At 59.0% G+C, this 56,338-nt stretch carries 58 protein-coding genes and 2 pseudogenes (1 of these 60 cut by a window edge); 40 read left to right on the forward strand and 20 right to left on the reverse strand.

Features of this window, described 5'->3' with window-relative positions:
• Positions 1–564, reverse strand: partial view of a tyrosine-type recombinase/integrase gene (locus MUK72_RS19195; protein ID WP_244706784.1) — the start only. The gene continues 582 nt to the left of window position 1, outside the view; the window shows 564 of its 1,146 coding nt (coding positions 1–564); the start codon lies at positions 562–564; its stop codon lies off the left edge, out of view.
• A gap of 347 nt (positions 565–911) precedes the next feature.
• Here MUK72_RS19195 and MUK72_RS19200 point away from each other — a divergent pair, with 347 nt between their 5' ends.
• From MUK72_RS19200 to MUK72_RS19210, 3 genes are all read left to right on the forward strand, one after another.
• Complete coding sequence (locus MUK72_RS19200) at positions 912–1,490, forward strand: TATA-box-binding protein (protein WP_244706786.1); 579 nt, start codon at positions 912–914, stop codon at positions 1,488–1,490.
• A gap of 534 nt (positions 1,491–2,024) precedes the next feature.
• Positions 2,025–2,381 carry a toxin-antitoxin system TumE family protein gene (locus MUK72_RS19205; RefSeq protein ID WP_244706788.1) on the forward strand — a complete coding sequence of 119 codons (357 nt, stop codon included), beginning with the start codon at positions 2,025–2,027 and terminating at the stop codon, positions 2,379–2,381.
• The gene (locus MUK72_RS19210) at positions 2,378–2,812 is read left to right on the forward strand and encodes an HVO_A0114 family putative DNA-binding protein (protein ID WP_244706791.1); all 435 of its coding nucleotides are present in this window, start codon (positions 2,378–2,380) and stop codon (positions 2,810–2,812) included. The genes MUK72_RS19205 and MUK72_RS19210 overlap by 4 nt, the downstream gene beginning before the upstream one ends.
• A 256-nt stretch (positions 2,813–3,068) precedes the next feature.
• Here the strand turns inward: MUK72_RS19210 and MUK72_RS19215 are convergent, their stop codons facing one another.
• Positions 3,069–3,824: a winged helix-turn-helix transcriptional regulator gene (locus MUK72_RS19215; protein WP_244706793.1), complete on the reverse strand. Its 756-nt coding sequence runs from the start codon at positions 3,822–3,824 to the stop codon at positions 3,069–3,071.
• A 367-nt stretch (positions 3,825–4,191) separates the two neighbouring features.
• Here MUK72_RS19215 and MUK72_RS19220 point away from each other — a divergent pair, with 367 nt between their 5' ends.
• The 5 genes from MUK72_RS19220 (at position 4,192) to MUK72_RS19240 (ending at position 10,259) form a co-directional block, all read left to right on the forward strand.
• The gene (locus MUK72_RS19220; RefSeq protein WP_244706795.1) at positions 4,192–5,112 is read left to right on the forward strand and encodes a universal stress protein; all 921 of its coding nucleotides are present in this window, start codon (positions 4,192–4,194) and stop codon (positions 5,110–5,112) included.
• A gap of 89 nt (positions 5,113–5,201) precedes the next feature.
• Positions 5,202–7,613: an amino acid permease gene (locus MUK72_RS19225; RefSeq protein WP_244706797.1), complete on the forward strand. Its 2,412-nt coding sequence runs from the start codon at positions 5,202–5,204 to the stop codon at positions 7,611–7,613.
• Positions 7,614–7,640: 27 nt separating this feature from the next.
• Positions 7,641–7,979 (forward strand): hypothetical protein, encoded by a 339-nt coding sequence (locus tag MUK72_RS19230; protein ID WP_244706799.1) that lies wholly within the window; start codon positions 7,641–7,643, stop codon positions 7,977–7,979.
• Entirely contained in the window at positions 7,967–8,677 is a 711-nt protein-coding gene (locus tag MUK72_RS19235; protein ID WP_244706801.1) for a potassium channel family protein, read from the forward strand. The genes MUK72_RS19230 and MUK72_RS19235 overlap by 13 nt, the downstream gene beginning before the upstream one ends.
• Position 8,678: 1 nt before the next feature.
• Entirely contained in the window at positions 8,679–10,259 is a 1,581-nt protein-coding gene (locus tag MUK72_RS19240; RefSeq protein ID WP_244707207.1) for a TrkH family potassium uptake protein, read from the forward strand.
• A 281-nt stretch (positions 10,260–10,540) separates the two neighbouring features.
• Here MUK72_RS19240 and MUK72_RS19245 read toward each other — a convergent pair whose 3' ends face one another.
• The 4 genes from MUK72_RS19245 to MUK72_RS19260 are packed head-to-tail and all read right to left on the reverse strand — an operon-like array spanning position 10,541 to position 16,256.
• On the reverse strand, positions 10,541–12,199 hold the full coding sequence (locus tag MUK72_RS19245) for a twin-arginine translocation signal domain-containing protein (protein ID WP_244706803.1): 1,659 nt from the start codon (positions 12,197–12,199) through the stop codon (positions 10,541–10,543).
• Positions 12,200–12,242: 43 nt separating this feature from the next.
• On the reverse strand, positions 12,243–13,991 hold the full coding sequence (locus MUK72_RS19250; RefSeq protein WP_244706805.1) for a hypothetical protein: 1,749 nt from the start codon (positions 13,989–13,991) through the stop codon (positions 12,243–12,245).
• 4 nt (positions 13,992–13,995) lie between these two features.
• A complete protein-coding gene (locus MUK72_RS19255; protein ID WP_244706808.1) occupies positions 13,996–15,795 on the reverse strand; it encodes a DUF7282 domain-containing protein in 1,800 nt (599 codons plus the stop codon).
• A 2-nt stretch (positions 15,796–15,797) separates the two neighbouring features.
• Entirely contained in the window at positions 15,798–16,256 is a 459-nt protein-coding gene (locus tag MUK72_RS19260) for a helix-turn-helix domain-containing protein (RefSeq protein WP_244706810.1), read from the reverse strand.
• 193 nt (positions 16,257–16,449) lie between these two features.
• On the opposite strand from MUK72_RS19260, the gene MUK72_RS19265 reads away from it, so the two are divergent.
• From MUK72_RS19265 to MUK72_RS19295, 7 genes are all read left to right on the forward strand, one after another.
• Positions 16,450–16,950, forward strand: a complete 501-nt coding sequence (locus tag MUK72_RS19265; protein WP_244706812.1) for a hypothetical protein — start codon at positions 16,450–16,452, stop codon at positions 16,948–16,950.
• 30 nt (positions 16,951–16,980) lie between these two features.
• Positions 16,981–19,050, forward strand: coding sequence for a TrbL/VirB6 family protein (locus tag MUK72_RS19270; RefSeq protein WP_244706814.1), 2,070 nt, complete (start codon positions 16,981–16,983; stop codon positions 19,048–19,050).
• A complete protein-coding gene (locus MUK72_RS19275; RefSeq protein WP_244706816.1) occupies positions 19,047–20,432 on the forward strand; it encodes a TraC-like domain-containing protein in 1,386 nt (461 codons plus the stop codon). The genes MUK72_RS19270 and MUK72_RS19275 overlap by 4 nt, the downstream gene beginning before the upstream one ends.
• Positions 20,429–23,356, forward strand: a complete 2,928-nt coding sequence (locus MUK72_RS19280) for a helix-hairpin-helix domain-containing protein (protein WP_244706819.1) — start codon at positions 20,429–20,431, stop codon at positions 23,354–23,356. Before MUK72_RS19275 ends, MUK72_RS19280 begins: the two co-directional genes overlap by 4 nt.
• A gap of 294 nt (positions 23,357–23,650) precedes the next feature.
• Positions 23,651–24,184, forward strand: a complete 534-nt coding sequence (locus MUK72_RS19285; RefSeq protein WP_244706821.1) for a hypothetical protein — start codon at positions 23,651–23,653, stop codon at positions 24,182–24,184.
• A complete protein-coding gene (locus MUK72_RS19290; protein WP_244706823.1) occupies positions 24,181–24,384 on the forward strand; it encodes a P-loop NTPase family protein in 204 nt (67 codons plus the stop codon). Before MUK72_RS19285 ends, MUK72_RS19290 begins: the two co-directional genes overlap by 4 nt.
• Positions 24,375–28,358 carry a type IV secretory system conjugative DNA transfer family protein gene (locus MUK72_RS19295; protein ID WP_244706825.1) on the forward strand — a complete coding sequence of 1,328 codons (3,984 nt, stop codon included), beginning with the start codon at positions 24,375–24,377 and terminating at the stop codon, positions 28,356–28,358. Before MUK72_RS19290 ends, MUK72_RS19295 begins: the two co-directional genes overlap by 10 nt.
• Here the strand turns inward: MUK72_RS19295 and MUK72_RS19300 are convergent.
• Together MUK72_RS19300 and MUK72_RS19305 are read right to left on the reverse strand one after the other, a co-directional pair.
• The gene (locus MUK72_RS19300; protein WP_244706828.1) at positions 28,355–28,951 is read right to left on the reverse strand and encodes a hypothetical protein; all 597 of its coding nucleotides are present in this window, start codon (positions 28,949–28,951) and stop codon (positions 28,355–28,357) included. The genes MUK72_RS19295 and MUK72_RS19300 overlap by 4 nt on opposite strands.
• A 1,429-nt stretch (positions 28,952–30,380) precedes the next feature.
• Positions 30,381–30,650: pseudogene (locus tag MUK72_RS19305) on the reverse strand (winged helix-turn-helix transcriptional regulator); the annotation flags it as partial.
• A gap of 148 nt (positions 30,651–30,798) precedes the next feature.
• On the opposite strand from MUK72_RS19305, the gene MUK72_RS19310 reads away from it, so the two are divergent.
• Positions 30,799–31,650, forward strand: coding sequence for a VOC family protein (locus tag MUK72_RS19310; RefSeq protein WP_244706830.1), 852 nt, complete (start codon positions 30,799–30,801; stop codon positions 31,648–31,650).
• A gap of 141 nt (positions 31,651–31,791) precedes the next feature.
• Here MUK72_RS19310 and MUK72_RS19315 read toward each other — a convergent pair whose 3' ends face one another.
• The 6 genes from MUK72_RS19315 to MUK72_RS19340 form a co-directional block, all read right to left on the reverse strand.
• Positions 31,792–32,337 (reverse strand): hypothetical protein, encoded by a 546-nt coding sequence (locus MUK72_RS19315; RefSeq protein ID WP_244706832.1) that lies wholly within the window; start codon positions 32,335–32,337, stop codon positions 31,792–31,794.
• A 506-nt stretch (positions 32,338–32,843) separates the two neighbouring features.
• Positions 32,844–33,152 (reverse strand): hypothetical protein, encoded by a 309-nt coding sequence (locus tag MUK72_RS19320; protein ID WP_244706834.1) that lies wholly within the window; start codon positions 33,150–33,152, stop codon positions 32,844–32,846.
• Between the two features lie 58 nt (positions 33,153–33,210).
• On the reverse strand, positions 33,211–33,576 hold the full coding sequence (locus MUK72_RS19325) for a hypothetical protein (RefSeq protein ID WP_244706835.1): 366 nt from the start codon (positions 33,574–33,576) through the stop codon (positions 33,211–33,213).
• Between the two features lie 155 nt (positions 33,577–33,731).
• Complete coding sequence (locus MUK72_RS19330; RefSeq protein WP_244706837.1) at positions 33,732–34,064, reverse strand: hypothetical protein; 333 nt, start codon at positions 34,062–34,064, stop codon at positions 33,732–33,734.
• Positions 34,057–34,632 carry a DUF8160 family protein gene (locus MUK72_RS19335; RefSeq protein WP_244706839.1) on the reverse strand — a complete coding sequence of 192 codons (576 nt, stop codon included), beginning with the start codon at positions 34,630–34,632 and terminating at the stop codon, positions 34,057–34,059. The genes MUK72_RS19330 and MUK72_RS19335 overlap by 8 nt, the downstream gene beginning before the upstream one ends.
• Positions 34,629–35,627, reverse strand: a complete 999-nt coding sequence (locus tag MUK72_RS19340) for a ParA family protein (RefSeq protein WP_244706841.1) — start codon at positions 35,625–35,627, stop codon at positions 34,629–34,631. The genes MUK72_RS19335 and MUK72_RS19340 overlap by 4 nt, the downstream gene beginning before the upstream one ends.
• Positions 35,628–35,774: 147 nt before the next feature.
• On the opposite strand from MUK72_RS19340, the gene MUK72_RS19345 reads away from it, so the two are divergent.
• A complete protein-coding gene (locus MUK72_RS19345) occupies positions 35,775–35,942 on the forward strand; it encodes a DUF1931 domain-containing protein (RefSeq protein WP_244706843.1) in 168 nt (55 codons plus the stop codon).
• A gap of 438 nt (positions 35,943–36,380) precedes the next feature.
• Here MUK72_RS19345 and MUK72_RS19350 read toward each other — a convergent pair whose 3' ends face one another.
• Together MUK72_RS19350 and MUK72_RS19355 are read right to left on the reverse strand one after the other, a co-directional pair.
• Positions 36,381–36,992, reverse strand: a complete 612-nt coding sequence (locus MUK72_RS19350; protein ID WP_244706845.1) for a transcription initiation factor IIB family protein — start codon at positions 36,990–36,992, stop codon at positions 36,381–36,383.
• Positions 36,993–37,017: 25 nt separating this feature from the next.
• Positions 37,018–37,440 carry a FaeA/PapI family transcriptional regulator gene (locus tag MUK72_RS19355; RefSeq protein ID WP_244706847.1) on the reverse strand — a complete coding sequence of 141 codons (423 nt, stop codon included), beginning with the start codon at positions 37,438–37,440 and terminating at the stop codon, positions 37,018–37,020.
• 486 nt (positions 37,441–37,926) lie between these two features.
• On the opposite strand from MUK72_RS19355, the gene MUK72_RS19360 reads away from it, so the two are divergent.
• The 9 genes from MUK72_RS19360 (at position 37,927) to MUK72_RS19400 (ending at position 43,803) form a co-directional block, all read left to right on the forward strand.
• Complete coding sequence (locus MUK72_RS19360) at positions 37,927–38,268, forward strand: metal-binding protein (protein ID WP_244706848.1); 342 nt, start codon at positions 37,927–37,929, stop codon at positions 38,266–38,268.
• The gene (locus MUK72_RS19365; RefSeq protein ID WP_244706850.1) at positions 38,265–38,444 is read left to right on the forward strand and encodes a hypothetical protein; all 180 of its coding nucleotides are present in this window, start codon (positions 38,265–38,267) and stop codon (positions 38,442–38,444) included. Before MUK72_RS19360 ends, MUK72_RS19365 begins: the two co-directional genes overlap by 4 nt.
• 444 nt (positions 38,445–38,888) lie before the next feature.
• Positions 38,889–39,371 (forward strand): SWIM zinc finger family protein, encoded by a 483-nt coding sequence (locus tag MUK72_RS19370; protein ID WP_244706852.1) that lies wholly within the window; start codon positions 38,889–38,891, stop codon positions 39,369–39,371.
• On the forward strand, positions 39,371–39,928 hold the full coding sequence (locus MUK72_RS20360; RefSeq protein ID WP_342346253.1) for a hypothetical protein: 558 nt from the start codon (positions 39,371–39,373) through the stop codon (positions 39,926–39,928). Before MUK72_RS19370 ends, MUK72_RS20360 begins: the two co-directional genes overlap by 1 nt.
• Before the next feature lie 341 nt (positions 39,929–40,269).
• Positions 40,270–40,803, forward strand: a complete 534-nt coding sequence (locus MUK72_RS19380) for a hypothetical protein (RefSeq protein WP_244706854.1) — start codon at positions 40,270–40,272, stop codon at positions 40,801–40,803.
• Positions 40,800–41,159: a hypothetical protein gene (locus MUK72_RS19385; protein ID WP_244706856.1), complete on the forward strand. Its 360-nt coding sequence runs from the start codon at positions 40,800–40,802 to the stop codon at positions 41,157–41,159. Before MUK72_RS19380 ends, MUK72_RS19385 begins: the two co-directional genes overlap by 4 nt.
• Complete coding sequence (locus tag MUK72_RS19390; RefSeq protein ID WP_244706858.1) at positions 41,156–41,539, forward strand: hypothetical protein; 384 nt, start codon at positions 41,156–41,158, stop codon at positions 41,537–41,539. Before MUK72_RS19385 ends, MUK72_RS19390 begins: the two co-directional genes overlap by 4 nt.
• A gap of 201 nt (positions 41,540–41,740) precedes the next feature.
• Positions 41,741–41,986, forward strand: a complete 246-nt coding sequence (locus MUK72_RS19395) for a hypothetical protein (RefSeq protein WP_244706860.1) — start codon at positions 41,741–41,743, stop codon at positions 41,984–41,986.
• The gene (locus MUK72_RS19400) at positions 41,983–43,803 is read left to right on the forward strand and encodes an MBL fold metallo-hydrolase (protein ID WP_244706862.1); all 1,821 of its coding nucleotides are present in this window, start codon (positions 41,983–41,985) and stop codon (positions 43,801–43,803) included. The genes MUK72_RS19395 and MUK72_RS19400 overlap by 4 nt, the downstream gene beginning before the upstream one ends.
• A 30-nt stretch (positions 43,804–43,833) precedes the next feature.
• On the opposite strand, the gene MUK72_RS19405 is transcribed toward MUK72_RS19400, so the two are convergent.
• Both MUK72_RS19405 and MUK72_RS19410 read right to left on the reverse strand, forming a co-directional pair.
• A complete protein-coding gene (locus MUK72_RS19405) occupies positions 43,834–44,112 on the reverse strand; it encodes a hypothetical protein (RefSeq protein ID WP_244706865.1) in 279 nt (92 codons plus the stop codon).
• A complete protein-coding gene (locus MUK72_RS19410; protein ID WP_244706867.1) occupies positions 44,105–44,371 on the reverse strand; it encodes a helix-turn-helix domain-containing protein in 267 nt (88 codons plus the stop codon). Before MUK72_RS19410 ends, MUK72_RS19405 begins: the two co-directional genes overlap by 8 nt.
• Before the next feature lie 180 nt (positions 44,372–44,551).
• Between MUK72_RS19410 and MUK72_RS19415 the strand changes: the two genes are divergently transcribed.
• The 7 genes from MUK72_RS19415 (at position 44,552) to MUK72_RS19445 (ending at position 46,418) form a co-directional block, all read left to right on the forward strand.
• Positions 44,552–45,079, forward strand: a complete 528-nt coding sequence (locus MUK72_RS19415) for a hypothetical protein (protein ID WP_244706869.1) — start codon at positions 44,552–44,554, stop codon at positions 45,077–45,079.
• A gap of 149 nt (positions 45,080–45,228) precedes the next feature.
• Positions 45,229–45,483, forward strand: coding sequence for a hypothetical protein (locus tag MUK72_RS19420; protein ID WP_244706870.1), 255 nt, complete (start codon positions 45,229–45,231; stop codon positions 45,481–45,483).
• Positions 45,480–45,647 (forward strand): hypothetical protein, encoded by a 168-nt coding sequence (locus tag MUK72_RS19425; protein ID WP_244706873.1) that lies wholly within the window; start codon positions 45,480–45,482, stop codon positions 45,645–45,647. The genes MUK72_RS19420 and MUK72_RS19425 overlap by 4 nt, the downstream gene beginning before the upstream one ends.
• Positions 45,644–45,850: a hypothetical protein gene (locus MUK72_RS19430; protein ID WP_244706875.1), complete on the forward strand. Its 207-nt coding sequence runs from the start codon at positions 45,644–45,646 to the stop codon at positions 45,848–45,850. The genes MUK72_RS19425 and MUK72_RS19430 overlap by 4 nt, the downstream gene beginning before the upstream one ends.
• Entirely contained in the window at positions 45,850–45,999 is a 150-nt protein-coding gene (locus MUK72_RS19435) for a hypothetical protein (protein WP_244706877.1), read from the forward strand. The genes MUK72_RS19430 and MUK72_RS19435 overlap by 1 nt, the downstream gene beginning before the upstream one ends.
• Entirely contained in the window at positions 45,996–46,187 is a 192-nt protein-coding gene (locus MUK72_RS19440) for a hypothetical protein (RefSeq protein ID WP_244706879.1), read from the forward strand. Before MUK72_RS19435 ends, MUK72_RS19440 begins: the two co-directional genes overlap by 4 nt.
• Before the next feature lie 21 nt (positions 46,188–46,208).
• Positions 46,209–46,418, forward strand: a complete 210-nt coding sequence (locus MUK72_RS19445) for a hypothetical protein (protein ID WP_244706881.1) — start codon at positions 46,209–46,211, stop codon at positions 46,416–46,418.
• A 37-nt stretch (positions 46,419–46,455) separates the two neighbouring features.
• On the opposite strand, the pseudogene MUK72_RS19450 reads toward MUK72_RS19445, so the two are convergent.
• Positions 46,456–47,588: pseudogene (locus tag MUK72_RS19450) on the reverse strand (IS630 family transposase).
• Positions 47,589–47,741: 153 nt separating this feature from the next.
• Between MUK72_RS19450 and MUK72_RS19455 the strand changes: the two are divergent.
• Together MUK72_RS19455 and MUK72_RS19460 are read left to right on the forward strand one after the other, a co-directional pair.
• Positions 47,742–48,911 (forward strand): transcriptional regulator FilR1 domain-containing protein, encoded by a 1,170-nt coding sequence (locus tag MUK72_RS19455; protein ID WP_244706883.1) that lies wholly within the window; start codon positions 47,742–47,744, stop codon positions 48,909–48,911.
• 61 nt (positions 48,912–48,972) lie between these two features.
• On the forward strand, positions 48,973–49,587 hold the full coding sequence (locus MUK72_RS19460; RefSeq protein ID WP_244706885.1) for a hypothetical protein: 615 nt from the start codon (positions 48,973–48,975) through the stop codon (positions 49,585–49,587).
• A 191-nt stretch (positions 49,588–49,778) separates the two neighbouring features.
• Here MUK72_RS19460 and MUK72_RS19465 read toward each other — a convergent pair whose 3' ends face one another.
• A complete protein-coding gene (locus tag MUK72_RS19465; protein WP_244706887.1) occupies positions 49,779–50,072 on the reverse strand; it encodes a hypothetical protein in 294 nt (97 codons plus the stop codon).
• Between the two features lie 1,338 nt (positions 50,073–51,410).
• Between MUK72_RS19465 and MUK72_RS19470 the strand changes: the two genes are divergently transcribed.
• The 5 genes from MUK72_RS19470 (at position 51,411) to MUK72_RS19490 (ending at position 56,322) form a co-directional block, all read left to right on the forward strand.
• Positions 51,411–51,614 carry a hypothetical protein gene (locus tag MUK72_RS19470; RefSeq protein ID WP_244706889.1) on the forward strand — a complete coding sequence of 68 codons (204 nt, stop codon included), beginning with the start codon at positions 51,411–51,413 and terminating at the stop codon, positions 51,612–51,614.
• Positions 51,614–51,910 carry a hypothetical protein gene (locus MUK72_RS19475; RefSeq protein ID WP_244706891.1) on the forward strand — a complete coding sequence of 99 codons (297 nt, stop codon included), beginning with the start codon at positions 51,614–51,616 and terminating at the stop codon, positions 51,908–51,910. The genes MUK72_RS19470 and MUK72_RS19475 overlap by 1 nt, the downstream gene beginning before the upstream one ends.
• Positions 51,907–52,620 carry a DUF4326 domain-containing protein gene (locus MUK72_RS19480; protein ID WP_244706893.1) on the forward strand — a complete coding sequence of 238 codons (714 nt, stop codon included), beginning with the start codon at positions 51,907–51,909 and terminating at the stop codon, positions 52,618–52,620. Before MUK72_RS19475 ends, MUK72_RS19480 begins: the two co-directional genes overlap by 4 nt.
• Entirely contained in the window at positions 52,617–52,967 is a 351-nt protein-coding gene (locus MUK72_RS19485; protein WP_244706895.1) for a hypothetical protein, read from the forward strand. Before MUK72_RS19480 ends, MUK72_RS19485 begins: the two co-directional genes overlap by 4 nt.
• 343 nt (positions 52,968–53,310) lie before the next feature.
• The gene (locus tag MUK72_RS19490) at positions 53,311–56,322 is read left to right on the forward strand and encodes a plasmid replication protein RepH (RefSeq protein ID WP_244706897.1); all 3,012 of its coding nucleotides are present in this window, start codon (positions 53,311–53,313) and stop codon (positions 56,320–56,322) included.
• The last annotated feature ends 16 nt before the right edge of the window (positions 56,323–56,338 follow it).

Consider the following 56,338-nt stretch of genomic DNA (forward strand, 5'->3'; position numbering starts at 1 on the left):
TCCTTGACGTCGCTCGTCGCTCCGGTCTCGAAGAATCTCCGCACCACGTACGCCGGAATACGAGAGGAGATAGACGAGCGCACGGTCGCGGCAGGCTTTGATTGCGGCCTCCCGGTCCTCACCGACGTCATCGATCGCGGTGCTGGCCTGCTCGTCGACGAAGGAAGTGAGCTGCTGACGATCCTCGGCGGACCAGGCTTGCTGCTCGCCGCTCTTGTGACCGCCGTCGTCGGGAATCGGTTCGGTCGCATTACGGCGCTGAGCGACGTTCTCAGCGAGATGTCCTTCGCGGACAGCCCAGCCACAGAACGCCGAGACGTACGCGTAGTAGGTACGTACTGTGCCCGCAGTCCAGCCCTGCCGAGTGAGGTGACGGGCATATTCGCGGAGGTGGCCCGAGTCCAACTCGTCGAACGATGTCGGGCTCTCCTCGTGGCCGGTGAGGAATTCGACGAATCGATCGAGCTCTCGACCTGCGTCCTGACGGTAGTTCCCGCTCTCGCCGCGCTGGCCTTTGCCCTTGTCCGTCAGGAAGTCCTCGGTGACCGCATCGATCCGTACCACGCTACGTGCCTCCGGAGCGTTCGCTGGCTCGAGCACTGTTTTCGGGGCGGGTAACCGTGGTTCTGGGTCGTTGCATCTGGTGTGCTGTGCCAGAGGGCGGGGCTTCGGATAAATCTACGTGTCCTTATTGGACTAAGCACGAGTAAACACCTATTCCGCTCAAACCCCCGAATACGCCACACATAGGCCGTGATATGGACATATTGCCATCTATAAACTGCATGTCGAGATATGGATATTTTTGTCAAAATGTTTTCATTTGGTTCCGATTTTGCGAACTGGACGCACTTCGCCGTCCTGGAATCGTTTTTATGACCGCTCTCCATTGGACCGGATGTGACCTATCTATGAGCGACCACGAGGAAGTCACTGACCCGAAGGAGACGCTCGAAATCCAGAACGTGGTCGCTTCAACAGCCGTGGGCCAGGAACTCAATCTGGAATCGGTCGCAATGGATCTCGAAGGAGCGGATTTTGACCGTGAGCAGTTCCCTGGAGTGGTCTACCAGGTACAGGAGCCAGATGCAGTAGCACTGATTTTCCGGTCGGGAAAGATCGTCTGTACAGGTGCGGGGTCTGTTCCAGCCGTTCACGAAGCACTTGCAGTCGTCTTTGAGATACTTTGCGACCTGGGAATCGACGTGGGTGACAATCCTGATATCGAGGTCCAGAACATCGTGACGAGTGGTGATCTCGGTGAGACTCTGAACCTGAATGCGATTGCGATCGGTCTTGGTCTCGAAGATGTCGAATACGAACCAGAGCAGTTCCCCGGACTCGTCCACCGCCTTGACGAGCCTGATGTCGTCGTATTGCTCTTTGGATCGGGCAAGTTCGTCATTGTGGGTGGAGAAGTACCTGCAGACGCGGAAGCGGCGACAGAGGTGATCATCTCCAAACTCACAGATCTCGGTCTCTTTCGCTAACCAACTCCTCTAACCCATCTCACCGTTTCCGACGTTGGGCTCTCAGTCACATTCCTGCAACTACAAAAAGACCAGACGCAACTTACAGGCTGTAAATAGAGGCCTGTCTGTTTACAGGGTCCCTATCCGTTTCAGAGGTCGGCTAGCTAGATTTGACACACACAGACCCCTCTGAAATTTAGACTACCAGTATAGATTTCGAGTTCAGTAATGCATGAGCAATCTACCTGCCGGATCTCAGACACATAAATGTGGGTGGGTTTGTTGCAGTCTGCAATGATCCATGTGCTTCATTGCAGGGTGCGCGACCGCGCCAGCCCCATCGAGTAGCAATACACCCCGCTCTCGAAGTGTATGCTCACGGCCAGACCGACTCTCCCCACGTCGTCAAACCCGCGAACAGTGTGTCAGATATTCGATAGGATTGGTATAGCAGGATGTGATTTGCTGTCATCCGACTTCTCTCGTAAGTGCTTTGTGTTGGTATTGAAGCCAACAGTTTTATACTGATGGCATTCAAACCAACAGTAGAGGATGGCCCTGACGCCGACCGATCTCGATGGCTACGCTCGGACCGATGTCTACGAGGATGAGACTCTCATTCGGGTATCGGTTCGGCAGACGACTGATACCGCGTATCCGTCGGGGTGGCGGTACACGCTCCACTATGGTGCGCTCACTCCCTACCCACCGGAAACGCTGGACGATGGAACCATTCGGCGCTACGACAACGCTCATGAAGACACGAGAGGCCACGATCTTCATGTTGCGCCCGATCCTGACCCGGAGATCATCCAATTTCCGGGCATGATCGATCTCTACGAACGGTTCTGGTCGGAGGTTCCAAAGCCGAGGTTCGGGCCATCCGACGATGGAGGAGAATCATCATGACCACCGACACCAACGCTGACAACCGCGACGTGCTCGTGATCACCGTCCGTCAGGACGACGAGAGTCTCTACGAGGAGGGACGCGATGCAATTGAGGCGCTTAACCGTGGCGAGACAGTCGAACAACCCGACAGTGTGACGTTCCCCAATGAGACGATGCTCGCCCAGACATTCACCGAGCGAACGCTGGGGCTGTTGCGAGTCATCACTGACGCGGAACCGGAGAGCATCCGTGAAACCGCTCGCCTCGTCGAGCGCGACGTGAAAAACGTCCACGAGGAACTGGCCCGTCTCGAAACGATGGGCGTCATCCATTTCGCGGAGGAAGGCAGGGCGAAACGCCCAGTCTTCCCCTACGACGAACTGGTTATCACAGTGCCGTTCAGGCAACGCCCGAACGATGAAACCGATCCCGCAGTTGCGTCCGGGTGAACAGGGGACTGAGACTGTGGTCGAGAGATGCGGACGTAGATGGTACTGTACAGAATGCGGTCAGGTTCCCTAATCGTACCGTGGTTCAGTATATAAAGAACGGTGGTTTTCTGATCGGTGTCGAAAACTTCTGTTTTTCATGTTAGATGGACATTCTGAGGTGTGAGTATGAATGGTGAAATGAGTTAGATTGGTTGGTAATGAAGGCTGCTCTCAATCTGTGACAGAGTTCTCTCTAAATCGTTGTCACGACGGCTCAATAATCTGCTTGCTCATCAGTGAACAAAGCGAGAAGCTCGTCAGATACACCATCACGTGAGAAGACTGTCGCGAGATCGTCTGCTTGAATAACCGTATCACCCTTAGGCGTGAGTATCTCATTTTCTCGTTCGATAGCAACTACTAGCACGTCCGCACCGATCAATCCGTCATCGTTTGCTTCACGCAGTGTGCGACCGGCGACCGGTGCGTCGACTGAGACGGTGAGCGAGACTACTTCAGCGTTGCCAGCGAGACTCATGAAATCAGCCATTGATTGTTCTGCGAATCCTTCTTCGGGACCGAATGGCTGATAGGGAGTGAAGTATTCGCGCTGGAGCAGCCCCTCGTCAACGATGTCGACGCCGATTTCCGAGAGCGCCCGCCCGACATGCGTGAGGTCGCTCGTATCCGATCCGACAACAGTCACATGGAGGCTTCCCTGCCCGGTCATCAGCTCCCGAACGTTCACGACGCCTGGAACGCGGAGCATCTGCTTTGCAAGCTTGTCGCGGTCTGAAACATCAGTATCGCATACGAGAACGTTCGTCAGAGAACCGTTAGCGTGTTCGTAGTCAATCGATGCGTGATAGCCCTTAATGATCCCACTATCTTCGAGTTGATTGATGCGGTTGCGGATGGTTCCGGCCGAGACGTTGACTTCTTCTGCGATCATCGGGGCGGAGGTATTGCGAGCGTCCTCAGCGAGGTGATACAGAATCCGCTTATCGATCTCGTCGAGCCGGTTCGCCATGCGTAGCGATGGTCCCCGCATCATTATACATGTTTTTCACCTGCTGTCGACCGGGTTCTCTGAACCGCTGTTTCAGTCCACTACGAATTCGCTGTCCAGAGGGACAGTTGTGATGGGTGTTGTCAGCTACTAGTGAATCCCCGTACATTATTTGCCACTGGCCCGTGTTCGAATAGAGAATGTATTGCAGTATGGTTACTGTATCAGTAATAGAGACGGTGTTTTTATAGCGCTTCAGCAACATGGGCGAGTATGTACATCACTCCCGGCCAGAAACCGTGTTCGACTGCGGGACACTGGAACGTTCGTGAAAATTCTCAGATGTATACTCCCGCTCGTTTAGTCGCTAACCATGGGTGATTGAACAGTGAATTCCACACCACGGCATGGAACCAAGCTCTCTGAAGGCCAGTATCGTCTACTCGTTCCCACTTCTACCGAAGACACACCAGAGGACGCAGAACGGCGCTTGCAGACTGCAGCGGCCATTGCTCGCAAACGCGGTGGAGGACTCGTGATAGCCTGTATTACTAAGTTCGCACGACAGACTCCGCTCGATGCTATTCCACCAGATAACCGCGCTCTTGAACAAGCGCATGAGGTGACAGCAGCGTTCGTCGAGACCGCCGGAGAGGCGGGCGCGCCAGCCACAGGTCACATTCATTTGTCACACAAAGAGTCACCGTCAGTCCTCGATGCAGTCGAGAAGTACGACTGCAATGGAGTGCTGCTGACCGTCGAGGCCGGTCGCTCGCAGCGACGACGGCTGCTCAGTGGGGATACAACCGAGAAAGTCGCGTCTCGTGCCGAGTGTGACGTTTTCGTTGAGAAACAATCCGCAGAGGACACACCGATTCAGCAAATCCTTCTCGCAGTGAGTGGTGGTCCGCACTCTGAACTCGCTACAAAAACTGCGCGTGCGATCGCAAGCGATGTGGACGCACGGATTGATGTCGTCCACTTTCTCGATCAGAACGCTACACCTGCCGAACACGAAGACGGAGAGCAAATCATCGAAGCAGCTAAAAACACTCTCTTTGGCGACGGGCAGGTCGAGACCACACTCGAACAGACAGACCACGTTGCTAAAGCGATCATTGATCGTTCCGACGAGTACGACGTAACCGTACTGGGGTCTCCGACGAGTGGCTTGCTCGAACAGTTCGTCTTCGGAACGGTTCCGGATTCAGTTACCCAACAAAGCAAGAACGCAGTAGTGATGGCCCAACACGACACCGGCAGCACGTCGGTGTACGACCGGTGGATTGCGGGTGATCCAATCGAATGACGCTCACGGACAGCCCCGATGAGACAATTGAACTGAGCGCTGGGACAATCCACCATCTGCTCCCGAGACACAATGCCCACCGTTGAACGATGACTGACCCTACCCAAGAGACGAATTCAACCGGTGATGGGTCGGGAACAGTGGAGACGGAGCTTTCCCGGGACATGAGTCTCACCGACATCACGATGATCGGTGTCGGTGCGATGATCGGTGCTGGTGTGTTCGCACTCACTGGGTTCGCCGCTGGTATCGCCGGTCCCGCGATCACACTTGCGTTTGTCCTCAATGGGATCGTTGCACTCTTTATCGCGATTTCGTACGCCGAACTCGGTGCGGCGTTCCCCGAAGCCGGCGGCGGCTATCTCTGGGTCAAAGAGGCACTCGTAGACCCGAATGGCTTCTATGCGGGATGGATGAGTTGGTTTGCCCACGCCGTCGCGTGTGCACTCTATGCCGTGACCTTCGGTGTGTTCCTCACTGAATTCTTCGTCGTCTTCAGTGATCTCGGGCGTGAATTCGTCTTCTTTGGCTTCATCACCCGCCGTGTCACAGAAAAGGCGGTTGCGGTAGTGGTCATCGCCGCGTTCGCCTACATCAACTACCGCGGCGCGGAGGAGACCGGGAGCGCGGAACTCGTTGTCGTTGCTATCAAGCTCGTGATTCTCGGGTTGTTCATTCTTTTCGGTGCTCTCGCAACGTTCAGCAACCCGAACTGGCCGGCAACATTCCTTTCACAGCCTTCGTTTGCTCCTGCCGGCGTCGCCGGTATCATTGGCGCGATGGGCTTTACGTTCATCGCGTTCGAGGGCTACGAGATCATCGTCCAATCCGGCGAGGAGGTCGTCAACCCGGGCGAGAACGTCCCCAAGGCGGTGTTCTACTCGCTCATCATCGTCGTTCCGGTCTACGTGCTCGTCGCGTTCGCCCTGATTGGCGGGCTCAATATAACGCCGGAAATTCTTGAAATTGCGGGGATCAGTCGGCCACCGGACCAAGTATTCGTCTGGCAAGTCCTCCAGAACCTCGGTGAACTCGGGCTGATTCGTGCGGCCGAACAGTTCCTCCCGTATGGTGCTCTACTCTTGATCGTCGCCGGACTAGCTTCGACCACGAGTGCGCTCAACGCGACGGTCTATTCCTCCAGCCGGGTATCGTTCGCGATGGGACGCGATCGCGTGCTGCCGGGGATGTTCAACAATATCCATCCCGAGAAAAAGACGCCACACGTCGCAATCATCGTCTCGATGGTGCTCATTATGGCTATGGCGGTCACACTACCTATCGAGAGCGTCGCCGCCGCAGCGGACATCATGTTCATTCTCCTGTTCTTGCAGGTGAACTGGACGGTCATCAAGATGCGGAGTACCCACCCGGACCTCCCGCGCACTTTCGAAATTCCGTACATGCCGTGGCCGCCGATCATCGGCATCGTTCTCCTACTCATCCTGTTGCCGTTCATCATCTACGAACTCGGGCTGGAGGCCATCGGCATCGGGACCAGCAATGAGGGACTCATCGCCCTCGGTGTGACGACGATCTGGATGGCTCTCGGACTCGTCATCTACTACGGCTATTCGGCAGAGAAAGAGGACGAAAAGCTCGAAGAGGAGACTCCGACACTCACCACCGAACAGACGCCTGCCGACCGCGACTCTCAGCTTGTCGTCCCGGTTGCCAATCCTGAGAGTGCGGAGCCGTTGATGCTGAGTGCCATCGACATCGCCCGCGATATGGACGCCGAAATCCATGTTGTCAGTGTGGTGACAGTTCCTCAGCAGACACCACTCGATGAAGGACGGGAATTTGTGGGCGACGAACGCGAGACGCTCAAGGAAGCGATGTCGATTGCAGAGGGGGCTGACGTTCCAGTGAGAGGGACGATCCGTATTGGCCATGATGTCGCTCCTGCTATTTTGAACACGGTCGAACAGCACGACAGCGATGCGATTCTCATGGGGTGGCGGGGTCGTGGCCGCCGCACAGACTTCGTTCTCGGCAGCAACGTTGATCAGGTTGTGACGCAAGCCAAATGCGACGTACTCGTCGAGCGAATCAGTTCCGTCGAAGACGTCGACTCGATACTACTGCCGACGGCAGGTGGCCCCCATGCTGAGTACGCCGCGGAAATCGCTCGTGCGATCGCTCGTCCACAGGACGCACGTATCAACGTAGTGTACGTGATCGATCCAGAGGCTGACGAAGACGAGCGCGAGAACGCTCGCGAGCGGCTGGAGTCGACCACCGATGTCATCGACGACTATGATCGTGTCGAAAGCTCGCTTCTCGAAGGGACGGATATTGCCGAGCGTATCATCGAGGAGAGCGACAATCACGATCATACCGTCATCGGGGCCACGAGAGAAGGCCTGCTACAGCAGATTGTCTTCGGTGGCATCCCCGAAGAAGTCGGTCGACGGGCGAAACACACGGTGATCATGGCGAAGCACCATCAGGGGATCACGTCCCGTCTGACGCGCTGGTTCAAAAGTCAACAGCAATAGCGAGAGAATCGACGAGAAATTCATACAATGCAAAACAATACCGACCCGACGCCACCGGATGCAGTGCCATCATCGGTAGCAACCGAACTCAGTCAACTCGATGATGAATCGCTTCGTGCGGTCCTCGACTACGGGCAGACCCTCCTGAACACTCGAATCGAGGCCGGGCCGAACGAGGAAATCGTCTCCATCGAAGATCATGGGACCCATACCACCGTAATCAAGTGCGAAGATTGCGCCGATGGGTGCGATGAGTGCCCGCATGGACCGTATCTCTACCACGTGCGATCGGAGGAACACATCAATGGTGAAGAGAACTTTCACTGGGTTTACATTGGGGAGGTGGTCGATGAATGTACATCGTGATCGTCGGAGCAGGCGACATTGGCACGCCATTGATCGAAATCGCCACCGCTGGCGGTAACGAGGTCGTCGTCATCGAACGCGACAAAGCGAGGGCTGAATCGGCTGCTACTAGATACGACTGTCTCGTAATGAACGACGACGCGACAATCAAGGACACGCTCGAAGAGGCCGGAGCCGACCGCGCGGACGCGCTGATCTCGACGACCGAACAGGACGCGACCAACATCATGGTCTGCCTGCTCGCCCAAGAACTTGACATCCCAGGCGTCGTCTCGGTCGTTCATGATCCCGAACACCTGAACGTCTTCCGGCAGATCGGCGTCAACGGGATGGAGAACCCCCAGCGACTGATCGCCGAATATCTCTATCGCGCCGTGAAACGGCCGTCCATCGTCAACTTCATGCGTATCGGTGAACAGGCGGAAGTGTTCGAGATTACCGTTGGTGAGGAAGCTCCCATCGCCGGTCATACTCTAGCCGAGGCCGACACAGAGGGACTGATTCCCGAGGAAACGCTGATTGTCGCTATCGACCGTAAGGATGAGGAGCCGATCACCCCTCGTGGTGACACGCGTATCGAGGCAGGCGATTTGCTTGTGATATACTCGGCCGAAGGCGCAGTTCCCGGCGTCACAGACGTTTTCGGCCACTATGAAGACCACGCTGGATCCCTCCGAAACAATCACCAGCGACGCTGAAATGCGTCAAGGACATACTATCGCCGGCGTGCCCGCGGATCTCGCGACGATCGCCCGCGACATCGGTTCGCTACTCGTGATGGAATCGGCGCTCATGGGTGGCTCCGCATTGATCGGGATCGCGTTCGGCGAGTACGGCGTCGCGCTCGCGTTCTTCCTCGCGGCAGTAGCGACCCTCACAATCGGCGGGGCGGCAAGACGAATTTTCACTGCTGCACCCGCCCCACAGACGAAACACGGGATGATCATCGCTGCTGCCGGCTGGCTGCTCACCGCTGTCTTCGGCGCGCTGCCCTTTTTCCTCTCGGCACACCTGCTCTCGCCGGCCGCCGCGGCCGCCTACGTCCCCGAGGGGGCGAGCTACACCGCATCGAGCCTCCGGTATTTCGCAAACCCGCTCCATGCGATCTTCGAGTCGATGTCGGGCTGGACCGGTAGCGGACTGACGATGGCGGTTCACGAGCCGTCGCTGCCGCGCGCGCTGCTGTGGTGGCGCTCGCTGATGCAGTGGGTCGGCGGCGTCGGCGTGATCGTGCTCACGGTGTCGATCCTTTCGCGGCCCGGCAGCGGGAGCTACACGCTCTATCGCAGCGAGGCCCGCAAGGAGCGCATCCATCCGAGCATCGTCTCCACAGTGCGGACGGTCTGGAAGATCTTTCTCGGCTACACCGTCCTCGCCGTCGTTGCCCTCTTCGGGGCGCTGCTTGTGAGCGAACCCCTCCCGCCGGCCGAGGCTGCCTGGCAAGCGCTCAACCACGCGATGACCGGACTCGCTACGGGTGGGTTCTCGGTGACGGACAACTCGATCGCGACCTACGACTCGCCGCTGGTTGAGACCGTCCTCCTTCCCATTATGACCCTCGGCGCGATCGCCTTCCCGATCCACTACGCCGTCCTCAAAAACCGCGATCTCCGTGAGCTGTTCGACGACCTCCAGACGCGCTGGCTGTTCATCCTGCTTGGAGCGGGAATCGCGGTCTTGACTCTCCAGAACCTCCAGACGTTCGCCCCGGCGCTCTCACTGCGCGATTCGGCCTTCCAGTTCGTCAGCGCACTCTCTTGCACGGGGTTTCAGTCCTCGCCAATCGGCCAGTGGAGTGCAGGTGGGAAACTTATCACGTCAGGAGCGATGGTACTCGGTGGAGCGGCCGGCTCGACGGTCGGAGGTATCAAGATAATCCGTGGCTATACTATCGTACGCGGCATCCGCTGGCAGTTTTCCCGGGTGTTCCTGCCTGGAAGTGCCGTTGTAAGCACCCACATCGGTGATCGGCAGCTCGACAGAGAAGGGATGGAACGCGAGTTCAGCGAGGCCGCTATTGTGAGTTTGCTCTGGGTACTTGTTCTGATAGGAGGTAGCGTGATCCTCTCGAATCTGGTTGGACCGGGATTCAGCTATGCGGATGCCCTGTTCGAGGTCGCGAGTGCGCAGGGTAACGTCGGTCTCTCGACAGGGATCACTGGCCCATCGATGCACCCGATCGCAGAGGGTATGCTCGTGATAAATATGTGGATCGGACGACTCGAAATCATTCCCGTCCTCGTGTTCACTCGATCGCTGATCTACGGAGTCAATCCGTAGATCATTGTTATCGAAGTATATGAGATTGGCTGGATTGATCTCGATGAACGCAGTTTGGGAAGCTATTCTGACAGGAGATAATTACGCGAGTAGCCGTATATGACGAATCCGCCTAGCTGACCTCAGTTAAATAAAGCTGTTGCAGGAATTCTGTCTGGTTGTCGCTATTGACCGAGGACAATGTTCCTCTATCATGCTGCATACACCCTCTATATCGTGCACGCTGAGTTCAACAAGACAACAGCCTGCGATGTGAGAACTTTGAAGATCAGCGCTAATCCCTAAGATCCGCCCTTCGTCCAGCGTGCGCTCTCACTGGTTCCCCCCGTCGAGTCGTCTGCACTCGTCCATTCAACGGTTAACTCCCCGAGCGGCACCTGTTGAGGCACGCTGAAAGCGAGATACCCCGAGAACGTTTCGTTCTCATCGGGATCATAGACACCGCTGTATAGCGATCCTTCGACCGGAGTAACGAGGCTCCGGTCTACTGCACTGGCCTGCTCGAACGTCTTCGAGCCGTTTCGCAGCGAGAATCCCCGTGCGAATGGTGTCCCTCCCGACCGGCCAACGGCAGTTGCTTCGACGTGTACCAGGATGAAGCGCTCGCCGGTCGGCGGTGACACCTGCTCGTTGCTGTCCGGGTAGTTGTTCTCGATCGCAACCGTATCGGCCGTCCGAAATTCACTCAGCGTCACTTCAACGTTCTCGGTCGTCGTATAGCTCTCCCCGAACGCGAACGTTGGCGGGACGTATTCGATGCTTCCCGTTCGATCGAGTGGCGCGAGCCGGTACGAGACCGATCCGTTCGAAGAACTGTTGATAGTAACGTTCTGCTGGGTGCTTTGTCCGGGTCGTACTCGTGTGGTGATCGGGGCGAAGCTCCGCCAGTCTCCGTTCTCCCCGACACGGGTTTCGAGTAGCCCTTGGAACGTTCGCGTCGAATTGCCCTCGTTCGAGATCGTCACGTTCGCTGTCGCATCTTCGCCCTGCATCGCTGTGTTCGGCAGTTGGAAGTTTTCGACGGTGAACTGTGGAAGGTTGCGCGTGCCCTGTCGCGGGGTACTGGTCCATTTAAATTCCGGCGGCGTGCTGACAGTATCGCGCTGATAGATGATCGAAACGGCTTTGCGGGCCTTCGGACGGGGTATCTCTCCGAGCAGCCACCCCGAACGCTGCTGTCTAGGGGAGAGTTCCAGATCAATCAGAGGTGTGCCGTCGATCTTCGCCGCGTTCAGAGGTGTGTTGCTCCCGAGCGTCTGTCGTAGTTCACCGTTTGTCAGCTCGAATGAGCCTTCGAGAGCGGTTGTTTGCGAGCCGACGTTTTTGAGATCAGCCCGAATCACAGCGAGTAGTTGGTCCGAGGACGGTTTCTGGAGATACGATTGGTCGCTACTCGCGGGTGAGTAGAGAATTGACGGGTGGAACTCGATGCTCTTGACAGTCCCTTTGAGCCTGTTCGAGAGGTCGAACGTCGTTCCGAAGGCGGCCGTTTTCGGCTGGACGGAGACGGTATGGCTTACTTTCGAGATGCCAACGTTGAACGTGTAGCTATCGGCAATATCGAATTGGACCGGATCGGTCTGTATCTTCACACGCTCGCCAGGATCAATCGTCCGCTCGATCGGCTGGTCGATGTCGCTCCGGCCGTCTGAAACCTGAATGTTCGTCGTGAGCGTACCAGTCTCGCCACCGACGTTCGCAACCTCAAGCGTGAGCCGAAACGGTTTGCCGAGCGTGACTGTCGAGGGGCCGAGCAGCGCTGCGCGTGCGAAGCGTGCGGGGCCGCTCGTCGTCGGGATCGGCGTGCTCGTCGGTGTTCCGTTCGTGCTGTTGTTGCTCCCGGTGGTACTCCCACAGCCGGCCAGCAGCGCGAGGCCGGCCGTCGCAGCCGCCGCGAGGAACTGTCGCCGGTTCGTCGAGGATTGGTTTGGGTCAGTCATGATGTCGTTTGATTTCGATCTGGTTGTGGGTGTGGTAAATCCTTCAATCGCCGCCGAGAAGTGCCGCGAGCGTACCGAATCCGGCCAGCACCCCTACGACGATAAACGCGATCGCTCCGAGGAACAGGAAGATGATTAGGAGGAATCCGCCGAAGACACTCCCAATGATTTTCTTCAGCAGTCCTTTCTTTTTCTTGCGACGACGGGCAGCACTCCCACCAGTCCCATTGTAGCTCACGCTCGGCGCGGGCAGTGAACTCAGGTTGCCGGCGCTGCCGACCTTCTGCGGTGCTTTGAGGCCAGCCCCGCTCTCACATTGCTGGCCGAAGCTCACGTTGGACGCGCCTGCGCCCTTGATGTCGTCTTTGCTCGCGTCGGGATAGCTGAGACAGGTGTTTTTGACGATCGAGCGCGGGCGGCTGCTGATGTTCACGGCCGCATTCTGGCCCGCGCCGTTGCCCTGGATAACCGAGTTCTTGACCGTGATCGCTACTTTCTCCGGGGCGCTGCTCGGGTTGCTCGCGATGATGCTTGTCGTGCTGGAGACGTTGTTCGTGATCCGGCAGTTGTCCAGCGTTGCAGCGCCAGCGCTGGCAAAGAAGTTGACCACCCCGCCGAGGTTGCTTTGCTCGGCGTCGGCAACAGAGTTGGCCCGCAGATCGCAGTTTTTCACAACTGTCCCACCACTCACCGCTCCTGTCGAGTCCGTTTCGAGCTTGAGGCCGTTTGTCCCCGGCCAGCCCGGTCCCCGCTCGTTCGCGTTCGACTTGCTCTTGAGACCCGTGTAGTTTTTCTCGTCAATGACGATCGTGACGCCATCGACCCGTGCCTCACCGTTCACGCGCACCTGCGACACGTCGTTGTTCCGATAAAGACCGCCGAGCACGATGACCTCCGCCGTCGTCCGAGCGCCGTACACACCGTTGTCGGGCATGTTCTCGATGATGCAATCTTTCAGCACGATGCGTCCGGTTTCGCCGTTCCGCTGGAAGATGCCGACACCAGCCGATCCGCCGATATTTTTCGTGCCGGGAATCCCACCGCCTCTCGCCACGCACCGCTCGAAAACGATCAGTGAATCGCCACCTCTGGCGAACGGCTCGAAAAAGAACGGCGTGCTATCGCCGTTCCCCACGGCCGTCTGTGCACCAACCGTCCGAACGTCGCGAACACGGACGTTACCCGACGAGCGCGCCGTTACCCCTGCCATCGCTCCTTTCCGCTGGTCGATGACGAAGTTGCCGATGAGAGCTTCTTTCGCACCGACGTTGAACAGTTTGAATGGACTGTTCGCCTTGACGTTGAAAACGACGCTTTCTCCGCCCGGTTTCGGCGGTTTGGTCGCCTGCTGGTAGCCTTTCCCGACAATGCCGAAGCGGTCGGCACCCGGATTGATCGTGCCGGTCGCCGCATAGGTTCCTTCTGGAAAGACGACCAGCATTCCGTCCTTGATCTTGCTGTTTAGCGTATCCTGTACGGGTTTCCCCCCGTTTGGATCGCAGCCGAGGTCTTCGACCGCATCGACGCGCTGATCGAACTGAAAGTCATTGCCCTTCTGCTGCTGCAATCGCTCGGAATTGGCTAGCTCATGGTAGCCGTCGAGACTGATGTGCGCCCCGCCGTGGATGTCCGCCGGAGCATCACCCCGATCGGCAGCGCGGACCGGGTCGGACGCAGCGAGTGGAGCAGCACCTATCGCGGCTGTTGCTCCGGCCCCGACGAGGAACTGTCGGCGGGTGAACGTCCCCGATTGTGTGCCGTCGTTCGCGGCTGTGTCGGGTGCTGTCGCCATTGAATCAGCCCCTCCGCATCAGCCGGCCGATGGCAGTGAGCACGACCACCACAGCGAGAATCCCACCGAGGACGTACAGCAGCGAGTTCCCCGAGAGCAGACCGTTCTGCTCGCCTTCGACACCGCTGGTTGCGTTCCTCGTTGCATTCCCTTCGGTCGTGTCCTCACCCGATCTCTCCGAAACCGTGGTCGAGGCGGCCGGTGTCGCTTGGAGTGATTGTGAGACCCCGATAGCGGCGGTCTCGTTGACGATAACCCTCGAATTGTTCCGCTGCTCGATGTACGCATAGTCGGTTTCGCCACCACTCCGGGTGTAATCGTAGCGCTGGTTGCCGTTTGTGTCGAGATACGGCACCGCAACGAGCGTCTGATTCCCTGCTAGCGAGCCAGACGGGAACCGGACGGTGACACTCGAATAGTTCCCGGCCGTGAGATACTGTGAGTGGCCGAGAGCGCTGTCGAGAGGGTTCTGGAGCGGTGGCAGGAAGCTCGCCGTATGTATTCCGATGAACCCGCCTTCGGCCAGCGAGACGTTCCGTACGACAACGGTATCATTTCCATCCCGCTGTTGGAGCTGTTGATCGGCAAACGAGAGCGCTGCCGTTGGTGGCTGTGATTGCTGTTCGACCCGTTCGACGTTCCCCTCAAAAACGAGCGTGCCCGTATCGGACACCGGCTTCCCCTCGGCCGTTTCGTAGGGTGTATCGTTGCGACCCTTCGAGGCGATGAATCCGAAATGTGAGTCGTTATTCGTGTCTTGATAGGCAACCAGCGAGAGGTTCGTCCTGGTATCGTTCAATCGCGAGACGTTCGAGCCACCCGGAACACCTTGCCCGACCGGGAGAGTGAGGTTCCGATGTGTGCCGGGTTTGAGATAGCCCGACGCGGCGATCTCGGTGCTTCTGAGTGTCCCGCTCTGATTGAACCCCTCGCCGTGCAGGACCACGAATCCACCATCGGGGAGAGTCGCTTCGGTGATGGTTGCGTTCGTCGCAGTCGTGTTGTTCGTACTGTCGAGTTTGACTGTCGCGTTCGCTTGCGGAGTCGCGTTACTGCTCGCGTTGGTAGCGTTGGCGCTCGGGGTGTCGGTCGGCTGCGGAATCGTCCCTTGAGCGTCAGCAACACCGATCGGCGGGAGGGCCGCTGGCCCACCGCCGAGGATCAGTCCGGGGACGGTCAGGACGACCACGAGCGCGATAGCGACCATCCCGGCACCGAACAACGCGGAGTTCGCTGTCGGACTGTCCGCCCGTAGTGGCGAGAGTGAAAGCTTCCAGCGTGAGAACGGCAGGAATGGCCTGATACCCTGAGTGGTAATCACGTCGCCGAGTAAGTGTGCGACCACACCATAGGCACCAATCACGAACCCGAACAGCGCGAACGACCAGCGATTCACACTTCCGCCGGCCTGCTGTTCGAGCGTCGTGACGATCTCGCCCGGCGGCAGGTTCGGGATGAGACCCGTCAGGAACGCCGTCGAAAGCTCCGGCAGGTAGCCGAGTACCCAATCCCAGATGTCCACGAGTGTCGTGAGCAGGCTATACAACAGGTCAAAGCCGAACCCGCCGAGCAGCCAGCCAATCCCGCCGAGCACGACCCCGACGACGAACACGGCCAGCAGCGAGTGACTGACCCCGCGGTGGTTCAGTCCGGGCACCTGAAAATCACGGTCGGGCAATGGTTCGACCGCTTGAATCCCGAGCCAGCATACGCCCGCGAGCAGGAGCTTGCCGTCGCTCGCGAGCAGGTACGCCAGCGGTGCGAACGCCAGCAGAGTCATGCCAGTATGTCCTTGTCTGTTCATGCTCAGTCCTCGTTCTCGGAACCGCAGCACAGTGAGTCGGTATCGGTCTCGATTCGCCGGTCGATCTTGCTGATTTCAGCCTGTGCGTCGATCAGCCATTCCCGCAGTTCGTTCTGGAAGTGCGATTTCACCTGTTCGGGTGCGACCGGCCAATAGACGTGTCCGACACCACCCGAGTCAAATGTCATTCTTTCACGATTTACAAGGCCAGCATCGAACAATGCCCGCAGCGATTTCGCAACGTAGCGACGGTGCCGATCAACCACCTCGGCGATGTCATCAACCCTACTTTCAGGATGTTCGACCACGGCGACATACGCGCGGATGTGTGATTCTTGCAGGTTGAACACTGAAAGAAGAGCCTCTTGAGCGGGAGAGGGTTCACGAAATATCTCGCTGATTTCTTTTTGCTCGGCCAGTGGTGCGATATCTGATTCAGTCACGGTATCGGTATCTCCCATATCCTCTCTCTCTGCTGAATATAGGAGTAAATAAAGCGTCGTGTCTTTGCTACAGAAAATCTAATTGGTATTATTCGATTTGTTATAGTACTAATTCTATTTGTTGTACCAAAGACATGTCTCTTTATTCTTTTGTTTATGTGGAAGGGAGCAATTCTAACGGCATCACTCACGAAGATGCCCGAAATAACCCATGTCAGATACGCTCGCAGACGTTCAGAATCAGGTCGCATCGATCAAGCAGGTCGCTTATCGGAAGGCACCGATCCCCGCAGCGCTCGCCAGTTGGTCGTTCATCGGTCTCGAACGTCTCGGCGAGAAAGCAACCAGTTCCCGCAAGGGGCGGATGTCGCTGCTCTCGATGGGGCTGATGTTGGTATTCGCCGGTCCCGCAGCCGCTCAGGTCAGCTGTAAGAGTGGCCCGCTGTCGTTTCTGAGCGACATTCATTCTATGATCACGCAAGGAGCGGGGACGATCATCGTCTCGATGGTGCTCGTTGCTGGCGTGCTCAAGATGATCCCCATGCGCGGGACGAACAGTTGGGGGAATGCCCTCGTCGGTAGCGTCATCGTCGGGGTGCTGTTCCTCGTGATCGGCCCGGCACTGGTTGACCTCGCTGATCAGGCAACCGATGTCAACCTCGACGCTCAGTGTACCGGCGGTGGCGGCGGAGGCGGCGAGGGTGGCAACTAATCAGCGCTAATCGGCTTTCACACCCGCATCATGGACTCTTCGCCATTTTCAACCGATCAAGACGATACGCTCGGTCGCACAGTCGCTATCGTGCTCGTCGCTGCCCTGTTCGTGAGTACGATCGCCGGAGCCATCGCTGCGCCACCTGCCGCTGCCCAACAGCAGAACGGAGGGAAACAGGCCGGAGGCGGTGATTCTGTCACGAAACAGGAGTTCCGCAACTGGATCAACGAGGTGATGGGGATGGACAAGGGCGCGGCGCAGGAAGCTATGCGGAAGAATACCGATAAAGTCGATATCCTTGCGCGCGCGTTCAAGCAGAACGTCGATACCCAATTGTCGGGGACTCGGCTCACGGATACGATCAAAAAGCGCCCACAATCCGTCATCAACAAAGTCAACCAAGCATCCAGTGGTGGCTCGTTCCCCGCACCGGTCGCCGCCGCGAACAACGGTGGCAGCGGGTCGAACGGAAATGCTGGTAGCGAGAACGGAAATGCTGGTAGCGGGAACGGAAATTCCGCTGGAAATGCTGGCAACGGCAACGGTAATTCTGCTGGAAACGCCGGCAGCGGGAACGGTAACGGAGATTCGGGGCCAACGTCGAACGAGTCGGTCAATCAGATCATCAGCGAGTTCAAGTCGAAAAACCTCGGCTACAAGCAACTCTCGAAACAGCAGAAATCCAACGCGAACAAGCTTCTGCTGTCGATCGTGACGGACGATCTCAACAAGGATGAGACTAACAAGAAATTCGACGAGTTCGAGCAGTTGATCGCAGGTGCGAACGGTGCTGGGAAGGCTGCCAACAGCGAGCGCAAAAAGCAGCGCCGCCAGATCATTATGGAGTACGTCGGCGAACGCGAACAGCATGATCCAGTCCCGAAGATTGACATCGACATTCCAGGCCTGCTCGATCAGAAACTCAAATCGCTTGCTGACTCGATGCGCGAGGGGGCCGGGGCTATTCTCGGTGAGGTCTATGACCTCGCGTTTTCAACCTCAGTGCCACAGAACGACGGTTGGCACAACATTCTCGGCGAGCCGACCAACGAGCCGTTCCAACCACTGTATGAGCAGCTGCTCAAAGACAAGCTCTACCCAGTGTTGAACTACCTGCTGGGAACGGCGGTGATTATCATGGGTATCTCGCTGATGGTCAACCCGCTCATGTCGAGGTTTCAGGCGAAAAATCTCATGCTGAAATTCACTGCGTTTCTGCTGTTGTACGTCTCGTCATGGGCGATTATCACGTTCATGCACGGGACGGTCAACGACATCACCGTCTGGTTACGGCCCTCTGAGCAGGCGATGGAAGCTCTCGGGGGCAATGTGACGAAACTAAGCGCCGGAGCTATCGGCGCGTATTTCGTCGGAGCGGGCGGGATACTAGCGAGCATCTTCAGCATGGGGGTGGAACTCGGCCTGCGCCGGATTGCGCTTCAGTATTTCTTCCCCTACGTATTCCCGGTGCTACTGCTGCTACTGTACGTTTCGCCGTGGCGTCGGCTCAAGAGCTTCGCGAGCGTCATCATCTGGCAGTATGTCAACCTGCTCACGATGGTCATTCCAATGGCGATCGTTCTGAAAGCCGCCGCTACCGTCAGTCTCACGACGGAGAGTGATATTGTCTCGATGCTCGTTTTAGTCGCGCTGTTCCTGTTCGCTGTGAGCATCCCCGGCATCACGACGTACACGTTCCTGCAAGTTCCGGGCAAGGTGGGTCGCGCTGGGAAATCCGCCGCTGCCGGAGCCGCCAGCCGTGCCAGCGCAGCCAAAGACAAGCTCGGATGGGGCGGCGACGATTCGGGCAGTAGCGGCACCGCGACCGGCGATACCAGCCCCGGTGTCCGTACCGAGAAGGCCGTCGAAGTCAGTACCGACGGCGGTACTACTGGATTGCCGAGCGACGGCGAACTCTCCGACGAGCAGATCGCGAGCATGGACCCGGCGGGTGGATCGACCACGACCGCCGGCCAAGTGCGCGATCTAGAACAATCCAACCATCAGGACCCGATGAACCCCTCGTCGATGAAGGAATCGTACTTCGAGGACCATCCTCAGCGCATGACGATGGGCGAGAAACTCGCTAACCAATGAAACAGAATCCACGCCAACTCATCAACGACATCCACGAGACCGTCAGCGAGGACGACACCGAACGAAAAATCCTCGCTGATTACTCCGAAGACCCGACGCTGTGGGGCTACTCGAAAGTCTGGCTGTTCTTCATGCTCATCCCGGCGATGGTCATGTTCCGGGTATCGTCGAGTTTTCTGACCGGCCAGAACCAACTGTACGGGTTCGTCGCGACGGCCGTGCTCGCCGGTCTCGGCATTCTCGCGACAGTTGCATCGCCGGGCGACATGTCCGCCCGCGACTACTTCGAGGCAGTCGTTTCTCGACACGCTCACCAACAAGAGATGATTCACGATAGCGCTCCCGACGAAAGCCGACTCGAACAGCCGAAAAACGACTCACTGCTCGGCCGGTTCGCACGCTTACCGCTCGTTCGCGACTGGCCGATCATCGGCGCGGGCGACTATCAGCCGACGCAGGAACTCGTCGCGCACAAGAAGCCCTTCCGGAGCGAATACGCCATCGAGCGCGACGACGGCGGACTCATCGCCGGTATCCGTGTTCGGGCAATCGCGCTCCGCCTGGAATCCACCGATGTCAAAGAGAAGGCCGAGAAAGCCGTCGCCAACGCGCTTGAAGGGACGGTCGATTACGACGCCGAGTGGTTTTCCCCGACCCGCGTAGCGAACTTCGAGCGCCGACGTTCGGAGTGGAAAGACCGCGCCCGCGAGTACCAGTCGCAGGCAGACCGGCTCGTGAGCGCCGAGGGCGAGGATACGACCGTCGATGCGATCCGCCAACAGATTCTCGCCGACATCGCCAACGAGCGCGCTGCTGGGATCAACCTCTACGAGGATACCAAGCGCATTCGAGAGCACTACATCATCGTCAGCGTCGATCCCGGCGAGGCTGTGATCGACCGTTCCTCGCAGGCCGGCGGTCTCGGTAGCGTGCCCGTTTTCCGCTGGTTCGTCAAGAAATACCGCCTCTACCAGCAGGGCAATTCTGACGAGCACACGGCGACACTCATCAACAAGCTCGAACGCCGGGCCGACGATCTCGAACGGGAGCTACGCCGCATCGACGGGCTGACGCCCAACATCCTCCCGTCCGAGGAGTTCAGCGAGGTTGTCGCGGACTACTACCGAGGAACGAACGTCCGCGCGCACGAGGAGTTCACACAGACGATCCGTGGCTCGCCAGTTCCGGGTGGCGAGGAAGCCGGCGACCCCGTACACGACGTGGGCTACGATCACATCACCAACCGCGATCGTGCTGGTTCACCGTCTACACCGTCGCCGTCACCGACGAGCGTTCACGCTACCGATGGTGGAGCCAGCGAGAGCGAGCAAGAACAGGCCGAACAGACGACCGACAGCGACCAGCAAGGTGATTCACAATGAGCAACGCAGCCAACACATCCGACGACCAGCCAGCGGACGAACTGAATGAAGACGTACTCGTGGGCCTCGCGGCCGACGGCGACGAACTCTCGTGGCGGTACAAAACCGCTCTCGCGCCCGATTCGTACAAGCGCCACACCGACGGTGACGAAGTGAAAGGCGAGTACGGCGAGATCGACGGCGAATACTACACGCAGACGCTTGAGGTCCGCGACTGGCCCGCAATCCCCGCTCACGGCTTCTTCGATCGTGTTGTGTCGTTCTCAATGCCGAAGGTGGACGTGACGCTCTCGACACACCTGACCGGCGAGAACGAACGGAAAGCCGACCGGAACCTCGCGGGAGCGGCCGACTCGCTCAAAGGCCGCGTCAAGAGCCTCGCGAAAAACAAGTGGATTCCCGATTACTTTGTCGAGGAGGCAGCCACGGAGTACGCCGACATCAAACGTACCCAGAACACCGTATCAGCCTCCGAATACGGCCTCTACACCTCGCACACGTATATCGAGGTACGAGCGCCGGACCCGGACACGCTCGATACGGCAATCAAGCAGATTCGCTCGCGGATGCAGGACGTGTCGGCCGACGCCAAGCCGCTGAAATACCACTCCCAACTCGGCTATCAGACCGCCGCGCCCGCCTGTAAGGACTTCATGGGCGGGAAAACGAAAATGACCGGCGACGGTCTCTCGCGGCTCATTCCGTGGACCGCGCGGAATCTCATCGAACCCGGCGGAATCGAACTCGGCATCAACGAGGACACGGGCGACCCCATCGTGCTCGATCTTCAGAACCGCGAGACAGGATTCAACGTCGGCGTATGGGGCACTATCGGGTCGGGCAAGACTACGACGGTCACGCGGCTGCTCTCCCGGCTGAAAATGAGCAATCCCGATATGCCGGTCGTCATCATCGACCCGAAAGAGGAGTTTGCCGGGTTCACATGGCTGTTCGACGGCGACCGCGTCGTGATCGGCTCCGATACGGGGATCAACCCGCTCCAGATCGAGGAGACAGCCGCCGAGAAACTGGAAGAAATCGGCGAGGAAGCGCCCTATCGCAACGCGATCCGCCGGGCGATGGATTTCATACGGAGCTTCTACGACTATCAGGGCATTCCTTTCGAGGACAAACAGGGAACATGGCGCAAGGCCATTCAGAAAGCGTATCGCCAGCGCGAGATCACCCAGAACCCCGAGACTCACGACAAGGAGAGTCCGACGTTTGCCGAGGACGTGTTCCCGATCTTCTTGGAGATGATCCGTGATCCCGAGAAACACGTCGAAGACGAACTCGACGACGTTGACCTCTCGAAAGACGAGCTGCAAAAGACCGCCAACGACATCTATCAGAACGACATCGGCGCGCTGAAAGAGGACGGTGAGTTCGCCCACCTCTCCCAAGAGACGAGCATCCCCGACCTTCAGGAGATCGACGTGCTGTATCTCGACTTGCAGAACTACGAGAGCGAGACCACCGCCGGCCTGATGATGGGGCCGCTGGTCACGGCAGTCCTCGAACTTGCCAAAAAGAGTGACGAACCGATGGCGCTCGCGATGGACGAGTTCCACTATATGCTGCACAACTCGTCGTCGTTAGAGACGCTGAAACAGGGCTACCGACACTCTCGCCACTCCGATCTCTCGATGATTACGGCCACCCAGTCGGTCGAGGAGTTCTTCACCGAGAGCGACGACGGCGGCCAGCAGTTGACCGAGAGCGCGAGCACGCTGACGAATCTCATGTCGGTCAAAATCTGGCACTACTTGGAGGAGATGAACGAGGACTGGGCCGGCGAGTTCGACATGAGCGAGTCCGAACAGCAGTATATCGACGATGCTTCGACCGGCGACCCGACCGCTCAGGCACTCCTGCAAACGCAGAAGAAAGGCAGCTATCGGATGGACGTGAATTTCTCGGACAAGCTCAATCCCCGAGAGTTCGCGATGAACCAGTACGACCCGACCGACCACGGTTCGGACCCACTATCATATCTCGATGGGTACACCGACCGCACGGGCCGCGATGTCACCGAGTGGTCGTGGTCGATGCCGACCGAGACCGACGAGCAGCAAACGGAAACCGAGCTTGCCGACGGCCGGACGGTCACAACCGACGTTTCCGACGTGGATACCGTGCCCGGCGACGGTGCCGGCAGTGCTCATTCACCGAGCGAGAGCGCCAGCAGTGAAGAGGAAACAGAACCCAGCAACCCGGACGCCAGTGAGCCGGACGACAGCCAGGAATCCGGCGGGATCGCGAGCCGGCTGAAAGACTCAGTGAGTGGCGTCGTCGGTGGTAACAGCACGATCGGTTCCGTCGAAGATCCCGAGTTGAACGATATTCATGGGACAATCAGCGCGCGGATGACCGCCGATATTCGAGCAGCCGGCTTCGAGAGCGTTGAGGACGTTTTCGAGGCGGACAACAGCGCTCTCGCGGAGGTCGAAGGCATCGACGTGCCCAAAGCGGTGTTCATCCGGCGGCATGCCGCCAAAACTCTCGGTCGGTCGCCGTCCGTGATCGAATCACCCGAAACAACGGACAAGCGCGACGAGGCCGCCGCAGACGCCGAGAGCAGTAGCGAGAGCGGCGAGAACGACGACGATCAGCCCGAAGCACCACAGCCGTCGGACGCTTCCGACGCCGATGAGAGCGCCGATGCAGCCGAGCAATCGCGCGAGAGCGCCGACAGTCAGCCCGTGCTCACCGACATCCGAGAGGTCGGCGGCGATCGGGCCGACGTGCTCCGCGAAGCCGGCTTCGAGAGCGTCGAAGACGTGGCAGCCACCAGCGAGAGCGCCCTGAGCGACGTGGAAGGCATCGGTGCTGCGCGTGCCGAGACGATCATCGAGAGCGCAAACGACCTATGCAGCGAATCGCTGGAAGCTGCGATGGCCGACGGTGCGGGAGGTGAGGAATGAAATGACCTCAACAAACTCTCATACCCGCCTCCGCCGGGAATATCGCCATCTATTCGGATGGGCATTTGGACGGGCATTCCTCGCGTATGCGTTCGCTCAGACGCACCTCTACCTGTATGGACCGTCGCCGGCCGTCGTTCCGCGCCTTGGAATGACCGTCGCGGCGCTCTGTGGCGCAGGTGCCGCCTTGGTTGGTACAGTAGCGCTCGCACTGTGGCTTGCCGACTGGGTAGAGAGCGTGCGCCAGCAATGGCTTCCGCGGCTCATGGGAGCCAGAACCGGAGGCGAGTAGCGGTGTTCGACAGCGATTCAGAGAGCTTCGCCGACCGAGAGCGCGACCGCGATCAGGTGTTGAACGCCGAGACACGCCGTGCGCTCGGCCATGCAGCCCGCTTGATTGGAGTGGCCGTCATTGGAGCACTCACGGTCATCGTTGCCCTCGCGCTCGCAGCGGCGACGGCGATACTCTCGGCACCGTGGCAGTTGTACGTCGCTGTCACCGCCATCATCGCGATCGTCCTTCCGGTCGCCGTGCCCTACACGATGCTTCGCGTGTACGGTCTCGCCCATCGCGACGTAGTGTACGTCGCCAAACGAGCGTATCGCGAGATCACCGTCGAGATCATCGCCCTCAGCGGCACCTCCCCCGCTTCCGTTGCCTTCATCGGGTCTACCGACACCGATACCGACGACGCGGCCGATTCCGGCTCACACAACCCCGTCGAGGACGGTTCCGACGATGCAACCCCCGGCTTCGAGAGCGAGGAATCCGCCGCCGAGAGCAGTATCGCCCACGAAACAGCCGACACGACCGAACCCGAACCATGACTGAAGATATTCCCTCAGAAGACGATCCGTTCGTGGACGAATCGTCCGCTCACCGCACCGTCGCCGGACGTACAGGCACCGGGAAAACCACCCGGCTCTCCGCAGTAATGGTCGCTCTCCATGCCGAGAGCGCCCCCGAGTGGATCGACCCGAAAGCCGACGAGAACGTGATTGACGGGAGGGAAAGCCAATGGGACTGACATCGTTCTTTAGCGGTGATTCGGACCCGTCGGTGATCGAAGTCGGCGATACGCTCGCGACCGACCTCTACGATCGCTCGCGAGACGCCCGCCTTCAGACCGTCCGCCCGTACAAGAACACGGAAAACGGGCTAGAGCGCGGCATGAAGCTACTCACCGCGCTCCATGATCCCAGTACCGGGATGCTCGGCATGCGAAACAAATCCGAACCGTTCGCCTTCGAGCTACACTACGGCGCGGAAACCGAGCTATTGCAGTCGCGTGTCGCCACCAAATCCGACGAGCGCTTCGAGCTAGTCGATCGGCAGGTGCAATCGCACTACGCCGATAGCGATACCCGTGAAGTTGACCCCGCATTTCTCGAAATCCAAGCCGGGCAGTACGTGTCCGGCACGACGCTCCAACTCCGCCAGCGCGAGGAGTTCGAGCGCCTGCGACCGATACAGAATTTCCGGCTCGATCCCGAGCACTTCGAGATCGGTCCGTTCCGCTCGATCGCCCGCGAGATGGTCGGCGCGGCCCATCGGCCCGATTGCGACGTGCTCGTACAGTCCGTCATCAAACCGGCCGTTTCGACGGCGAAATGGGATCGCAACAACTGGTGGTATGGGATCGACAAGACGATCGACTCCGTGACCGGCAAGGACAGCGGTGGGTCGATGGATTGGGGCGAGGTCGGCAAATCCATCGCCGAACCCATCCAGCAGGCCGGCATGACCGAACGCCACCAACGCCGCGAAGAACGTCGCCGTCGCCGTGAACACGAGGAAAGTGGGAGTCGATTCACCGGCACGGGCGAGGAGCCGACTGCCAGCCGATCGGACGTTGCCCAGCTGCTCGATCAGCAGCGCGGCATGCGTGGCTACCATCTCTGTATTCGGATCATCGCCGTCAGCGACGATCGGGAGGAAGCACAGAAGCGCGTGCAGGATACGGCCGGGATGTTCCGCAACTTCTACGACAGCCGTTTCCAGCAAGGGTTTGTCCCGGTCAATCCCTCCGGCAAGAAGCTTCATCGCGTGCTTCAGCACGCCGCCAGTCGGGAATACACCGACCGCAAAATGACGTTCCCCGTCGATACGCTCACCGGAGTCTGTAAAATCCCGACCAACCTCGCGCTCCAGCAGTTCGACCACTCGATGTCCGCCGCCGGACAGGGTGTTCCGCCGCGCACACCCCGGTTCGACTGGGATGAAGTCGGCCTCGACAGGGCTACGGCATCGCTCACCGAGCGCCAGCGAGCGCTGCTTGCGACGACCGACCCGACCGAACCCTACTGGTATGGCTACGGCATGCGCAGCGAGGTCGAGGCTGGCATCAAACCCGAGATACTGAACGTTCACCAGTTTGTCGGCGGTTCTACGGGTGTCGGGAAGACCACGCTGCTCATCAATTTCTTCCGCCAGATCATGCAGCGCGGCCACGGTGGATTGTTCTTCGACCCGAAAGGACAGGACGCCAAGGATGTCGTTCGACTGCTGCCCGACCACCGTGAAGACGACCTCGTGTTCATCGACATCGGCGCGGATGCCGAGTACGAGGTCGGATTCAACTTCCTCGAAATCCCGCTTGAGGACCCCGACCCTGAGAGTCAGGCGTTCGATAGCGCCGTCAGCGCTCTCGCAGACGACTTCGAGGCGCTACTGGCTCAGTCCGGCGACGGTAGTAGTTGGGGACCGCGCATGAGCGGGATTACCCGTGCCGTCGTCCGGGGTCTCGCCGAGTACCAAGTCCGTACCGACGAGACCGTGACGATGCTCGATATGGCGTTCCTTCTCGCCGACGAGGAAGGCCGCCAGCGCATCCACGAGATGATGGGCGAGGAGCGAATTGAGTGGATACAGCAGGCCACGAACGTCATCTCCGAGTATTCCCAAGACGATCTCGAACCGCTCTCGCGGCGGCTCTGGGAATGGATCTTTTCGAGTACCATCCGCTCGGTCGCGAGCCACCCGTCGACGACGATCTCGATCGACGACATCGTTCGCGAGGGCAAGATCGTTGTCGTACGGAACAGTTCAGGTGCGGACACGCCGAAGCGTCTCATCACGACGGCGCTCATCCGGCGGCTGTGGGTCTCGATCCGTGAGCAGACCAACCGCGACGACCACCCGGACCCGCCACAGTTCTACGTGGTGTGCGACGAGTTCGATAAGGTCGTGAGCGAGCAGTCGAACATCCACAACATTCTGCGAGAAGCCCGCTCGTTCGGTCTCTCGCTGACGTTCGCGGCTCAGAACCTCGATACGGGTGGTGGTAACGACGTGGGCATCCCCGAGAGCATTCAGAAGGCCATTCGGGGCAACTGTAAGACGTTCCTGACGTTCGACCCCGGCGACCCTGCGGACGCCAAGGACATCGCTCACCAGCACTCGAAAAGCATCGACGCCGAGGACATCGAGGAGCTGTCGAAGTACCGCATCTACATGCGGACCCACGACGATCAGGACGACAAAACCGACTCCTACAAGGTCAAGACGTTCCCGCCAGCGGCCGAAGCGCTCTCCGAGGAGAACGTCCGTTCCGACGAGGAAACCGACGCGATGATCGCCGAATCACAGGAGCGCTACGGCCAGCCCGTGCGTTCGACCAGCGACATCAAAGAGGAGATGCTGGTCAACGCAACCGGCGGCAGCACCGGCACGATCGACGCCGACGCAGCGCTGCCCGACGAACTCGACATGGAGGACAAGAACGTTCGTAATCGGGTGCTGAAAGTCATCTACGACGAGTCGATATGGCAGGGCAACCCCGGTGGGTTCGTCGCCGTCGAGGACTGTCTTGACCGCTTGCGTCGGTATCTCCCCGGCGGCGAGCAGATCAACACTGTCGGGCAGGCATGGCGCGACGTGTTCCAAGAACTACCGGATGCCTACCTCGACGATCGCGAGCACACCATCGAGGAGGGTGAGGAGGTCAAGACCGAGGTGAAAGCGCTCGATAAGAGCTTCATGAACGTCGGCCATCAGGAAAACGACGGCGGGAAAGAACACTGGGAGCAGATGGCCGACGCCTACGTGCCGTTCACACAGTTAGGATTCGCCTTCGACATCCCCGAGCAGACAGGCGGGGCCATGCCCGACGGCCTCGCCATGCTCGACGACGCGCTCCACCTCGACGATCTCGACGTTGACGATCACGACAAAGTTGCCGAGCGCATCAACAGCTATCGTGAGCAGCATCCGATGCTCAACCGTCTCGCGGGGACGCAGGATGCGTTTATCGAATCCGAGCATTCGACCGGCCAGACTCAGCCCTCGCAGACGATCTCGAACCTCGCACAAGCGCACAACGAAGGCCACCGATGCCTGTTCATCTGTCGGCCGGGAGAGGCCGACGCGATCTACGACACGGTGGCCGGCGAGGAGCCATGTGTTCGCGATAACCACTCCGTCGACGGCGAGCAGCGCTTCTACACGTTCACACGAAACTTGAACATCGACGGAGAGAAAATGACCCGCCCCGGTGCGGCACAGAACGTATGGGTCTACGACGACCAGACAGGTGAGTATATCCTGCGCGACACTCACGACACCGAACACGCCCGCTTCGACACGGTAGCCGACATCTTCACCGACGCCGAAGCGTATCCCGACGGCGGCGACCGGACGATCAAGCCGCCGGCCATCCCCGAATACGAGTTCGACGGTGATCTAGCCGATGTTGAGTGGGACATCATCACCGTTCCGAAGCCCGAGCGTGACGAGGACGGTGAGAAGATACCCCTCTCACCGCCCGATCTCGAACTCTATCGGGACGACGAGGAGAACCTGCCAATCCCGGAACTGTATCTGGAAATCAAAAACGCCGCCGACAGCGTTGGAGAGACGGACGAACCGGACCCCCAGCCGGACGACAAAGGGGACGGCGAGAATACGAAGACCGGCGATCAACCAGCAGAAGCCGCTCCCGAGGAATCCGAAGGCGGTGTGCTCGATGATAAAATGAGCAGTATGGTAGAGGGCGACGACTAACTGATCCGCTGAGATTTACTCCGCAATTTCGCTGCTACCTCGCTGCTGATATGGCCGGTCCCTTCACCAATATCGGCCACCGCGTCAAGCAGTATCGCCAGATCATCTTCCATCTTCCCGACGCGCTCTGTGGTCTCGGTCAGTTGCTCGTTCATTTCCGCGACATCCGAGGGTGACACGAACTCACTCAGCGGTGCTCCGAGGTGGTCCGCACAGAACTGTTCACCCCGGTCAGTGAGTGCCCATGTCCGCGCGTTTGACCCCCCATGTCCGTGGTACTCGCGCTCACCCTCTTCGACCACCAATTCCCAACCCACCAGCCGCTCCAAATGGTGGATGATGCTCCCGCTGGATACCGTCGTGTGCTCCCGCAGTTGGGATGTATTCAAAACCGACTTATCACTTTCCAAGAAAGCGGTGAGGAGTTCTTTCCGGGGTTTCCCAAGTGATTGGGAAATTGTCTTGAACGACGGCACTTCTGTGCTTCCATCCTGACCTTCACCCTCGAATGGTTCCTGTGGCATGGGCCAATGTTGGGACTCAACAGCAATAATAATACCGCTTGATATAGCCAGATTGGCGTTTTCCGGCACACTAAGGCCATAATAATATTGCTGGATATAGCCATATCATCCGAGATGGTCCGTTGGGGGAGTCATATTGAGTCATACAGGCCCTAATAATCTGACTAGATATAGCCATAGCCGGCTACGCCGACACCACTCTATGAGGGGGACCCCCCACGGGGGTTAGAGAGGGTGCTGAGATGGGGGTCCCAGTGGTGAGTGGACCGTGGCGGCTGCCCGTCCCCGTGGCCGTCCCCGACCGAGGGTGAATGAGAGGCAACTGACTGAGCGATACCTGGATGTCCGGTGAGCGACCAGTAAGTGAGAGGGTGAGCCGAGTGCTGAGAACTGCCGGATGTATCTGGCGTGTGATGTGACAAAGTGATGGCGGATGTCCGACTGTGAGACAGCCAGCAGGGGGATGTCAGGTGGCGAGATACTGAGCTAGATTGGCAATGGCCGATGGCGACGAACTGGAGGTCCAGGTGAGCGTGAGACTGGATACCGACTGAGGAAAACTGCTGGTGCTAGCTGGGGGTCCAGCAAAGCGTAGCTTCTACTGGGGTCCAGTGTGGCGATACCGTTACAGCAAAACTGGGGGTCCGGGTGAGCTATGTCTGAGTGGGGGTCCAGCGAAGCGACGACGAGTGGGGGTCCGGCTGGCGAGTGATGAGCTCCGATTGACTGACGAGTGGCGGTGGCGGCGACGACGACGGCGACAGCACAGCGACGGTGGACATCCAGGAGTGCGAAGTGCTGCATCAGCATGGCCGGGGGCCAACTGCTGTTGCGGCCTGCGGTGCGGGTCGGCAGCATCAGCGGCGGCTCGTCAGCTACCGCTCGATCGCCACAGCACAGTCGGGCTAGATCTCGGTCGCCGGCCAGCGCAGCGCCAGCACGCTCGGGGGTCAGCAGCGCGTAGCGAGCACGGAACACGCCGAAGCCAGCAGAGAATACACCAGAATACGCAGCGACTACGCAGGTCAGCAGCGGGAGAATACGGTCGAATACGGAAAGCATACGCCCGCAATCACAACCAGCATCGGAGCACTCACAGCGGATCGCCAGCGGGGACCCCGGCAGCATCGAGCACGAGAAGAGAATACGCAGCGATTACGACCGATTACGCACCGTTGGCAGGCCCGGAGCACTCCCGTCGGCATCCGGTTGCTCTCAGAAGCGCACAGACGACGTTCACAGCCGAGCGGTAAGTGAATGGTAGGGGGAGGGGAAAGCCGCCCAGCGACAGCGAGGCCAACAGCAGGCCGCCCTACGTGGCGCGTGATCGGAAGCCGTGGATGCTCCCTGCTCCGTATTCGGTGCGAACACGCAGCGACTACGCAGCTATAGGGATTAGCACTGATTCTCAGAGTTCCATATATCACAGATTGTCGACTTGGTGAAACCGGCGTGCAAGATAGAGAGGCTATATGCAGCAACTCGGTGGCTGCAAATCACTTGCTGGCGATTCCAACTCCCGGCGGTTGTCAATGAACCCGTTCTCTTCCAATCCATCGAGGACCCGCGAAAGCGTGTACGAACTCGCTCCCGTGGACCGTTTGAGCTCGTTGAACCGCTTTTCGCCGTCCCGGAGGTCATTCAGGATGACGAGTTTCCACTTCGAACCCACTTGCTCGACTGCTCCAACAACAGTACAGACATCCGCATTCCGCTGTTCGACATTGGACTCTTCATTAGCATCAATCGAGGGTGGTTGGGTTGCCATAACCTGGTTACACTGTTGTTGCCTGAACTATACATTGGTTTGGAACCAAACTAGGTACTGCAATGGAACTACAAACTGGCAGACAGCCGGAGAAGGAGACTTGATAAAGCAGACGGAACAAACCTCCGGTACTGGAGACCGAACGAGAATGCAATCCGACCCCGATTCGCACGTGCTTCCGTCCGAGACCCGGATAGGTCGAACGGCACTCCGGGTGTCAGACCTCGATGAAATGGTTGAATTTTACCGAGAGGTCGTTGGCCTGAGTGTCCTCACTCGCTCCGAGACCACAGCGATCCTCGGCGTCGAAAAGACGCCACTCCTCGTCTTGGAGCGGGACGAGGCCGCACTCGCACGAGATCGGTCGGGAGCGGGACTCTATCACACCGCATTCAGAGTCCCTTCGCGTTCGGCGTTAGGTGACGCGCTCGGTCGAATACGAGACCGCTGGCAGCTTAGTGGTGCGGCCGACCACGACGTCAGTGAGGCGTTGTACCTCACTGATCCGGAGGGAAGCGGTGTCGAAATCTATCGTGACTTTCCTCGTGAGGAATGGCCCATCGCCGACGGCGGGAGGGTCCGGATCGGGACCTATCCACTCGACCTCGAACCGGTGGAAGCGGCTGGTACAGGTGAGCTAGGAGTCCCAGCCGGAACGGATATCGGGCATGTGCATCTGGAAGTCACCTCGCTTGAGACGTTCAGCGACTTCTACGTCGACACTCTCGGTTTTGACGTTCAAACGACCGTGCCGGACGCATCGTTCGTGTCTGCTGGAGGATACCACCACCATATCGGTGCGAACACGTGGCACCACCGGACAGGCACAGTCGAGGGCAGAGGGCTGTCCTGGTTCGAAGTGGTCCTTCCAGAGGCCCAGACGCTTGAGACGATTCGAGACCAAGTAGCGGGCAGTCAGTTCACCGTAACTAAGACGGACGATGGAATCTCGATCATCGGTCCGGATGAGATCGAAATTCGGTTCAGCGTCGAGACGTAACTTGTAGCCCTACGTTGTCTTCCTCTTGGCTAAACCCGAAGTCAGCCGATGAAGATTTAGCCTCAGTCGGGTCTATGACAGCGCGAATAAACTGTGCCCGACACGCGCCCTTGATTCAGCACAGGCGACCAGTGAAGCAACCTAAACCGGGAGACGTTCAAGCGCCTGTTCAACGGAGACGCGCCGGAACTGCTGAACTATCCAGACGTCATCAGAACCGAACGCTGGGACGTCTTCCCCTAACTCGCTGTCCAGCGATTCGATAGTCGCTTCGAACCAGTCGTTCGTTGGTTGGCGTGGCTGACGTATCGAGAACTCCGCGTCGCTCGGATGACCGTCCGGGGAGTACACATAGCAGTGGTCTATTCGTCGCTGGGCACTCTGTAGTGTGATGGCATCCACGTCCGGCGATGTGGGTGACACATCCGGGATCAAGAGGGTCGTAATCGCCCGGTCGTTGATCGTCCGCAGGAGTTGCTCTGCATTGGGTTCGACTGCGACGTTCTTGTGGTCGGGATAGATATCGAGCATCCGGTAATCCGCCGGTTCGCTTGTCGTCTGGAAGGTGTAGTAGTCCGGGTACTCGAAGAAATCTTTCTCGCGAGTCTCAGTGAGATAGTCATAAAACGCAGTGACGCATGACAGGACGAAGGTACCAGCGCCGAGCCCCTCGATCCCTGTTCCCATCACGACACCTACACGGTCATCCGACGTGACGTGCGGCATCACCGTTTCCCGGGTGACTCCGTGTCCATCGACCCGATATTTGAACGAGGTCCTGTCCAATTCCTTGGTCGTGTGCATTCGTCACAAGCGATTGCGTCCGCCCTGCTAAATGAGTTCGGGGGCTGAACTCAACTACTGAATACGCGCCCTGTATCTTGCACGAGGTTTCCGACAGCCACCGGAGGGGTATGCAAACCAAGGTATGGATTTGATTGCTAATCCCTATAGCGGAGGGAGAATACGTCGAATACAGAGAGAATACGCCCGTGCCACCGATGCCACTATCGGTAGGACGGCGATGCTCTCAGAAGCGCACAGACAGCGTCCACAGGCGAGCGATGAAGAGATGGACCCCAGACGGCAGCAACCGGCATGAGAGCAGCCAGCGGCGAAGCAGCCCGGCCAGCGTTTCGGACAGGTCGTTACTCGGATCAGAAGCCCGCATACCAGGAGAGAATACGCAGCGATTACGGTGAGGAATCCGAACTCCGCGAGGACCATGAGAACGGCCGTGCTTGCTCTTCGAGGTCTTCCAATCGGTCATCGAGGTCTTCGAGTCGATCATCATGGGCAGACAACTGCTCGCCGTGCTCGGCTAGCTGCTCGGCCGCCCCGATCTCCGTGTCCTCCTGGTCCTGCTCGCTCTCGAAAATCATGTCCCGCCGATCGACGAGGTGACGCAGGTAGAGCGTTCGGTTGCGAAACCCGCGTTCTTCGTACTCACCGTCTAATTCCTCGATGACCTTCGGTTCCAGCCGGAGCGTGATTGGGTCCATATCTGGAAACAAACACGAGAGAATACAAAAAGAATACGCACGTATTCTCTCAGCGCTCTCACTTCGAGTTGTTCAGAGCATGAGCGAAAAGGAACCAGTCGGGCAGCATCAGGATCATCTTCACGAACGCTGCAATCGCGACGAACGCGACCGTCAAGCCCTCGATGAGCAGTGTTCCGTCCGTCCACCCACCGCCAGAGGAAGCCACCACAGCGACGACACCAGCCATCAGTAGCCAGCCCACGAAGACCGTTCCCGGTCGGGCGAGCATCACGAAGACGATGATAGCGAGGAGACCGACCGCGATCCAGAACGTCGTCGACGCCGAAAGCCCAGTCACCGACACCGCTTCCACGTCGGTCGGATAGCTCAGGACGGCCAACGCGGAGAACAGATACGCTCCCCAGCCCACGATGGTCCCCACAACGAACACGAGCGCCGGTTTCAGTAGGCCGCCGTTGCTCTCGCTTTCGGTGGAGGATTCGGTGCTGTTCGTCTCTCGGCGTGTATTCTCTTGCTGTCTGTTCCTTCGCCGTGCTTTCCCTCGTCGGGTTCGAGGATGGTCTGAAGGCATGGTGGTCACCGTGTGTCGATGTTCACGCGGGCGAGCACCGTCTGTACCTCATCGGTCGCGATCATCCCAGTGCTGGCAACGTGATCAATCCACAGTTCCAGAGCGTTGTGTGCCCATTGAACTCGCTCGATCTCGGCTTGGTTCGGTGATTCACCGTCTAGATCGGCAGCAGCGCCGAAGAACGCATCCATGTCACCGTTCGCTTCGTCACGGGCGATCTCGGCATCTGGATAGCGCTCGGCAATCTGCTCGATTTCATCAACCAACTCGTTGCCAGCGCGAGCGGCTTTTTCCGGCGTGTTCATGTCGAACTCGGCTGGCGGTCGGTGGTTAGCCATCAGCTGTCACCTCGGCTGGGACAGGTGTGTATGGGTTCGCATCAAGCGCATCGCGCACCTCAGCCGGTGATTCAGACATCTCTCGAACTGGTTCGATACCATGTTCAAGAATGAGCGGATAAACGTGGCGGTTTTTTTGCAATTCAACATCGTAGGCTTTCCGATAGTGGTATTTCACATCCTCAAAGACATCGGTAACAGTGTCGTGCAGCCGTTGGTCGAGGTACATATAGAGCGCTTTATTCTCGCGTTTCACGTTCTCGTCGCCGGCTTGTGACCACTCAGCATCCTCATCTTGATCAGAATTACTGGGTTGTTCAGATTGACCGTCCTGACCATCTTGTCCAGTTTGTCCGGTTGTATCGGTTTGTTCAGATTGGCCGTCCTGACCATCTTGTCCAGTTTGTCCGGTTGTATCGGTTTGTTCAGATTGTCCGGACTGTCCAGTTTGAGTGGTTTCCTCTTCGCTGTTTGTGTTGTCCCCAGGAGAGCCAGAGCGGGTGCGTCCCCGACGATCAATGAGCCGATCCGCACGACTCTGGGGGTCGTCGGAATCATCTTGGCTCACTGCGCATCACCCTCTGATTCAGACGTCGCCGTCACTTCTGATTGTACACCCATGTTATCGTCAGCGAAACTCGCTTCGAGGCCAGCAGCGAGATCGTCAAAAACCGCGCGCATATCCCGGTTTGGTTTTCGGTCTTCCGGATCATAGGCGAACAGCGAAACGCCTGCATCGGCAGCCCGTTGGAGAGCAACCCGCTTTCGCACTTCGTACACGGGAATGTCCCCGAACGCTTTCGCCGATGCTGCCTCGAAATACTCAAGCATATCATCTGCCACAGCCGTCGCTTCGACACGGTTGGCAACGAGCGCACGCTCACGGATTCCAATATCGTACTCATGCTCGATCTGCGCCAGGTAATCGTTCATCAACTCGATTGCACGCTGGCTCGTTCCTTCGGCGAGCGCTGGGATAACGATATTCCGTGCAGCAAACAGCGCGTTGTCAGTCATATGCCCGAGGTTTGGCGGACAATCAACGATCACGAAATCGTAGGGTGCGCGTGTTCCCTCTCGCATTCGCTCGGTGCGCTGCTCATCGGTCAGCTGATGCACTTCCGCGAGTGCGAGCGACAACTGTTCACCTGCCCGTCGTGTGACCGTCAAATCGGCTTCAATCGTCGCCATGTCGATGTTCGCCGGAAGTACGTCCATTTCCCCATCGGGATGAGGATGAATGAGCTCAGGCGTGACACTACGCTGCTGGGCATCGGTGAGGGCATCGTACAGCGACGGTGGTTGTGCCTCAAAAGCCTCCGCTAACCCGAGTCCTTCGGTCGCGTTGCCCTGTGGATCAAGATCAACGAACAGTACATCATGGCCCCGCTCGTTCAGCGCGCCTGCGAGATTGATAGCAACTGTCGTCTTCCCAACACCACCCTTCTGATTGATCGCCGCGATCGTCGGCGGGAAGGTAACTGCGGGAGCCTCAGCATCAGAATCTTGTTCGGATTCAGTATTGGTACGGTCCAAGCCAGAATGCCCAGTTTGTCCGGTCATACTTTCCACTCCGGTATGTACGGACAAACCAGTTAAAACTTACTCCCGTCGCTGCTATTAGGACCCTGAATCAGCTATATCCATAGAAGAAGTGCCGAGACGTACTTGAATGGCAACTTTGATGAGAACGGAAGCGAGAACGTGTCTGTGGCAAATACCATCGTCAAAGCGGCTGTGAAAGACGAATTGAGCGAGATGAACGTATCGAGTAATTTCTACGACGCTCTCGATGAGCAAGTCAGCGAAGTACTCGAGAACGCTGCACAACGAGCGAGCGACAACGATCGAAAGACCGTCCAGCCCCGCGACCTGTAAGGCACAACGAACCGGCAGCGTTCTAGCTGACTCTCGACACTGTTTTCGAGCGGATCATTAATCCTGAGAGGGTCGCGGGATGATTAGAAGTACTCTCGCTACCGGACTCGGGCATTTCACCGCCTCCGGTCGGTTTTCACGAGGAGATATGGGACGGCGTGCTTTGAGCGCAGAGGAGGGAGCGAAGAAACCAGCAAGCGTGTCACACGCCCAAGGACTATGGGCATGCCGAGTAGACAGCCATACACCGAGGACGGCAGAGCGTTAACATGCCTAGCCAGTGTCTCAACGCGGTCGTACCCCCCGTCCTCGGCCTTCTCTCGCCAGTACCCACACCCCGAATCCAGCGAGTGCCCTACACAGGACAAATAGTCATCAGAAAAACCACCAGGCGCAAGCGTCATCAATTGCCCATCAGAGTGCACGACTCACAAAGCGTCAGTCCGTGTCGAGATACTGCCACCGACTCGCAGGGATTTTCCCATGCTCATCGCCACCCAATAGGTGTGCTTGTTCGTTAAACCGACTCCGAATGGTCACAACGGAGACGCCGGCAACCGCCGCTATCTCCTGTTGCGTGAGGCGACCATGCCGGTCACAGTCGGCAAGATACACCGCAGCGGCAGCCACCCCGGCAGGCTTTATCCCCGCGTGCAGCCCTGCCTCAACACTCTTCGTGACGATTTCATGTGCTTGCGCTTCCGTCCGGTCCTCAATGTCAAGCGAATCTGCGAACCGCTCGACGAACTCGTGAGGATTCGCGGGTTCGAGACCAATGTCGAGCTCGTCCGCGAGGCATCTGTACATCCGGCCGAGTTTCGTCCGATCTACGTCGGCTTCAGCGCTTACTTCATCGAGCGTGTGGCTCTCGCCATCGCGGCGGAAGGCGGCATACACGGCGCTCGCGGCGATCACTTCGATTGACCGGCCCATCTGCATCTCCGCAGCGAACGCGCGATACGCGAGCGCATGGGCTATCTCGCGGACGCTCTCGGGTGCATCGAGATCATCGGCCAACTCCGCAACCGCAGCCTGCTGGCGCTCGTTCATGGATGGAAAACGTAGTAGGAAACCGCTAGCTGTCCGCGGACTGTTCGACCGGGTGTTTGCTACCGCTCTCGTAGACGGTATCACCCACGGTGATCGACTTGCCGAGGTTGAGGCTTAAGAGCTTGAATAGCGTCTCAGGGTCGTTGTTCGCGAGCACGTCAGCCACATCCGGTGAATCCTCGTCCTCGTCCGCACGCCACCACAGAACCCGCTTACGCGCCTTTCGCTTGTTCACTCGCCCGTCAGCATCCAATTCGCGTAGCCGCCGCCGCGCAGTCTCTGCCCCCGAATCGTATGCGTCAGCCACGTCGCCCGCCGTGATGACCGGCCCTTCGACCATATCGAACACATCCATCACATCCTCTTTGTCGAATTTCTTAACGAAGCGACCTTCACTATCCATATCTCGCCCCGCTTTGTTGGTGCGGCGTTCTTCTTCGTCAGCCATACCCGCTCCTACACCAGCCATAAACGTAAACCCATCGGTAGAAACCTATAGCTTCCACCCACAGTATGTAAGCCACGTCAAATCAGCGTGAGACGCCCACCAGCCGCGTTCCTATGAAAACGGCCGATCAAGACGTGATAGATCTCAGCCTCAGCAGCCGATAATCAGCCGACAGCGGAAGCGAAACCGCATTTTTCTTTGTCCGTTAGCGGCCGCAGTTTGCTGTCTCAGCGGCTTCGGGAACGGACTATTATGACAAGACAAACTGATTCATAGACCCTTCCGTCGCTCTCAGCGCTCTCAACGAGCTATCAGCACCAAAACCGCAAGACATCGGACTCAGACTGTAAACCCGAGGCATAGAGTTTAAGTTGATGGGGCCATTACGGTGGAGTAGAGACAGACCGGTCCCTTCGGGGCAATTTCCAACGAGGAAAGTGCCCGCGCGTCTCAGCGCGCGGGCCGGTGGTCTCGCCGAACGAAACCATGAGCACGAACGAATTCAGCGGTCAAGAATCCGGCGACTCGCCCAACGAACGACGCGCGGAATGGGAGCGGTTCAGTATGACTGTCGTTGGCGGCGACGGTGCTGGCTACGTCAACGTGCGGAACGATTCGCACGAGGATCCCGGCGAGCACATTTACAGCGTTCACGTCGCCAACGGGCGAGCAGACGATTGCTCGTGTCCTCACGCCGCCCATCGCGGAGCGCACTGCAAACACCAGCGCGCCGTCGAGCAGCGCCCGCTCATCCTGTCAAGCGCCGACGCTGCGGGCGCACAGACGCCCCGCGTGGCCGCCGACGGCGGTGAGGTGATCGGCGAATGACGCTCATCTGCGATCGGTGTGGCTCCCATGACCTCCGCATTACCGCCCAATCCTACAACGGCGACGACGCCTTCGAGGGCTACGAGTGCGGGAACTGCGGGGCGACCGGCAGCCTCACCCACGACAGCGTAACCGGTACGACGCTTTCGGGCTGTCTCGGCAGCGACGGCCTGTGAACTGCGCTATCTGCGGGGGCTCAAACGCTGAAATTCCCGATCCGGCTGCACCCCGATCGGCCACGCGCCGACTCTGTGCGGTGTGCGCCCGCCGAGAAGGGAGCCGGTAGGTCGCACGCCTCATACTTCTATCGGCCTGTCAAAATCTCGTCTCATGATCGGCGATGAGCGGATGCAGTTGCCGGTCTCAGCGGTTTCGGGAACGGACTATTATGACAAGTCAAACCAACTCATACGAAACAGCGCCGCAGCTATCTCCACACATCGGCCATTAGCACCGAAACCGCAAGACAGCGGACTCAAAGCACAAACCCGAGACAAAGAGTTTATGTTAGTGGGGCCATTACGGTGGAGTAGAGACAAACCGGTCCCTAGGGGCGCTTTCAACGAGGAAAGTGCCCGCGCGTCTCAGCGCGCGGGCCGGTGGTCTCGCCGAACGAAACCATGAGCACGAACGAACTCAGCGGACAAGAACGTACCGACGACGGACGACGCGGGATTGAAGCGGTCGCAAAGCGCGTCAGCCGCGCGCTCGATGGCTTTTTCCACGTCGAAGCAGCCGGCGACGACAAATATACCGTCTTCAGCGGGTCGGGCAGCAGCTACACGGTGGATCTGTCAGACGGGACCTGTACGTGCCCGGACGGTCAGCGAGGGTCATGGTGCAAACACGCCCACCGCGCCGCATTCGTGACCGGGAAAATTCCCGACATCGACGGCGTTCACGTCGAATCAGACACCATCGACGACAGCGATGAAACCACCGAGAGTGACGATCCCGAGCAAACCAACGACGACAGTGAGACGCTCGCCGAACGTGTCGAGCGCTTCGAGCAATCTCACCCCGACGCTTCGCCGATCAAAGTCATCAGCCAGCTCGGGATCGACCCCGACCAGAAAGAGCGCGTCGAGGAGGTGCTGGCCTAATGTCCGACAACCCGACTGTCAGCCAGCAGTACGCCTTCTCGGTCGGCGAGGACGGCGATACCGACGGTATTGAACCATCCGAGGAAAGCGTCGAAACCGATCTAGAAGCCTTCGGCGCATCGGTCGATCACCGCGAGCGCGACACCCGGATTGACCAGCCCGAAGCCAGCAGTTTCGGAATCGACGACCGCGCCACAGTCACCCGCCGCGACGGTGGCGAGCAGCGCGCGCTCTTTGCCGACACTGACGACGATCAACAGACCCTTACGGGCGAACACGCCGCGAGCCAGTGTCTTTTCGAGAGCGACGACGAAAGCGACGACGACCCCGACGCCGTCATCACCGCGAGCGACGAAGCCCCGCGAGCGCTCGCCGACGGCGGCCAAACAATCACCGAAACCGACGAGAAACGTGCTTGTGAGGCGTGCAAAAGCCTCAATAACGGACTTAACGGATTCGTTCATGACACCACAGACGAGTCATGGACAGACTACGACGCGCTTTGCCGCGAGTGTTTCATTGAGATTGCATCAGACGACATGAAGACCGAAGCATGAACGACGACGAACCCGAAGCTACGGCCGAATAGGGAAGCGAAACTGCATTTCTTTGTTCGTTAGCGGACGCAGTTTGCCGTCTCAGCGGGTTCGGAAACGGACTATTATGACAAGTCAAACCAACTCACACGAAACAGCGCCGCAGCTAGCTCCACACACCGGCCACTAGCACCGAAACCGAAAGACAGCGAACTTAGAATTCTAACCCGAGGTAAAAGGTTTAAGGCAATAGAGATATTACGGTGGAGTAGAGACAGACCGGCCCCTCGGGGCATTTTCCAACGAGGAAAGTGCCCGCGTGTTGTCGCACGCGGGCTGGTTGTCTCGCAGACCTGACAACCATGACGACGAACGCCATCAGCGGACAAGAACCCGACGAATCGCCCGCCGACCAGCAACCGACCAGCGAAGCCGACGACAAAAGCCACGAGACGGTTCACTCGGCCGGTGACTGGATGCTGCTCGTCACCGCAGAGGGCTACGTCGAAGCCCGCGAGGACAAAGGACCGTACGAAGGAGCGCGGTACTTCACCACCCGCAGCACGATGTGGGCACCGCGAGGCGGGGACTATCGCTACGGCAAATCTATCGAGGACGTGCTGGCCCGCTACACCCACGAAACGTGCTTCGAGCGCGATGCCGACGAACACGGCGCGGCCCTGCGCGACGGCATCATCTCGGCGCTCCAATCGATCGCCACGGACGCGGTGTGCGATCGCCGCGAGTGCGACAGCTGCGTGCCCCACGTTCGCCACGTCAACGCTCCGACCGGCCCGAAGACCGCCATCGTGTGCGGCGAGCACGCTACCGACGAGCGATACGTCACGAACCACCCGCTCGGTACCGTCGGCGAGCAGGAGGATGAGGACCGATGAGCGACCGCGAAACGGCCGCACTCACGCCTGCGATGCTTTCGGGCACGCCCGTCGGCGAGGCAGGCGGGTTCGCCGCGTGTGATAGCTGCAATCGGACACTAACCGACGGCCAGCGCGAACACGACCTCAACGACAGAGAAGCCGACACCGTGTACGCCTACGCGACCTGTGCGCCGGGCACAAACAAGTGGTCACTCTGCTGGGTCAGTTGCGAGGAATGCGGCCCGCCCGGCGACGGTGAGGCCGACGAACCCGGCGAGGCGGTCGCCAAAGCCACGCTCGCCTTCGACGCTCGCATCGACGGTTTCACTCTCGCTGACCCCGAACTTTCCCGGCAGATGGAGGGCAAACCATGACCACCGACAACTGGCAAGAACCGGAAATGATGGCCGAACTGGCTCACGGACAACTGGTGCGCGACCGCGAAAGCGACGACGACAGCCAGATGATCGTACTCAAGATTCGAGACATTTCGGCCCGCGCATATCACATCGACGCCATCGACCAGACCGTTGCCGAAGCAAACCCCGAATATCCACCCCATGAACCAGTGGTCGATGTTGTGTTCGTCGCGGATATTGAGGATGCAGTCGGCATCAATTGGGAGGCCGACGACATCCTCCGAATGGATGCTGACGATCAACTCGAACGAGCGGACATCCAACGCTACGCCTATCCGATCAGCCGACTCGCAGAAATCACGAACGATGATATGAACGCCGCGAGCAGCCGATAGTAGCGATGAACGGGTGTGTCTGTGGCTCCGACCGACCGCCGCGAATGGTCAAGCGTGCCCGAGAGAGCGCCGGCTGGCCCGACAGTTGGGACAGCGTTCAGATCCTCGAATGCCGGAAGTGTGGCCGGCGACGCAAAGCATAATCCGACGACGCAGAGGAAACGGCCCGAGAATTCCGCTACTATCGGACGGAGGCGATCGATGGTCATCGAGTGGTGGCGCTACTGCTATCCCGAGTGTAGGGCGCACAGCCGTGTTTCGCGCACAAATCTCGGCGGCTATCGCTGTGGGACGTGTGGCGCGGTGATCGAGCGGCGCTACGATAAGAAACATGGAGATACTAACAGCATGATCGAGGACTGCGAAAACAAAACGATAGAAGCCTTGCTGTACGAAGACATTGATATCATGACTCACCGAGTGAACGAGCGAGGTAACGATCGATGAACGACATCAACGAGGAAATGCCGTGGCTCCCCGCTGACATCGACGAGACGTTCGATCCCCTCGCACACGCCGACGTGGAAATCGACGCTGAAACACCAATCGCCGTCACTCCGCGTGGCGGCGCACGCGAAGTCGGTCGCAGCTGCTATCAGGTCGATACCGAGTTCAGCACTCTCCTCGTCGATTGCGGGCTCAATCAGGGAACCGGCGACTCGTTTCCTGACTTTCGCGGACTCGAACCCGGCAGCGTCGGCGCAGTATTCCTTACCCACGCTCATATCGATCACTCCGGCGGGCTGCCAGTCCTAGAAGCACGCGGGCTGCTCGCCGATGACGCGCCGATCATCGCCACCCCACCAACCATCGAGATCGCCAAAACCCTGCTCGAAGATTCGCTGAAAATCCATCGCCGCGAGAGCCGCCACGCGGGCGAAGAACAGCAGTACGTCGAGGCTCACGTCGAGGCTATCTTCGAGCGGTTCGAGCCGGTCGATTACGGCGGTGGCCGCGCCGAAGCTCTCGCCGACATCCCTGACGAGGACCCGCTTGTCTTCCAGATGGGTAACGCCGGCCACCTTCTCGGATCGGCGTGGCTTATGCTCCAGACCAACGGCTATCGCACGGTGTTCTCCGGCGATCTCGGCGGACGTGCGCCCCACCTTCCAGATATCACCGCACCGCCACAGGCCGATCTGCTCGTACTCGAATCCACCTACGGGTCGCTCCACAGCCACACCTCGATGAGCGACGCGCAGACGGACCTCTACAATGCCGTCAAGCGGGCGATCCAGTCCGGTGAACCCGTGCTGATACCCACTTTCGCCGTCGGCCGGGCACAGGTGCTCATGCTGATGTTCGCCAATCGGCTGCATACGCTCTCAGACGACGTTCGAGATCGGGTCCAGCTCGTCGTCGACGGGATGGCCCAGGAAGCCACGGACATCTACCACGAGTTCACGACGAACGCGAGCTTCATGGACGAATCTATCGTCAATCGCGTCGAGTCTGGGACACCAAAACCGTTCCTGCGCGATGATACTGCCTTCCCCGACACCGACAGTCACCGTCGAGCGATCCTTAGCGATGCAGCCCAGTCGGGCGGGAAAGTCCCGATCATCATTGCGCCGTCGGGGATGCTCACTGGCGGCAACTCCCCGCGCTATCTCACCGAATTCGCCGCTCGCTTCGGCTCCGCGAACATCTTCCTTACCGGCTATCAGGCCCAGAACACCACCGGGCGCGTGCTACAAGACCAGATCAAAGCCGACAAGGACGAACTCACCTACACGGTCACCAGCGAACCGCTCGGCACCGACTGGCCCTCCACGTCGAACATCGTGCGGACCACCGTCGAGGAGGAAGGTGCCGCCAAGCACGTCACCCGCGCGACGATCCCCGCCGACTGGGTGAGCACGATCAACGGGTTGAGCGGCCACGCCGCCCAGTCCGGGCTGCTGGAGTTCGCCCGAACGGTGAATCCCGAGACGGTTGCGCTCATCCACGGCCCGGAGTACGCCCAAGGCGATCTCGCTACGCACCTCGCGAAAAACGTCGAAAGTCTCTCGGAAGCAACGCGCAGCCGGATGCTCACCCCGATCGCCGTCTCGCGGGAGATCGACGTTGACACGCCAGCGCTCACGCCCGAGCACTTCGACGGTGACGACCTCTCCGTACCCGAGAAAATCGAAATCATGCAAGAGCAGCTATCAGCGATGAGCGAAGACCTCGCCGCTGCTCGAAACGATACCAGCCCGTCCGAAGCGGAGATCCGCCGTATCGTTCGCGACGAATACGAGAGCGCCGAAGAGACGGGTTGAGAAGGGAACTTCCGCCCTTGCTGCCGGTCACTATTCGTCGTAGAGCGTTTCCGGGCGCTCGCCGCTCTCAACCGCGTTGACGAACGTAGCGCGGCAGTCTGACGAGCAGAACCAGTACTGGACGAGGCGTTCATCGTCGATTTCGGGCGTGTATCGGAACACCTGTACCGTCTCGTGCGCCTCGACATCCTCATCGGTCAGGTAGGTAACTACGCGCTCGTTGCACGCCGGTCCCTGGCAGGGCAAATCGACCGGCCGCGCTTCCATGTGGGGCGTTCCGTGACTCTCGGAGCGCTGAAGTTCACTCATTGCCATCGAGGCTCCTATCAGCGAGTTCGTCCGTCGGGAGCCACCACACGACGGCCCGCGCGCCGACCTCATCTTTTCGTAGCGGTCCCTCGTCAGCTAGCCGTTGGAGCCGCCGGTACGCAGTTGAGCGTTCAAGGCCGAACTCGTCACCGACCGATTGAGCCGTCTGATAGGGCCGTACAGCCCGCCCGAAAAACGACAAAATCTCACTGTCGTTTACTGCCGTCTGATACTGACCGCGATCATCACGCTCTCGCATACCCAGCACTCCAACGTGCGCGGGTATAACCCTTTCACCTCAACGTGAACCGGCAGAGTTAAATCCTTACATCACGTGGTGTATGGTAGAGACAGACCGGTCCCTTCGGGGCATTTTCCAACGAGGAAAGTGCCCGCGCGCGACAACGCGCGGGCTGGTTGTCTCAGGTGGAGAACAACCATGACGACGAATGCAATCAGCGGACAAGAACCCGACGAATCGGACGCCGACCAGCAACCGACCACCGAAGCCGACGCCGAGACGGTTCACGCGACCGACGAGTGGGCGCTTGTCGTCCGAAGGGATGGCGCGGTCGAAGCCCGCACCCACTGGCCCAACGGCGACCCGCAAACGTTTACGACCGCACCGATCGACGAAGCCCCGGATTCGAGCGCGACGTACCGCTACGGCCTCTCGATCGAGCAGGTGCTTTCCCGTTACACCCATGAAACCCGATTCGACCGCGACCTGAACGCGCGCGAGAATGGAGCGGCGTTCCGTCGAGGCATCATCGACGCGCTGTGTGCGCTCGCACCAACGACGTTCCCCGACGGTTCCGACGGTCAGCCCGTCGGCATCGTGTTCGTCAACGCTCCCACCGGCCCCTCGACCACGGTCGTCAACGAGGACGCTTCCGCCGACGGTACGTACGCGACGTTCTACCCGTTCGAGACCGCGAGCGAGAGCACCACGGGAGAAGACCGATGAGCGACGATATTCTCATCGGGGAGTCTCGATGGTCTCACGGTCGGCGAAGCCGCGTGTCCCGACGACGCAGTGATTCTCGGCGGGTCAGACGCCGAGGACGAGCGCACGAATCGGTCGCTCGGGGAGTACGCGCGTGAGGTTGACGACCCATGAGCACCGATCTGTTCGCGGACACGGACGCGGACGCCGAGCCAGCGTTTGAGCCGCGCGACGGCGAGCACGTTGAGAGCGAAGCCCAATCAACCGACGAGAGCGAACCGACCACCGACGATCACGACGCATGGAAAATCCACTGTCGAGAGTGCAGCGAACTCGTGCCCGCGAAACCGTACTGCTACGAGTGCGGCGCTGAACGTCCGGCAGACGGCGATTACTACGTCGCTGAGGAGGTCGGAGGGCGGTGAGCGAGACACCAAACGCCTATCTCGAGTGTACCCGTGAAGACTGTGAGAAGCCGGTCGCCCACGCCGATCCGCGTGAGAAGTATCGCGGGATGCACATCGGCGGAGATGAATACTGCTCGCTCACCTGTTGCATGGACGCGATGGACGAGGAGGCCGAGAGATGAGTCCTGACACTCGTTCGCGGTTGTGCCCGGAGCACCGCAACGATAGCAGCCCAACGTCGTGCGTGCAGGCCCAGCGTATCGACGAGCTAGAGCAGACGGTCGAACGCCTCGCCGAGCACGTCGAAGCACTGGAAGCGGACGAACGAGACGACGCGGAGGGAACAGCCCGAGAGTCCACGGCGCTCCCCGACGGAGGCTCATAGTGACGGTCGAACAATGGCGGTACTGCTGCCCTGAATGCGGATCGCAGGGTCTCGTTCCGCGCACGAATCTCGGCGGCTATCGGTGCGAGGTGTGCGAGACGGTGGTTGACCAGCGCTACGACAAGAAACACGAGAAACTGACAGCATGACCGAAAACGGCGAAACCAAGGCGCTAGTAGTATTGACCCAAGAGGAGATCGACACCACGATTCACGCATTGGAGGAGGCCGGTATCGGGATGGACAGAGAACAGTTCGAGGAAGTGTACGGCGACGTGTACCGCAAGCTTCACGCGGTCGAAAACAAGGGCGGCGACAACGAGTACCGGGTGAAGTGACGGGCCAGAACCGTACCGAGAATGGACATCAACCAGCAAGAGGACGACTGGATAGCCACGATGAGCTATCCCGAAAGGCACGAAATTGATGTGTCTCCGGGGGATCATGCGGTCGCCGCCGTCGCACACGAATACGCCGTCAAGCGCTCAGAGATCAGGTCCCGAGCCGTGCGCTATCACGACGACGGGGCGACAGTCGTGGTTAGTCGGGGAACCGATGGACAGCTCTAGTCCCAGACACGCTAGTGTAGCTTCAACCGTGATCTTGCTAGCTTTCTTCGAGCGGAACGGGATAGAGCCGGCGTAGCTTGATCCGGGCGTCATCGGTGGTGAACTGCCAGTCGATCAATTGGTCAGCGGCGTTGTGGCGAGCCTGCCACGCAGCGACCTCCGACCGGAGGGTCGCTGCGTGATAGATGCGGCGGTCGAGACATTTCCGTTTGAGGACTCCTATCTCGATTTCAGCCATATTCAACCAACTCCCGTGCTTGGGAGTGTAGTGGAATTCGAACCGATCAAGGTACGCTTGAGCTTTGTCTGGTGGGAAGAACCGATAGAAGCCAGCAGGATTGTGCGTGTTGAGCTGATCAACCACCACCCGGATGCAGTCGGCATCCGGGTAGTGGACATCTGCGAGTTCAACCATCCGGTCAATCCACTCGCAAGTGCGTCGCCTGTCCGTGATCTCGACGTTCACCCACCCAGTCAACGGCTCGGTGGCGAGATGAATTTTCTTCTTCCCGTTGCGTTCGTAGTGCGTGTCGATACGTTCGACCGCTCCCGGTTTCGCCGGGAGCGGATCGCGTTTGTGCCCCCGAAGTGCTTTGCTTGATTCATCGAAGCAGATGACTGGCCGGTTCTCGTCGTAGGGTTCCCGGTAGAGGTCGAGGACGTCCTCCATGTAGTAGACGAAGTCAGCGTCTTGTTCGGGCGGAATCGCCCAATAATCCGAGAGATGGGGTTTCAGCGGCGTTTTTTTAAACGCTGTCGGACGGTTTCGTGAGAGATCGACTCGAAGTCGATCTCGTCGAGGGTCACGAGTTCGTCGGCAAGGAGGTGGAGTGTCCAGCGAGCTTCTCCCGTTGGTGGTTCGCTACAGGCAAGGCGAATGAGATGAGCTTCAGCGTCGCCGTCAAGTTTGGTTTCGTACTCGCGGTCGGGCTTGCGGCGATGAATCGCCGCGAGCCCTCGCTCGGTGTAGGCTTTTCGCGTGTTGAACACTGTTTTGGTGTGGCAGCCGACGTGCTCACTGATTTCTGAATCAGTGAGCCCGTCATCTACCTTCAGGAGAATCCGTGCTCGCGTGTTGTCCTCGGATTTCCGTTCACCGGTAGAAATGAACCAGTCAAGCGTATCGCGGTCTTCTTCAGAGAGTTCGACGAGATATTTTTTCGCGCTCATTCCAGTAGTTACGCGCCCAGAGACGATATACCTGTAGGTTCTCGGTTGAAGCTACACTAGGAGCAGCCACGCGATTGTGGTATCCGCATTTTCGGTCGCGCCCCCGATCACCACCAACAAACCATTATGCCTACCGTGGCAGGACTTTGAAACATGAGACCAGACCTTACTAGCCGCGAGTTAGTCAAGCATCTAGCAGTCAAGCATTCTCAGACGAGAAACGTCGTGGGATTGCTGGAATCCATGCAAGAGCCGATGAAACCCAAAGAACTCGCCCAGGAACACGCGGTAGAGCGAAGAGTGGTACCTGAGATCACTGATCCGCTAGAGCCGTGGGGAGTGGAACGTACGAATAATGCACACCGGCAAATCACCACCGCTGGCGAGGCCGCACGGCAAGCATTCGCGACCGCTCTCGAAACCATTGACGCGGACAAGCTCGCGTGGCTGGCCCGCTCGGAAAATCGTGAGGATATTTTAGATCATTTGCAGGAGGAGGGGCCTGATAGTGCTCAGGAGATGTCTGAGATCGACGGATGTCCAGACAAGAGAACCATCGACCGGACCCTTGAAGAATTCGATGAGCGGGGATGGGCTAACTGCGAAGAGCAGCAGAGAAGTCGTACTCTCATCGCTCATCTCACTATGGATGGAGAAAGAGCAGGGCGCGTGTACGATGATCTGATTGCGAAGATGACACAGGTAATCGACAAGGCACCATGCTTGCGAGACCTGTATCTCGGTTGTGCAGATATACCTCTTGAGACACTCGGCAACGCAGAAATCGTAGAAGCCACCCCAGAAAACCCATTCAGGATAGAAAAGCGGTTCCGTGAGCTATCCAGCAGGGATTTTCACCACTTTCGCGGGCTTCAGTCTCACTGGAACGGTGAAAACGCGAAAGCATATATCGAGGCTGTCAGAGACGGGAAAGAGTTCGAGGTGGTTAGCCGTCCAGTGGGTCTCGATGAATTTCCGACCAATCCCGATGAGGTGAAATGCGTTATAGATGGTCTCAGAGCCGAAAATTATCACTGGCTCATGCACACTGACGGCCTCCCGTGCTCGTTGGCGATTTTTGACAGACAGATGGTAGTCGTTGGACCACGAGACCCAGGAACGACGAACAATATCCGAACGGGTGCTCTCTTCTCACAAGACGACGACTTGATTGATTGGGCAGTGAATTTGTATGAGTCGCACCGCCAACAAGCCGAAAATCCATTTGACATTTCCATCGGAGTGAGTATCGGAATCAACGATCTCGTTGAACTCCTACACAGCCGGTACTTGAACGACGACGAAAGTTCGCAGAACACATAGATCGAGCATTTCACATACGGCCCTGATACTTAACCCCTCCACAGCCTAAGTGCAGGAAACCATGACCAAACCATCACACGGAAGCGACTACCAGTTTGAATTTCAGTTCGACGACCTCCTGATTCTTCGGCTTGGTACTCACTGTCAGAACTCCGATTCCCAGCCCCGCATTTGCTGGGAAATAGAAAACACAGACCTGTCGGGTGATGCCGCAACAATCAGAGTCCCGCCGAATCGGGGCGATTTCACCATGCCCTACGGGACTCTTGATGTCGCTGAGCCTCGCCTTGTCTTCGGAAAAGACGAAGACCCTCGTCCTGCTATCGAGCCGGAGTCGCGGATGATCGACACCGAGGAACGGGAAACGATCACTCTCCCAGATCAACTCGCCACTGACATGAGAAATGACTTAGAAGACCTCGGAACAGTCGACGAAACCAGCCAGTTGTGTGCTGATCCATCGCCGTTCCCTTCTACTATCCACTCCAACGAGGTCTATTACGGGCCAACAGAATGGGAACCAGTTGGTTGGGAACCAGAGCGCAAAGTCATGCACTACGCTGATCGAAACAACAGATTCCCCGAGCGGAGCTATCAGATAGAAAATGGCGAACTGATCTGGCGTGAGTTTGACCCGAAATCTTCGAGCGAAGCAGAGCAATTGCGCGTGACATAGTACGATTGGTGTGCAGGCAGCAGGGCAACGTGTTGGGTGTTAATGTAAAGCCGCACGAAATCCGCGGAGCGGCTACCTTGTCAATATACCCTTGTAGCTCTCAGAGTCGTTCACACGAAAAGAACCATACTGTGATGCCACGCAACGCCGCCGAGACGCTATCTGGAATGGTAGTCTCAGGTGAGAGAGCCCTATTCAGTAGTGTCATCCATGCCAGCGACGAACTCAGCAGGTTCGGCATCCGAATCATGCAGATAGCGCTCGCCAAGGTTCGTGATTGCGTAGTATGCCCGTGCTTCATCCTGAAACGGCTGGTGGACTAACCCATGAGTCGAAAGCTCCTCACGCAATCGCCGCCCAACGTGCTTTTCCGAAGGTGCGGAGGCCCCATATTCGGCCCGGAGATTGAGTGCGATCGCCTTCGGCGGCATAGCGACACCCGTTCGGTCAAGCAGACGCAGGATGTAGCCATCTGCCCCAGTCATCCACGGTACCAGCGGCGGCATTGACTCTCGGTACGCCCAGACAGGGGTTTAAAACCCGTGGAGCGCCGGGGTAGATGCATCATCCGTCACATAATACTCTTCTAAGGGACATATTTATTACGGATGCTCTCAAAGGGTGGTTATCGCCAGAGTAAAATCGATGAACGAAACCCTACCCATTCGGCGCACACGCGGTCCGCCAGCGGTGCTCGTTGGGAACGGGACGGACGCTCGGCTCACGGGCGTAGTGCGTCAGTGCGGACAAACTCGGCCACCGTATCTGGGTGAGAACCAGTCACCCGGAATCGGCCGAACCCGCACTGACGATCTCTGGCAACATCGGATTGCTGATCATTTCAAGGACAATCAATCCAATGTCCCAAAGCAAGACATACTCTGGTGTCCATTCACCTAAGGATACCGCACGTTCGCGGCGCGTAGAACATGACAACCAGCCAGAGGAGACTGGCGATAACGACACGGTAGAACCTGCTTGTCGCGCGAGAGAGATCGGTCGTGGAGCCGAGCGCCGAAAGTGGCGCGAGACGCCGTATAATGGCCGTATTCGGGCTTTTTACGAGGCATGCGAATGGTGTTATCCAGACGGTCATCCCGACGACGAGACTGAAACGGTCGTGAGAAGTTGTCGCGAGCCTACAAAGTATCATCGTCCAAGAGACGAGGGCGAGCCGTGCGAACAGACCGACGCTCCTGAAACCGACACAGCCGGCACTCGCATCTCACAAGATGCCATTGAGCCGATCGGAGCGATTAGTTCGCTCACAGATCTCCAAGTAGGCCAGCGGGTCGTGTTGGAAAGCCGGAAACAGCCGTTGCGCGTCATTAAGAGCACGTCTGAACCAGATGGATCGGTCACACTTCGTGGTCCCAGTGGCGGCGAATATCAGATTGAGGGACGACCGGAATACTCCCAGCCATACTACCTCCCCAAAACCGGCTACCTGAGCGAGATCATCCGCGTGCGCGTGACGATCCCGGTGGGGGCAGTCTAAACGGGCCGAGTGGATGGCTGCACGCACCCCACCACAACGCTCGCCCGCGAGTTCTCTACGGTCTGTCAGACCGTCATACAAAACCATTTATACCGAGCGATGTATCGTCTGCCCAAAGCAAGGACTAATCAATCAAGTGCCAACGAGGGGATTTGAACACTCTTTCCTCGTGGTCCACGGCAAATATAGCTTTCGCCCCACGCGCAGAGGCGTTGCCGTCTCTCGCTGGGCGGCCGACTCGCACACGTCGGCAGCAAGCAGAGTCAGCCGTGGGTACGACGGCTCTCCCGGCCGTCAGCACTCCAATCACGGGCCATAGATAGATATGGCCGCACGTAACAGAGCATACACCCACCGACACGATGAGGCACAGCCAGCCGACCAACACAGCGACGACCCCGCCCGGCAAGCCCGAGCGCGGATGCGCCGCGCGAAAGAAGCCGCGCGGTATCGCGAGCAGGCGACTCTCGCCATCGACGACGAACGCGCCGGCCCTGGAATCGGAGATCGGCAAGGGGAGGTCGCCTAATGCGACCCGACGCACTCGGGCAGGTTGCCGACGCCGACGCTCCCGAGACGACTCAGTGTGCCGTCTGTCGCGGCACCGCCGAACACCTGTCGAGCGCGTGGCAGGGCGAGGGCACCGCCTATCACAACTACCAGTGTCGAACCGAGCGCTGTCCGGCAGCCGGCATGATCATCGAACACAAGAGCGGCGAGTTCCGGCGAGTCGGCCCGATCTTCGGCAGCCGCGATCTCGCCGTCCGTCTCGCTACGCGCGAGCATCCCGACGCACCCGCCGAGTGTCAGGAGGTCGGCGTATGAACGGCGAGTTCAAGGGGAGTGACAGCAACGAAACCGAGCCTGACGCTCAGATCCGAGCAGATATCGAGCGCTTCTTCGCCACCAATCCGACTGCAACTGTGGTCGGCGCGCTCGGCACGCTTACCCTTTCGCCGAATTATCGCGAGCTTGTCGAGGACCTCCAGCCTGGTTCCGACGTCGACACCAATATCGACGCCGATGCTGACACCAACGCTGAATCCGGTGGTGAATCGGCCGATAGCAAGGCAACGACCGACAGTGGATCAGGAACCTGCGTCGTTCACCGAAGCGAACCCCACGATGTCTATATCGGTCGGGGTCGCAGCGGTGATGGCCACCTCAACAACACAGACATCGGCGAGACGGGCTGGCTCGGCAACCCCTACAAGCTCGACGGACCTGGCGGTGGCTACAGCCGCAAACAGTCGATCGCCCTCTACTGGGACGACCTCCACTACCGGATCGAGCATGAACCGGAATTCGCCCGCGCGCTCGCGCAACTGAAAGGTCAGCGCCTCGCGTGTTACTGCCGGCGCTCACACGAGAACGAACCAAACTGTCACGGCGACGTGCTCATGCGAGCGATCGAGGGGCTGCGGCCGGTCGACGGGTCGGCTGCTCGCGGCGATTCGACCTCCGTTGATGATTCACCGCCGGCCTCCGAGTCCGGGGCCAGAAGCGGAGTCGGCAGCGTCGGTGGGGAACGATGACGGAGGTGCGCTCCTTCGTCGGTTGCGAAGCCGATACCGCGCTTTGCTGTCTGCGGTGTGTCGCCCTCAACAGCTACGACGACGCGCCCGATCTCACCGCGACCGTCGACGAATACGAGATACCGACAAGCGCGATCGGCGAGCCACGCCCCGACCGCGAGACGGTGCCGGCGTTCAGGCGCTACTGCAACAAGCACGATGTCTTCCTCGTTGCGAGCTACAGCGATCTAGCCGACGAGCAGGCATGGAAAGGCGAGGAGTGGATCGCGGCACCGCTTCATACAGACACGGACCAGCCGATCGCGGTTCCCATCCGCCTCAATGAAATGCTCGGAGGCTCGCGATGAGCGCCGAGTGTCCCCCGAAACCCACCGACGGAGATGTCAATCGGGAGGGCAAGGACGATATCTTTATCACGCGCCTCCCTGTCGGACTATGGCATAAGCTAGGAAATCAAAGCGCCAAGAGAAAACGGGGCGAGAAACTGACATTTCCTCGCCCCGCTTTGGACAGGCGCGGTCGCCGGGTGCCCACCGGATTGACCGTTACTTGTTCTCTCACGGCCGACGACCATATAGTTTGCTCCTTCGCCAGCCATGGCTCTCGGCTGCGTAGATGGCCGCAAACGCCCGTTGGTCGTCGGTACGACGGTTCTGCCGTCCGTCAGCGCTGGAATGTCGGGACTCCTCAATGAGTCAGCAAGCATCTGCCCCCACCAGCGACGCGGCTAGTCACATCTCCGGCTCGGAAGCGGGCATCACGCTCGTTCCGCCGGGTAGCGGCGGCCAACTCACGTTTGATACACCTACCGTTCGTCGGGTCGGCCCGCGATTTTCCAAGTGGCTGCCCGACGTCCTCGACACGCTCCTCCCGACGATTACGCACACCGCACGCGAACTCGCCTTTCAGTACGATCCCCGAACCATCCAAGACAAACGGCCGTACCTGTTCGCGGCCGACCTTTTCCATACTCATGGCGTTGGGACTGCACCGGGCGCGACGACGCCCGCGCACCCGTTTAACGATGCGCTCGCGAAGTTCGCGATTTCATATTTCGGTGTTGACTCCGACGAGTTAAGTGACCGCAAACGCGAACTCTACGACTACGCTCGCGATGAAATCCTCGAAGTCGGCACGCGCGATCTGCCGGGAGCGCCAACCGGTCTCGACGCTCTCGGCGAGACGATCGTCCCGCTGCTCGACGCCGGCGACGACACGCCCGCGATCGTCGTCAGCCTCGACGGAGCCACGTGGGAGGACATTGACGACGAGCGGACGGCCGCCCGCGCTCTCGACGCGCTCGCGCTGCTCGCCGAAGTGGTCGATATCCGGCTCATCTGCTCGCCACGACTCGACGCGCACCTCGAACGCGCGCACCCCGACTGGTACGACGAGTATCTTACTGACACTGGGGATACCCACCGGGGACCAGCCTCCACTGAGGCGGGCGAGGATGCGCTCGCGTCGGCCTGGGAGGTGATCGGGGAGTTTGCCCCTGGCGGTGGCCGCCTCCGGCTGCTCGCGGCACTTGATCCTGACGACGAGCGAGAGGTGCGCGACCTCAAGGCCGACACCGAAATCGAGCTTTCCGAGGGTTCGATCGACCGGTACGTGCGCGAGTTCGCCGACGAGTACGATCTCGTTGACGTCGACGGCCGGCCGAAATACAATCGCGTTGCCCTCACAAAAGTAGGAGCGGCGGCACAAGCCCTCATCGGCCCGAATCATCGGGTTCTCCATCCATCTCAAAGCCAGTTCGGCGACCGTCTTACGCGTACCCGACATGGCTCAACAAGTGTAGTGTGTTGTACCGACGCCAAAGATAGCCCCCAAGCCGCCGGTGGTTGTGGTGGCAGTCGCGGCAGCGGTGCTGTAGGTGCAGGGGCGTCCTCCTCTCCCTTGTCTTCGGGGCGCTCCCTTCCTGCGAGTGCTCCAACCGCTGAAGAGTGGCTCGCCGCAACTGGCGAAGCAGCCGATACCGGCTATGTGCGATGGCTCGACGGTCCTGACGGCCGACTTGATGCATGGGAGATGCACGAACGGCTCCTCGCTGGGCGTCGCACTGAGGGCGTGACCCTCGTCGACGAATCTGCGGAACCGTTCGAGGATGGGAAAGTAAGCTACGTCTCCTGTTTTGAGGATCACGCACAGGTCGTCGCCCAGTGGGGTGGCCCCCTCCCCACCTTGGTTCGCATCACATCTGCCTTACTGAGCAGCCAGATGTGGTCGAAGGTGCTCACCCCGTCGGCTATCGGCGACGATCTCGATGAACTCTACGATGGCGCACTCAACGACGCCACCAAAGACGTCCTCCGACTGGGTGCTCAGATCGGCTGGTTCGGTGAGGACGAGCAGGACTACGACGGCCTCCGCGAGCGCTTCGGCGAGATACGACGGCTGCTGCTGTCGAAACTCTCGGAGGTCAAGATCGGTGATTCGACGGAGTGGAGCAACCTCTGCCGGGATGCTCACGGACTGCTCGCATCGGCTACGCACCTCTACCGCGCCGTCGACGTCGACGTGACCTTCCACATCCGGGTTCCCGATACGAAACAACTTCGGGCTGGTGAGGACCGCTACCGTGGCTTTCTGGACTTCTTCAAGCATACGGTGCCGAAAAACGCCTCCTACGGGATTCACTCGATCTACCGGCTGCTCTACGAAAAACGAGTGGATAAACTCAGACACCGGATGGGCGTCGAGTTCGATGGTGATACGAGCGCGGATCTCACCGCATCATGGGTGGTCTCGGGACCGACCGCTTCGACATTCCAGGAAGACATACAGCAGGCCATCGCCTCGAAATCAGAGGATATTCGCGAACAAATCCAGGAGGGCGTCGAGCGGGGTGTAAGCCTCGAAATCCCGGTCGTCGACGGCAACTCTTACGGGGCGCTCCGTCGGGTGATCGACCGCCATACCGAGCGCAAGGGCTTCGCAACTCTCGACAGCGAACAACGCCGCAGGCTTGTCCGTCTGGCGACGGCGACACTCGGCGAGCGGGCGGGCCGGTGCTCACCGTATGCTCTCGCTGAAGCGCTGCTGTCGATCGGGAAGGCGCGGTCACCGACGGCTTCACTCACAGCGGGCGACCTCGCGACTGGCCTCGCCCAATTGCCGGCCGAACGTCTCATCCCGTCACTGCCGCCGACGATGCAGAAAGCGCTGAAAGCGTTGCTCGTGGCCGACGAATCGCTTGGCGCTTCGGAAATCATCGAGCGGGCTGATATCTCCGGGCGGTCGTACACCCGGAACATCGACGAACTGGCGGCGCTCGGCATGGTTGAATCGGTCGGGAACGGCGGTCACAAGGAGTGGCAGGCATGGATTATCCCGTGGTGGTCGCCACTTGCCGGCGTTGATGCACCGCGAATCGATGATAGCGATGAAAACGCGGTCACGAGCCCCTCTCGCTGGGATGATGTTCTCTATGATATCGCTCTCGGTCTCGGCCTCAACCCAGAGTACGAGCTGTTCGCTGGGCCAGTTGATATCGATAAGGTATTCGCCGCCCTGCCAGCACTGGAACAGTGGCGCGGATTCATCGAGACGCATTATGGTCTCACCGATATCGAAGACAGACCACCAATCGATACTGGCCGATTGTCTGCAGAAGCCGAGATTGACGCCGAAGACGCTGTCGAGATCGGTTCTTGTCCACCATCACGAGAGAACGCCCAACTTTCGTTCAGCAGCCTATAGTGACTACTCGTGAACC

This window comes from Halococcus dombrowskii (genome assembly GCF_022870485.1).
Taxonomy (GTDB): domain Archaea; phylum Halobacteriota; class Halobacteria; order Halobacteriales; family Halococcaceae; genus Halococcus; species Halococcus morrhuae.

Bases quoted from the DNA above. Each gene is read 5' to 3' on its own strand.
- MUK72_RS19200 (WP_244706786.1), top strand. From the start codon at position 912: ATGAGCGACCACGAGGAAGTCACTGACCCGAAGGAGACGCTCGAAATC.
- MUK72_RS19205 (WP_244706788.1), top strand. From the start codon at position 2,025: ATGGCCCTGACGCCGACCGATCTCGATGGCTACGCTCGGACCGATGTC.
- MUK72_RS19210 (WP_244706791.1), top strand. From the start codon at position 2,378: ATGACCACCGACACCAACGCTGACAACCGCGACGTGCTCGTGATCACC.
- MUK72_RS19215 (WP_244706793.1), bottom strand. From the start codon at position 3,824: ATGGCGAACCGGCTCGACGAGATCGATAAGCGGATTCTGTATCACCTC.
- MUK72_RS19225 (WP_244706797.1), top strand. From the start codon at position 5,202: ATGACTGACCCTACCCAAGAGACGAATTCAACCGGTGATGGGTCGGGA.
- MUK72_RS19230 (WP_244706799.1), top strand. From the start codon at position 7,641: ATGCAAAACAATACCGACCCGACGCCACCGGATGCAGTGCCATCATCG.
- MUK72_RS19235 (WP_244706801.1), top strand. From the start codon at position 7,967: ATGTACATCGTGATCGTCGGAGCAGGCGACATTGGCACGCCATTGATC.
- MUK72_RS19240 (WP_244707207.1), top strand. From the start codon at position 8,679: ATGCGTCAAGGACATACTATCGCCGGCGTGCCCGCGGATCTCGCGACG.
- MUK72_RS19245 (WP_244706803.1), bottom strand. From the start codon at position 12,199: ATGACTGACCCAAACCAATCCTCGACGAACCGGCGACAGTTCCTCGCG.
- MUK72_RS19250 (WP_244706805.1), bottom strand. From the start codon at position 13,991: ATGGCGACAGCACCCGACACAGCCGCGAACGACGGCACACAATCGGGG.
- MUK72_RS19255 (WP_244706808.1), bottom strand. From the start codon at position 15,795: ATGAACAGACAAGGACATACTGGCATGACTCTGCTGGCGTTCGCACCG.
- MUK72_RS19260 (WP_244706810.1), bottom strand. From the start codon at position 16,256: ATGGGAGATACCGATACCGTGACTGAATCAGATATCGCACCACTGGCC.
- MUK72_RS19265 (WP_244706812.1), top strand. From the start codon at position 16,450: ATGTCAGATACGCTCGCAGACGTTCAGAATCAGGTCGCATCGATCAAG.
- MUK72_RS19270 (WP_244706814.1), top strand. From the start codon at position 16,981: ATGGACTCTTCGCCATTTTCAACCGATCAAGACGATACGCTCGGTCGC.
- MUK72_RS19275 (WP_244706816.1), top strand. From the start codon at position 19,047: ATGAAACAGAATCCACGCCAACTCATCAACGACATCCACGAGACCGTC.
- MUK72_RS19280 (WP_244706819.1), top strand. From the start codon at position 20,429: ATGAGCAACGCAGCCAACACATCCGACGACCAGCCAGCGGACGAACTG.
- MUK72_RS19290 (WP_244706823.1), top strand. From the start codon at position 24,181: ATGACTGAAGATATTCCCTCAGAAGACGATCCGTTCGTGGACGAATCG.
- MUK72_RS19295 (WP_244706825.1), top strand. From the start codon at position 24,375: ATGGGACTGACATCGTTCTTTAGCGGTGATTCGGACCCGTCGGTGATC.
- MUK72_RS19310 (WP_244706830.1), top strand. From the start codon at position 30,799: ATGCAATCCGACCCCGATTCGCACGTGCTTCCGTCCGAGACCCGGATA.
- MUK72_RS19315 (WP_244706832.1), bottom strand. From the start codon at position 32,337: ATGGGAACAGGGATCGAGGGGCTCGGCGCTGGTACCTTCGTCCTGTCA.
- MUK72_RS19320 (WP_244706834.1), bottom strand. From the start codon at position 33,152: ATGGACCCAATCACGCTCCGGCTGGAACCGAAGGTCATCGAGGAATTA.
- MUK72_RS19330 (WP_244706837.1), bottom strand. From the start codon at position 34,064: ATGGCTAACCACCGACCGCCAGCCGAGTTCGACATGAACACGCCGGAA.
- MUK72_RS19340 (WP_244706841.1), bottom strand. From the start codon at position 35,627: ATGACCGGACAAACTGGGCATTCTGGCTTGGACCGTACCAATACTGAA.
- MUK72_RS19350 (WP_244706845.1), bottom strand. From the start codon at position 36,992: ATGAACGAGCGCCAGCAGGCTGCGGTTGCGGAGTTGGCCGATGATCTC.
- MUK72_RS19355 (WP_244706847.1), bottom strand. From the start codon at position 37,440: ATGGCTGACGAAGAAGAACGCCGCACCAACAAAGCGGGGCGAGATATG.
- MUK72_RS19360 (WP_244706848.1), top strand. From the start codon at position 37,927: ATGAGCACGAACGAATTCAGCGGTCAAGAATCCGGCGACTCGCCCAAC.
- MUK72_RS19365 (WP_244706850.1), top strand. From the start codon at position 38,265: ATGACGCTCATCTGCGATCGGTGTGGCTCCCATGACCTCCGCATTACC.
- MUK72_RS19370 (WP_244706852.1), top strand. From the start codon at position 38,889: ATGAGCACGAACGAACTCAGCGGACAAGAACGTACCGACGACGGACGA.
- MUK72_RS20360 (WP_342346253.1), top strand. From the start codon at position 39,371: ATGTCCGACAACCCGACTGTCAGCCAGCAGTACGCCTTCTCGGTCGGC.
- MUK72_RS19380 (WP_244706854.1), top strand. From the start codon at position 40,270: ATGACGACGAACGCCATCAGCGGACAAGAACCCGACGAATCGCCCGCC.
- MUK72_RS19385 (WP_244706856.1), top strand. From the start codon at position 40,800: ATGAGCGACCGCGAAACGGCCGCACTCACGCCTGCGATGCTTTCGGGC.
- MUK72_RS19390 (WP_244706858.1), top strand. From the start codon at position 41,156: ATGACCACCGACAACTGGCAAGAACCGGAAATGATGGCCGAACTGGCT.
- MUK72_RS19395 (WP_244706860.1), top strand. From the start codon at position 41,741: ATGGTCATCGAGTGGTGGCGCTACTGCTATCCCGAGTGTAGGGCGCAC.
- MUK72_RS19400 (WP_244706862.1), top strand. From the start codon at position 41,983: ATGAACGACATCAACGAGGAAATGCCGTGGCTCCCCGCTGACATCGAC.
- MUK72_RS19405 (WP_244706865.1), bottom strand. From the start codon at position 44,112: ATGAGTGAACTTCAGCGCTCCGAGAGTCACGGAACGCCCCACATGGAA.
- MUK72_RS19410 (WP_244706867.1), bottom strand. From the start codon at position 44,371: ATGCGAGAGCGTGATGATCGCGGTCAGTATCAGACGGCAGTAAACGAC.
- MUK72_RS19415 (WP_244706869.1), top strand. From the start codon at position 44,552: ATGACGACGAATGCAATCAGCGGACAAGAACCCGACGAATCGGACGCC.
- MUK72_RS19420 (WP_244706870.1), top strand. From the start codon at position 45,229: ATGAGCACCGATCTGTTCGCGGACACGGACGCGGACGCCGAGCCAGCG.
- MUK72_RS19430 (WP_244706875.1), top strand. From the start codon at position 45,644: ATGAGTCCTGACACTCGTTCGCGGTTGTGCCCGGAGCACCGCAACGAT.
- MUK72_RS19440 (WP_244706879.1), top strand. From the start codon at position 45,996: ATGACCGAAAACGGCGAAACCAAGGCGCTAGTAGTATTGACCCAAGAG.
- MUK72_RS19445 (WP_244706881.1), top strand. From the start codon at position 46,209: ATGGACATCAACCAGCAAGAGGACGACTGGATAGCCACGATGAGCTAT.
- MUK72_RS19455 (WP_244706883.1), top strand. From the start codon at position 47,742: ATGAGACCAGACCTTACTAGCCGCGAGTTAGTCAAGCATCTAGCAGTC.
- MUK72_RS19460 (WP_244706885.1), top strand. From the start codon at position 48,973: ATGACCAAACCATCACACGGAAGCGACTACCAGTTTGAATTTCAGTTC.
- MUK72_RS19465 (WP_244706887.1), bottom strand. From the start codon at position 50,072: ATGACTGGGGCAGATGGCTACATCCTGCGTCTGCTTGACCGAACGGGT.
- MUK72_RS19470 (WP_244706889.1), top strand. From the start codon at position 51,411: ATGGCCGCACGTAACAGAGCATACACCCACCGACACGATGAGGCACAG.
- MUK72_RS19475 (WP_244706891.1), top strand. From the start codon at position 51,614: ATGCGACCCGACGCACTCGGGCAGGTTGCCGACGCCGACGCTCCCGAG.
- MUK72_RS19480 (WP_244706893.1), top strand. From the start codon at position 51,907: ATGAACGGCGAGTTCAAGGGGAGTGACAGCAACGAAACCGAGCCTGAC.
- MUK72_RS19485 (WP_244706895.1), top strand. From the start codon at position 52,617: ATGACGGAGGTGCGCTCCTTCGTCGGTTGCGAAGCCGATACCGCGCTT.
- MUK72_RS19490 (WP_244706897.1), top strand. From the start codon at position 53,311: ATGAGTCAGCAAGCATCTGCCCCCACCAGCGACGCGGCTAGTCACATC.